The sequence below is a fragment of the Reichenbachiella sp. genome (assembly GCF_965233835.1).
Lineage (GTDB): Bacteria > Bacteroidota > Bacteroidia > Cytophagales > Cyclobacteriaceae > Reichenbachiella.
The window spans coordinates 2,980,758-3,038,428 of record NZ_OZ247585.1; the positions used below are offsets into that span (position 1 = coordinate 2,980,758).

At 38.8% G+C, this 57,671-nt stretch carries 49 protein-coding genes (2 of these 49 cut by a window edge); 20 read left to right on the forward strand and 29 right to left on the reverse strand.

Annotated features, from left to right (window positions below):
- The 11 genes from ACO6S2_RS12580 to ACO6S2_RS12630 form a co-directional block, all read left to right on the forward strand.
- On the forward strand, positions 1-482 hold the 3' portion of the coding sequence (locus tag ACO6S2_RS12580) for a recombinase family protein (RefSeq protein ID WP_422358907.1). 145 nt of this gene lie to the left of the window's left edge; the window shows 482 of its 627 coding nt (coding positions 146-627); its start codon lies beyond the left edge, outside the window; its stop codon occupies positions 480-482.
- A gap of 72 nt (positions 483-554) precedes the next feature.
- On the forward strand, positions 555-3,656 hold the full coding sequence (locus ACO6S2_RS12585; protein ID WP_422358908.1) for a Tn3 family transposase: 3,102 nt from the start codon (positions 555-557) through the stop codon (positions 3,654-3,656).
- A gap of 489 nt (positions 3,657-4,145) precedes the next feature.
- The gene (locus ACO6S2_RS12590) at positions 4,146-4,349 is read left to right on the forward strand and encodes a helix-turn-helix domain-containing protein (RefSeq protein WP_422362447.1); all 204 of its coding nucleotides are present in this window, start codon (positions 4,146-4,148) and stop codon (positions 4,347-4,349) included.
- Complete coding sequence (locus tag ACO6S2_RS12595) at positions 4,349-6,922, forward strand: ATP-binding protein (protein WP_422358909.1); 2,574 nt, start codon at positions 4,349-4,351, stop codon at positions 6,920-6,922. Before ACO6S2_RS12590 ends, ACO6S2_RS12595 begins: the two co-directional genes overlap by 1 nt.
- Position 6,923: 1 nt before the next feature.
- Positions 6,924-7,598 (forward strand): hypothetical protein, encoded by a 675-nt coding sequence (locus ACO6S2_RS12600; RefSeq protein WP_422358910.1) that lies wholly within the window; start codon positions 6,924-6,926, stop codon positions 7,596-7,598.
- Positions 7,585-8,148, forward strand: coding sequence for a hypothetical protein (locus ACO6S2_RS12605; protein WP_422358911.1), 564 nt, complete (start codon positions 7,585-7,587; stop codon positions 8,146-8,148). Before ACO6S2_RS12600 ends, ACO6S2_RS12605 begins: the two co-directional genes overlap by 14 nt.
- Positions 8,149-8,219: 71 nt before the next feature.
- On the forward strand, positions 8,220-10,049 hold the full coding sequence (locus ACO6S2_RS12610) for an HsdM family class I SAM-dependent methyltransferase (protein WP_422358912.1): 1,830 nt from the start codon (positions 8,220-8,222) through the stop codon (positions 10,047-10,049).
- Positions 10,042-10,227 (forward strand): hypothetical protein, encoded by a 186-nt coding sequence (locus ACO6S2_RS12615; RefSeq protein ID WP_422358913.1) that lies wholly within the window; start codon positions 10,042-10,044, stop codon positions 10,225-10,227. The genes ACO6S2_RS12610 and ACO6S2_RS12615 overlap by 8 nt, the downstream gene beginning before the upstream one ends.
- Positions 10,228-10,289: 62 nt before the next feature.
- On the forward strand, positions 10,290-10,685 hold the full coding sequence (locus ACO6S2_RS12620) for a hypothetical protein (protein ID WP_422358914.1): 396 nt from the start codon (positions 10,290-10,292) through the stop codon (positions 10,683-10,685).
- A gap of 8 nt (positions 10,686-10,693) precedes the next feature.
- Positions 10,694-11,167, forward strand: a complete 474-nt coding sequence (locus tag ACO6S2_RS12625) for a hypothetical protein (RefSeq protein ID WP_422358915.1) — start codon at positions 10,694-10,696, stop codon at positions 11,165-11,167.
- Between the two features lie 990 nt (positions 11,168-12,157).
- Entirely contained in the window at positions 12,158-16,900 is a 4,743-nt protein-coding gene (locus ACO6S2_RS12630; protein WP_422358916.1) for a glycoside hydrolase family 19 protein, read from the forward strand.
- A 61-nt stretch (positions 16,901-16,961) separates the two neighbouring features.
- Here the strand turns inward: ACO6S2_RS12630 and ACO6S2_RS12635 are convergent, their stop codons facing one another.
- Genes ACO6S2_RS12635 through ACO6S2_RS12645 form a run of 3 tightly spaced genes read right to left on the reverse strand, consistent with a single transcriptional unit; the run spans position 16,962 to position 19,408 of the window.
- Positions 16,962-17,555 carry a hypothetical protein gene (locus ACO6S2_RS12635; protein ID WP_422358917.1) on the reverse strand — a complete coding sequence of 198 codons (594 nt, stop codon included), beginning with the start codon at positions 17,553-17,555 and terminating at the stop codon, positions 16,962-16,964.
- Between the two features lie 12 nt (positions 17,556-17,567).
- Entirely contained in the window at positions 17,568-18,443 is an 876-nt protein-coding gene (locus ACO6S2_RS12640) for an inositol monophosphatase family protein (RefSeq protein ID WP_422358918.1), read from the reverse strand.
- The gene (locus tag ACO6S2_RS12645) at positions 18,440-19,408 is read right to left on the reverse strand and encodes an oxidoreductase family protein (RefSeq protein ID WP_422358919.1); all 969 of its coding nucleotides are present in this window, start codon (positions 19,406-19,408) and stop codon (positions 18,440-18,442) included. The genes ACO6S2_RS12640 and ACO6S2_RS12645 overlap by 4 nt, the downstream gene beginning before the upstream one ends.
- 149 nt (positions 19,409-19,557) lie before the next feature.
- Here ACO6S2_RS12645 and ACO6S2_RS12650 point away from each other — a divergent pair, with 149 nt between their 5' ends.
- A complete protein-coding gene (locus tag ACO6S2_RS12650; RefSeq protein WP_422358920.1) occupies positions 19,558-20,646 on the forward strand; it encodes a hypothetical protein in 1,089 nt (362 codons plus the stop codon).
- Here ACO6S2_RS12650 and ACO6S2_RS12655 read toward each other — a convergent pair.
- From ACO6S2_RS12655 to ACO6S2_RS12695, 9 genes are all read right to left on the reverse strand, one after another.
- Positions 20,643-21,146, reverse strand: coding sequence for a YfiR family protein (locus ACO6S2_RS12655; RefSeq protein ID WP_422358921.1), 504 nt, complete (start codon positions 21,144-21,146; stop codon positions 20,643-20,645). The two genes, ACO6S2_RS12650 and ACO6S2_RS12655, sit on opposite strands and share 4 nt — an antisense overlap.
- Positions 21,146-22,411 carry a hypothetical protein gene (locus ACO6S2_RS12660; RefSeq protein WP_422358922.1) on the reverse strand — a complete coding sequence of 422 codons (1,266 nt, stop codon included), beginning with the start codon at positions 22,409-22,411 and terminating at the stop codon, positions 21,146-21,148. The genes ACO6S2_RS12655 and ACO6S2_RS12660 overlap by 1 nt, the downstream gene beginning before the upstream one ends.
- A 151-nt stretch (positions 22,412-22,562) precedes the next feature.
- The gene (locus ACO6S2_RS12665; RefSeq protein ID WP_422358923.1) at positions 22,563-22,931 is read right to left on the reverse strand and encodes an OmpA family protein; all 369 of its coding nucleotides are present in this window, start codon (positions 22,929-22,931) and stop codon (positions 22,563-22,565) included.
- A gap of 111 nt (positions 22,932-23,042) precedes the next feature.
- Positions 23,043-24,242, reverse strand: coding sequence for a tetratricopeptide repeat protein (locus tag ACO6S2_RS12670; RefSeq protein ID WP_422358924.1), 1,200 nt, complete (start codon positions 24,240-24,242; stop codon positions 23,043-23,045).
- A 47-nt stretch (positions 24,243-24,289) separates the two neighbouring features.
- Positions 24,290-26,824 (reverse strand): DNA gyrase subunit A, encoded by a 2,535-nt coding sequence (gyrA, locus tag ACO6S2_RS12675; protein WP_422358925.1) that lies wholly within the window; start codon positions 26,822-26,824, stop codon positions 24,290-24,292.
- A gap of 150 nt (positions 26,825-26,974) precedes the next feature.
- The gene (locus ACO6S2_RS12680) at positions 26,975-28,051 is read right to left on the reverse strand and encodes a hypothetical protein (protein WP_422358926.1); all 1,077 of its coding nucleotides are present in this window, start codon (positions 28,049-28,051) and stop codon (positions 26,975-26,977) included.
- 19 nt (positions 28,052-28,070) lie between these two features.
- Entirely contained in the window at positions 28,071-29,060 is a 990-nt protein-coding gene (locus ACO6S2_RS12685) for an FKBP-type peptidyl-prolyl cis-trans isomerase (protein ID WP_422358927.1), read from the reverse strand.
- A 75-nt stretch (positions 29,061-29,135) separates the two neighbouring features.
- A complete protein-coding gene (locus ACO6S2_RS12690) occupies positions 29,136-29,747 on the reverse strand; it encodes a hypothetical protein (protein WP_422358928.1) in 612 nt (203 codons plus the stop codon).
- 116 nt (positions 29,748-29,863) lie between these two features.
- Positions 29,864-30,367 carry a hypothetical protein gene (locus tag ACO6S2_RS12695; protein WP_422358929.1) on the reverse strand — a complete coding sequence of 168 codons (504 nt, stop codon included), beginning with the start codon at positions 30,365-30,367 and terminating at the stop codon, positions 29,864-29,866.
- Between the two features lie 141 nt (positions 30,368-30,508).
- Between ACO6S2_RS12695 and ACO6S2_RS12700 the strand changes: the two genes are divergently transcribed.
- A complete protein-coding gene (locus ACO6S2_RS12700) occupies positions 30,509-30,862 on the forward strand; it encodes an arsenate reductase family protein (RefSeq protein WP_422358930.1) in 354 nt (117 codons plus the stop codon).
- Here the strand turns inward: ACO6S2_RS12700 and ACO6S2_RS12705 are convergent.
- The 7 genes from ACO6S2_RS12705 to ACO6S2_RS12735 form a co-directional block, all read right to left on the reverse strand.
- A complete protein-coding gene (locus ACO6S2_RS12705) occupies positions 30,859-32,262 on the reverse strand; it encodes a COG3014 family protein (protein WP_422358931.1) in 1,404 nt (467 codons plus the stop codon). The two genes, ACO6S2_RS12700 and ACO6S2_RS12705, sit on opposite strands and share 4 nt — an antisense overlap.
- Before the next feature lie 34 nt (positions 32,263-32,296).
- Positions 32,297-32,872 carry a penicillin-binding protein activator LpoB gene (locus ACO6S2_RS12710; protein WP_420581620.1) on the reverse strand — a complete coding sequence of 192 codons (576 nt, stop codon included), beginning with the start codon at positions 32,870-32,872 and terminating at the stop codon, positions 32,297-32,299.
- Between the two features lie 116 nt (positions 32,873-32,988).
- Entirely contained in the window at positions 32,989-35,355 is a 2,367-nt protein-coding gene (locus tag ACO6S2_RS12715; RefSeq protein ID WP_422358932.1) for a TonB-dependent receptor, read from the reverse strand.
- A gap of 47 nt (positions 35,356-35,402) precedes the next feature.
- Positions 35,403-37,043 carry a S8 family peptidase gene (locus ACO6S2_RS12720; RefSeq protein WP_422358933.1) on the reverse strand — a complete coding sequence of 547 codons (1,641 nt, stop codon included), beginning with the start codon at positions 37,041-37,043 and terminating at the stop codon, positions 35,403-35,405.
- Positions 37,030-37,713, reverse strand: coding sequence for a hypothetical protein (locus ACO6S2_RS12725; RefSeq protein WP_422358934.1), 684 nt, complete (start codon positions 37,711-37,713; stop codon positions 37,030-37,032). Before ACO6S2_RS12725 ends, ACO6S2_RS12720 begins: the two co-directional genes overlap by 14 nt.
- Positions 37,703-38,821, reverse strand: a complete 1,119-nt coding sequence (gene mnmA / locus ACO6S2_RS12730) for a tRNA 2-thiouridine(34) synthase MnmA (protein ID WP_422358935.1) — start codon at positions 38,819-38,821, stop codon at positions 37,703-37,705. Before mnmA ends, ACO6S2_RS12725 begins: the two co-directional genes overlap by 11 nt.
- A 165-nt stretch (positions 38,822-38,986) precedes the next feature.
- On the reverse strand, positions 38,987-40,717 hold the full coding sequence (locus ACO6S2_RS12735) for a hypothetical protein (RefSeq protein ID WP_422358936.1): 1,731 nt from the start codon (positions 40,715-40,717) through the stop codon (positions 38,987-38,989).
- 219 nt (positions 40,718-40,936) lie between these two features.
- Between ACO6S2_RS12735 and ACO6S2_RS12740 the strand changes: the two genes are divergently transcribed.
- Both ACO6S2_RS12740 and ACO6S2_RS12745 read left to right on the forward strand, forming a co-directional pair.
- Entirely contained in the window at positions 40,937-42,280 is a 1,344-nt protein-coding gene (locus tag ACO6S2_RS12740; RefSeq protein WP_422358937.1) for an LPP20 family lipoprotein, read from the forward strand.
- A 15-nt stretch (positions 42,281-42,295) separates the two neighbouring features.
- Complete coding sequence (locus ACO6S2_RS12745; RefSeq protein ID WP_422358938.1) at positions 42,296-42,868, forward strand: hypothetical protein; 573 nt, start codon at positions 42,296-42,298, stop codon at positions 42,866-42,868.
- Positions 42,869-42,941: 73 nt separating this feature from the next.
- Here the strand turns inward: ACO6S2_RS12745 and ACO6S2_RS12750 are convergent, their stop codons facing one another.
- The 5 genes from ACO6S2_RS12750 to ACO6S2_RS12770 all read right to left on the reverse strand — a co-directional run bounded on the left by ACO6S2_RS12750 (position 42,942) and on the right by ACO6S2_RS12770 (position 47,072).
- The gene (locus tag ACO6S2_RS12750) at positions 42,942-43,907 is read right to left on the reverse strand and encodes a hypothetical protein (RefSeq protein WP_422358939.1); all 966 of its coding nucleotides are present in this window, start codon (positions 43,905-43,907) and stop codon (positions 42,942-42,944) included.
- Between the two features lie 102 nt (positions 43,908-44,009).
- Positions 44,010-44,795: a LytR/AlgR family response regulator transcription factor gene (locus ACO6S2_RS12755; protein ID WP_422358940.1), complete on the reverse strand. Its 786-nt coding sequence runs from the start codon at positions 44,793-44,795 to the stop codon at positions 44,010-44,012.
- Positions 44,792-45,886 carry a sensor histidine kinase gene (locus ACO6S2_RS12760; protein WP_422358941.1) on the reverse strand — a complete coding sequence of 365 codons (1,095 nt, stop codon included), beginning with the start codon at positions 45,884-45,886 and terminating at the stop codon, positions 44,792-44,794. Before ACO6S2_RS12760 ends, ACO6S2_RS12755 begins: the two co-directional genes overlap by 4 nt.
- 29 nt (positions 45,887-45,915) lie before the next feature.
- Positions 45,916-46,383, reverse strand: a complete 468-nt coding sequence (locus ACO6S2_RS12765; protein ID WP_422358942.1) for a YybH family protein — start codon at positions 46,381-46,383, stop codon at positions 45,916-45,918.
- Positions 46,384-46,466: 83 nt separating this feature from the next.
- Positions 46,467-47,072, reverse strand: coding sequence for a DNA-3-methyladenine glycosylase (locus tag ACO6S2_RS12770; RefSeq protein WP_422358943.1), 606 nt, complete (start codon positions 47,070-47,072; stop codon positions 46,467-46,469).
- Between the two features lie 158 nt (positions 47,073-47,230).
- On the opposite strand from ACO6S2_RS12770, the gene ACO6S2_RS12775 reads away from it, so the two are divergent.
- Positions 47,231-48,106 carry a DUF2911 domain-containing protein gene (locus tag ACO6S2_RS12775; protein WP_422358944.1) on the forward strand — a complete coding sequence of 292 codons (876 nt, stop codon included), beginning with the start codon at positions 47,231-47,233 and terminating at the stop codon, positions 48,104-48,106.
- A 71-nt stretch (positions 48,107-48,177) separates the two neighbouring features.
- Here the strand turns inward: ACO6S2_RS12775 and ACO6S2_RS12780 are convergent, their stop codons facing one another.
- The 3 genes from ACO6S2_RS12780 to ACO6S2_RS12790 all read right to left on the reverse strand — a co-directional run bounded on the left by ACO6S2_RS12780 (position 48,178) and on the right by ACO6S2_RS12790 (position 49,720).
- Positions 48,178-49,014, reverse strand: a complete 837-nt coding sequence (locus ACO6S2_RS12780) for a tetratricopeptide repeat protein (RefSeq protein ID WP_422358945.1) — start codon at positions 49,012-49,014, stop codon at positions 48,178-48,180.
- 141 nt (positions 49,015-49,155) lie between these two features.
- The gene (locus ACO6S2_RS12785; protein WP_422358946.1) at positions 49,156-49,401 is read right to left on the reverse strand and encodes a DUF6952 family protein; all 246 of its coding nucleotides are present in this window, start codon (positions 49,399-49,401) and stop codon (positions 49,156-49,158) included.
- 1 nt (position 49,402) lies between these two features.
- Positions 49,403-49,720 carry a thioredoxin family protein gene (locus ACO6S2_RS12790; protein ID WP_422358947.1) on the reverse strand — a complete coding sequence of 106 codons (318 nt, stop codon included), beginning with the start codon at positions 49,718-49,720 and terminating at the stop codon, positions 49,403-49,405.
- Positions 49,721-49,819: 99 nt separating this feature from the next.
- Here ACO6S2_RS12790 and ACO6S2_RS12795 point away from each other — a divergent pair, with 99 nt between their 5' ends.
- A complete protein-coding gene (locus ACO6S2_RS12795) occupies positions 49,820-50,431 on the forward strand; it encodes a hypothetical protein (RefSeq protein WP_422358948.1) in 612 nt (203 codons plus the stop codon).
- Here the strand turns inward: ACO6S2_RS12795 and ACO6S2_RS12800 are convergent.
- Together ACO6S2_RS12800 and ACO6S2_RS12805 are read right to left on the reverse strand one after the other, a co-directional pair.
- Entirely contained in the window at positions 50,428-52,122 is a 1,695-nt protein-coding gene (locus ACO6S2_RS12800) for an ATP-binding protein (RefSeq protein ID WP_422358949.1), read from the reverse strand. The two genes, ACO6S2_RS12795 and ACO6S2_RS12800, sit on opposite strands and share 4 nt — an antisense overlap.
- 153 nt (positions 52,123-52,275) lie before the next feature.
- Positions 52,276-54,705, reverse strand: coding sequence for an ABC transporter permease (locus ACO6S2_RS12805; protein WP_422358950.1), 2,430 nt, complete (start codon positions 54,703-54,705; stop codon positions 52,276-52,278).
- A 170-nt stretch (positions 54,706-54,875) separates the two neighbouring features.
- Between ACO6S2_RS12805 and ACO6S2_RS12810 the strand changes: the two genes are divergently transcribed.
- The 3 genes in view from ACO6S2_RS12810 to ACO6S2_RS12820 are tightly spaced (at most 4 nt apart) and all read left to right on the forward strand, a layout consistent with a single transcriptional unit that may run on beyond the window.
- Positions 54,876-56,261, forward strand: a complete 1,386-nt coding sequence (locus tag ACO6S2_RS12810; RefSeq protein WP_422358951.1) for a sigma-54-dependent transcriptional regulator — start codon at positions 54,876-54,878, stop codon at positions 56,259-56,261.
- Positions 56,251-57,549, forward strand: coding sequence for a sensor histidine kinase (locus tag ACO6S2_RS12815; RefSeq protein ID WP_422358952.1), 1,299 nt, complete (start codon positions 56,251-56,253; stop codon positions 57,547-57,549). Before ACO6S2_RS12810 ends, ACO6S2_RS12815 begins: the two co-directional genes overlap by 11 nt.
- A 4-nt stretch (positions 57,550-57,553) precedes the next feature.
- A protein-coding gene (locus ACO6S2_RS12820; RefSeq protein WP_422358953.1) for a hypothetical protein crosses the window boundary here: on the forward strand, positions 57,554-57,671 show its start. It continues 392 nt past the right edge of the window; only the first 118 of its 510 coding nucleotides appear in the window; its start codon is at positions 57,554-57,556; its stop codon lies off the right edge, out of view.

Consider the following 57,671-nt stretch of genomic DNA (forward strand, 5'->3'; position numbering starts at 1 on the left):
GACCAGTATTACAAGCAGCTCTGCAACATATACAAGCCAAAAAAATTCAGTGTATGATGGTATCCGAGGTATCACGACTTGGCCGAAATACTCATGAGGTATTGAACTTGATCGAAGAGCTCAGAAAGAAAAAGGTGGCCATTTATATTCACAACCTGGGAACAACGATCAATACAGAAGATCAGTCTGGCGAAATCTTCACCAAGTTGATCGTAACAATTATGGCTGATCTAGCCAGACTGGAAAGTGAGCAAATGAGCTATCGAATCAAATCAGGAATTCGTGCTAGGAAAGCGAAAGGACTGACAACGGGTAGGAAATTCGGATCAAAAGAGTCTTCAGATAAATTTCTTATCAAACATCGAGACATTCAGAATTATCTCAAAAAAGGATATACCTCTAGAGAAATTCAAAAATTATGCGGTTGTTCTCCTAACACCATACAAAAAGTGAAGCACTATTTGACAATTGTGGCTGAGTAGTATGAATTTGATATGATGATTAATTAACTTTTACTTAAACAAATCCACAAATTAACCTTAAAACACCTAACCGTGCCAAGAATTAAGATACTCAAAAACCATGAGGTACGTCAGTTTGATAAGCCAAAGCAAATACCTCAAGACGAAAAACCAACTTATTTCAACTTAGATTCCGGCCCTCGGAAAATGTCTGAGTTTACCAAAAATGAAAGCCTCCTCGGGTATGTCCTTTTAAAGGGGTACTTTGTGGCATACAAGAAGATTTTTCAAGCAGAAAAATTCAGAAGAGAGGACGTCAAATTTTGCTGCGACATTTTGAATATCAATTTCGAAAAATATTCATTCGATCATCGATGGTACAAAGAGTCCACTTTTAGACTTCATAAAGGAGAATTACTTGATTATTATGGATTCACACCATTCAAGAGTTATAAAAACGAGGTTAAACTTGAAGCACTTGAATTAGTAAAAAAAGCTCTTCGCCCAAAGAAAATATTTTTGTCTTTAGTCCGGCACTTATTTGAAAGTAAAGTTGAAATACCCGAATACGGTACACTGGCGAGCATCATAACTGATGCCTTAAATGTATTAGAATCTGAAATAATTAATAAATTAAATGAGCTACTTACTCCTGAAGACAGGGAATTATTAGACCAATTCATTTCTCTTCCAGCTTTGGATGGTGAAGTGTCAACTCATAATCCCTATTTGTTGACAACTTTAAAGAAACCAAATCAAGAAACACGCACAAGTAAAATTCAGGAAAGTGTTGAAAAATTTCATGTCATCTCGGACGTGTTCTTGCAGTTTGAATCGATTCTGAAGAATACTTCTATATCTGAATCACTAGTAAATTACTATGCTGGCTGGATGATGCTTGCTGAACAGCCGCAATTCAATGCTATAAAGAATCCAGAAAAGAAATATTTATATGTACTTTCATTAATAACCTATCAGTACAGAATTAGACAAGATTTATTTGTTGAAATTTTCCTTAAATCAATACGGTCATTCCTTAATAGTGTTGATAAGCGAATCAAGGACGATTTCATCAATCAACGTCAAAATCCTACCAAACAGGTTAAAGAATCAAGAGATAGAATTGTGTCGAGTATTGATACACAGGAAAGTAAACTTACAAAGGTCAGAGATATTCTTAGTTCAAGCGAGTATTCATCTGAGCACAAAGTTCAAATAGCCCTAGAAGTTATCGATACCAAACCAAACATCAAAGAGCAAATTATCAGAGAGTTTCAACTTCTTGAAAATACTGTATCCCAAAAACTCAAGGACGAAATGTTCTATGAAATTGTTGAAAAAGGATCGATGAGACTCAGTAGGAAACTAAAAAATTTGTTCTTAACTATCAACTTTAATAAGGAAGCATCTGATCAGAAAATTTATGAGTCAGTATCCCATTACCAAATCAAAAAAAGTAATATATCGCAAATCCCTCCATTGGATTATTTGAATGATGAACAACGTAAGTATGTTATCGACGAAGGGGGAGTAAATAATAGATTGTATAAATGTTTGTTGTTTATTGAGTCCTCTGAGCACATCAAAGCAGGATCTCTAAATTTAAAATACTCAAATAACTATCGCTCTATAAATGATTACATGATTGAACAAGAAGTCTGGAACGAAAACAAAGAGAAATTACTTCATAGATCAAATTTGTCAAAATTGAGCGATTTCCAACAAGTACTTAAAGTATTAAAGGATCAAATGCATGATCAATATGTCGAAACGAACGATAACGCTGGCAAGAATCCACACTTGTCTTTTAATCGATCGGATAAACCAGTTTTAGAAACTCCAAAAAATGATCCTTCACAAAATGAATTTGTTAAAAATCTTTTAGCAGAGGGGGACGTAATTCCTCTAGTAGACGTTTTGGCCGATGTTGCCGAGACCACAGAATTCTTAGAAGCATTTACTCACTTCGCTTTAAAAGGAAGTAAAAGGAATCCAGATAATGAGACGTTATTTGCAGGGATAATTGCCTTGGGTTGTAATATTGGAGTTAGGAAGATGGGTAAAATAACCAAAGAACTTGGAGCCGAAAAGTTAGAGAATACTGTTAGATGGCATTTTACCAGAGAGAATCTAAGCGAAGCGAATAATCGAATCCTTGAAGTAACAGATCGACTAGCAATTCCGAAGTTTTTAAAGGAACTTATTAATGAAATGCACACGTCAAGTGATGGACAAAAATTTGGGGTTTCTGTGCCTTCAATTCATTCTAGTTATTCTTATAAATACTTTGGTACTGGTAAAGGGGTTTCTGCATATAGTTTCATCGATGAATATAGTAGGGTATTTTATGATACAGTTATTAGCTCAAGTGAAAGAGAAGCAGCCTATGTTCTTGATGGATTACTCTATAATGACGTTGTTGAAAGTTCGATCCATAGTACAGATACCCATGGTTATACAGAAGTTATTTTTGGAATCTGTAATTCATTAGGAATTGAGTTTGCACCCAGAATAAAATCTCCAGGAAGTCAAATTATTTACACATTTAAAGATCGACCAAGAAAGCACTATGAAGACCTAGGATATAAGGTTTTACCAGAAAAGGCAAAATACATCAATGTAGAAATTTTAGAGGAGCAATGGGATAATATTTTAAGACTTCTAGTCTCGATTAAGACAAAAAAAGTAACTGCCTCAGTACTCATGAAGCGGCTAAGCTCATATTCAAAAAATCACCCATTGTATAGGGCTCTCAAGGAGTTAGGTAGAATTCACAAAACAGTATTTCTACTCAAATATTTCGATGACTCGGAGTTCAGACAGCGAATAGAAAAACAACTTAACAAAGGAGAGCTATGGCACAAATTTGCAAAAGAAGTCTGGTTTGGCAATAATCAAGAATTTACGGTAGGGGAACAAGAGGCTCAAGAATTAGCTCTGAGCTGCAGAAATCTTATTCAAAATGCTATAGTACTTTGGAATTACTTAAGTCTGACGATGAAACTCTCTCAATTGAAGGAGAAGGAGAGTCAAAAGATTATAGAAAATTTAAGCTCTTCGAGTCTGATTTCCTGGAAACATATTAATATACATGGAGAGTATGATTTTCACTCAATCAATTCAAAATCAGAAACATTCAACCTTGAGGAACTGTTAGAATACAAAATAAACGACAAACATCTGATAATCAGCTGATTGCGGAATATGGCCTATATTTGTATGCTGCCAATCGGTGTTTTATAATACCATGATGAGGAATTGATTCATTGGATATTCTAAACTTGAAAACACTAATCACCATAACCAAGCTTTACTGAGATTTATAAGGCACCGTTTCACGCGCATTACATATCTGATTTTATGTTAACCATCCGCTGCGCGTCTGGCCGCAGATCCCTAGATGTGTTATATAATGGCCTGCGTTATGTTAATATAGCTTCGGTTCAGGGTTGGCATTAATAGTTTGGGGAAGGCCTTTTTCGTGCTCAGAAGCAGTCACTTCAATTCCTAGCACTCACGAGCACTCTTTTGACATTTTTGGCAGGAGGGAGGATAGTGGGAATGGCAAATGTGTGCGGATAGATAAGCACAAATCGGAACGCTTCGATTCCCAAATAAACATCTCAAATTCTAAGATAAATTTCACAATATAGCTATCTTCCACTTTGGTTAATTCAATAGATGATGAATCGAATAAAAGCGGTACTTGAAGATAAAGGAATTAAGCAAACTTGGCTAGCAGAAAAGCTTGGTAAAAGCTATAATATGACTAACTCATATGTGCAGAACAGGAGCCAGCCTAGTCTTGAAGACTTAAATAAAATAGCAGATATCCTACAAGTAGATGTAAGAGATTTGATGGTTCCTAACAAAAAAGCAACCTCATAATGACTAAAGTCTCATTCAAAGTTTCGGCTAGAACCGCACGCTTAATTGGCCGTGAAAATATTGCTACTTCAAAAGGGGCAATAATTGAGTTGGTGAAGAATGGGTATGATGCCGATAGCGATATCAGTATTGTTTATTTCGACAATAGATATTCTGATATTTCTGATGAACTCCATACCGAAGAATTTGATGATTTAGTAAAGAGTGGTCTTGATAAAGAATTCCTTGAGGGTATTTATGACAAGAATGAAGACCACTATAAAATTAAGAATGACATAACTGAAGCTGAGACTAAGACACTGAAAGCAAAATTGGCCAAGCTCAATTCATTGTATATAATCGATTCTGGAGAGGGAATGACTCAAAAGATTATTCGTGATCATTGGATGACTATTGGAACTGACAATAAAGCCATAAACGTCTTTACGAAATCAGGGAAAGTAAAAGCTGGTGCTAAAGGAATAGGACGTTTTGCACTTGACAAGCTGGGAGGAAAATGTGAAATGACAACTGTTTTTAACCCTAAAAATCATGAGCCAGACATAGATGAAAAAGGAGTAAAAACCGAGTATGATGGCTATAGATGGAATGTAGATTGGGAGGATTTTGAGGGTGATTTCAAAACAATTGATAGCGTAAAAGCAGATTTAGTTGGGATTAAAACGGACTCTTTTAAAAGCAATCTTGAAGAAGCTTTACCAGATTTGGATTTGACTAAAATCAAAACAAAAGAGAAGTTTCAATATGGTACCATTTTAAAAATCACCGACCTAAGGGAGAGTTGGGAGGATTTCTATGTCAATGGAGTTTATTCGGACTTAGAAGTTTTAGTCCCACCAAAAGAAAGTGGTGAATTTAAAATCTATCTGTATACCACTCAAGATTTGGAAAAATATGGAGAAGTAGAAGGATCAGTTTGTGATGATTATGACTATAAGCTTACTGCAAAAGCAGATGAGAATCAAAATGTTGTGATCAAGGTATTCCGAAATGAATATGACCTTGAAACCATTGAGCCAGAGTTCTTTGGAAGAAAGGAGATGAAGAAGTCTCCTTACAAGAAAAAGGACTTTGAAAGAGGGTATTGGAAAAAGACCTCAACATTCGCTCAGCTTCTGCCTGGATTCGCAAAAAGTGATAAATCAAATGTGTTTAATGACATTGGCGTCTTTGATTTCACCTTTTATTTTTTGAAAAGATCATACTCTGGCACAGACGTTGAAAGATTTCACTACAGCCCTTTCATGAGTAACAATAGGAGAGAGTGGCTTGACAAGTTTGGAGGAGTTAAGCTTTTCAGGGACAATTTTCGAGTTAGACCATATGGTGAGGTCAACGACACTTCATTTGATTGGCTAGGTTTAGGCCTCAGAAAATCGCAAAGCCAAGCAGGGATTGCAAAGAAAGAAGGTGGGTGGAAAGTTGAGCCTGAGAATATTTCAGGGGCCATCAAAATATCACGTTTGACGAATTTAAACTTTGAAGACAAGTCAAGCCGTGAGGGATTACAGGAGAACAAAACTTTTTTGATCCTTAAACAGATTATATCGAGCATTATATCAGAGTTAGAGGAAGATCGGGCATATATAGCGCGTGCTATGGATGCTTATTATGAAGAGAAACATTCTGATAGAATAAATAGGGACAAGGCGGAAGAATTAGCAAAAGGTGTTCTCGAAAGGAGCAAGAAGGAAAAGGAAGAGCAAGCTAAAAAAGGAATTAAACCTGAAGATGTAAAAGCTGATTCTCGAAGTAACGAAGCAGTTGTACTGGCCGAATTAAACAAAGAAAAAGATGAAGAAATTGAGAAGCTCAGAGACGAACAAAAAGTCCTTCGAGGACTGGCAAGCAGTGGAATTGTTTTAGCATCTTTTAGTCACGACTTGAGTAAGCTTAATGATGTATTAGCCTCAAGGGTTGATAAAGTAAAAACCCTCATTGAAGCAAAAGTAGAAGCAGAGGTTTTTGAGAAAGTAGAAGACAGAAAGAATCCTTACGTTCAGCTGGAAAAGATGAAGAAACAGGATTTGAAACTACAAAACTGGCTTAATTTCTCTATGGGAGCTGCAAGGAAAGATAAGAGAAAAAGAAATCTGCTTTCACTGCACAAATACCTAAATGACTTAAAAACAGATTGGTTTACTATTCTCGAAAATAGAGGTATTGAATTAGACTTATCTAGTATTGATAAGATTGAACTACGTGTATTTGAAATAGATTTTGATAGTATTTTCAATAACCTGTTGGTTAACTCTTTTGATGCCTTCAAGCATTCTAGAGAAAACAGAAATAGGATCATTACTATAAAAGCTAAAGCAGGCAAAAACGTGGAAATTGATTATTACGATAATGGACCTGGTTTATCGTCAGATATTACAAAACCAGAAAAAATCTTTGATCCACTCTATACCACAAAACGCAATGCATTTACAGGTGCAGAAGAAGGTACGGGGTTGGGAATGTGGCTTGTGAAATCGATAGCCAAGGAAAATGATGCAGACGCGAAACTTCTATTTCCGAAAGAGGGATTTGGATTAAGATTGACTTTTCCTTTAAAATTTAAAAGAAAATAAAATGTTCAGAATTCTATTCATAGATGAGGAGCAAGATGATATCGATAGCTTCAAGGATTACATAGAGGAGAAAGATATAGATGGAAATTTTGAAGTGATTTCATCCTTTCCATTAGGCGGGCTAGATGAAATGTTAGATGAAATATTTAGTCAACATGTAGATGCAGTAATAACAGATTTCATGTTGAATGAGATTAAGGAAGATATTAAATATAATGTTCCTTATAATGGTGTAGACCTTGTTCGCGAAATTTCTTCCAAAAGAGAGGACTTTCCCTGCTTTGTAATGACTGCATTTGATGATGATGCTGTTGGTCAAAGTGAAGATGTCAACATTGTATACATCAAGGGGATACTCCATGGTACAGAAAAGGAAACTAAAGCAAAAGCTAACTTCCTAGATCGAGTCAAGAATCAGATACTTCATTACAGAACAAAACTTGACAATGCAGAAAAAAGGCTTCTAGAGTTATTGAAAAAGGGTGAAAGTCAGGAGTTAGATGCTGCGGAAGAGGAAGAGATTGTCCTTTTAGATGGATTGATAGAGAGGGCGCTTGATAAAGAATCAGTTGTTCCCAAAATAGTTAAAGAAAAGAAGGAGTCAGATTCACTTTCTGATTTATTAGATAAAGTAGATTCATTAACTAAAAGACTAGGTCGGGATGGCGAAAATTGAATTTAGAAGCAGTTCTTATACGCCTGCGAGAACCTATCAGGGTAAGGAGTTGAAAAACTACCGAGGCTATAAACCCCATTTGCAGAAAGATTTCAAAAAGAAATGCGGCTATACTAACTGTCTTGATGATTGGTTTGGTGGCTCAATTACATTTCAAATAGATCATTTTCTACCTCAATCAAAATACCCAACCCTGAAAACAAAGTACTCTAACTTAATCTATAGCTGCTCCTACGTCAATCGAGCAAAAAGTAATGATGAGGGCAATTATCTGGATCCATGCGACACGGATTACAATCAGCACTTTTTCAGGAATGATAAAGGGGAAATTATCCCTGAACCAGCCTCTCCGAAAGCAGTCTATATGCATAAGAAGTTGAAATTATACCTTAAGAGATACAGCATAATATGGATTCTCGAGCAACTTGAATCAAGAATGATTGAACTAAGAAATATTATAGAAAAAAGTGATGATAGTGAAGCTAAAGAACTTTTCATCCAAGTGACGATGAAGTACATGGATTACAAAAAATATTTGAGAGCACAATAGAATTGGAAAAAGACATATTCTCATATCTCCGTTCGTATTCATTTGATCCAATTAAGGTCAATCGGTTAATAGTGTCGTCATTTTTATATCAAAAAGATATTAAAACTGTCAAGAATGAACTTTTACTAAATCTACTGATAAAAGAAGAGGATGAGGATTTTGATGCACTTGATGAATTCATTTCTCTCCAGAAGCTCAACGACTTTGAACAGATAATAGAACTATTTGAGTTCGTCATTTCTCCGCAAGAAAAGATCATAAATGGGGCTATTTACACTCCTAAGCATATTCGAGATTACATTGTAGACAGGTCTATTAACGCCTATAATGATAATCTCGAAACGATTCAAATCTGTGATCCAGCTTGCGGATGTTCAGGTTTTCTACTGTCTTGCGCCAAGTTTTTGAAAAACTCAACTAACCGTGCATACAAGCAAATTTTTGAAGAGCAACTATATGGTTTAGATATTGAAGAATATTCCATCGACAGATCGAAAATTCTTTTGAGCATTCTTGCAGTTACAGAAGGAGAGGATGATGAATCATATGACTTCAATTTACATGAAAATAATGCTCTCGATTTCAATTGGAATGACGTAATTCAGGACTTTGAAGGGTTTGATATCATTGTGGGAAACCCTCCATACGTTTGTTCTAGAAATATGGATCAGGAGTCATTAGAAATGATTCAAAAATGGGAAGTAACAAGAAGTGGCCACCCAGATTTATACATTCCATTCTTTCAGTTAGGGTTTGAGAATTTAAAAAACAACGGAATTTTAGGGTACATCACTGTTAACACCTTTATTAAAAGTGTCAATGGCAGATCTCTCAGAGAGTATTTCTCTAGAAACAAAGTAGACCTGAGGATTATCAATTTTGGAGGTGAGCAAATATTTCGTAATAGAAGTACTTATACATGCATTTGCTTTTTGACCAATAGAGTTGGTCATGTCCAATACAAAAAAACATCTCTTAGTGGCTTAAATGATATTCTTGATGAAATGTTCATTGAATATGATTATAATACTCTACATGATCATGATGGATGGAATTTGGTTGATTCTGAGGAACAACTGGAGTACGTCAATAAAATCGAATCAGTTGGCAGATTATTCAAGGATGTATATACCACCAGAAATGGAATCGCAACTTTAAAAAACGATGTATATAAGTTTTTTCCAATCAAGGAAGATGATGACTATTTTTTTCTAAAGACTAAAAAAGACAAAGTATACAAAATAGAAAAGGGTATATGCCGTGATATTGTGAATCCCAATAAAGTAAGAAGCGAAGAGGAGATAATAGCTAATGATGAAAAAATAATCTTCCCCTATGAACAAGAGGAAGATGAAATACTGATTCTGGAGGAAGAGGTGCTTTGTAAGTTATACCCATTAGCCTATCGATACTTATGTGATAACAAGAAAGTGCTAGCCAAACGAGACAAGGGGAAGAGAGAGTACGAAAAATGGTATGCTTATGGACGAAGACAATCTCTGGATATTAACTCTTATAAACTGTTTTTTCCTCACCTAAGTGAACGTCCAACATTTACAATTTCTAGAGACAGAAACCTTCTTTTTTATAGTGGGATAGCAGTAATTTCCGATTCGCTGCGAGAGCTTAGAGTTTTACAAAGAATAATGGAATCAGACGTATTCTTTGATTATATCAAAAACATCACCAAAGATTACTCATCGGGTTATATTTCAATGAGTAAGAATTACATTAAGAATTTCGGCATTTGCGAACTCACTGAGGATGAGAAGGACACCTTATTGGAAACCACTGATCCTGAAAACTTCTTAAGGAGACTATACGGGCTGAATATTCGGTATGAAATAGCAGAAAATAAATTGGCAAGAGTTGCTGAACCAAACGATCTAAACTATGGATGATAAGGAGTTAAACGTATCTGATTTGGAATTCATAATAGAGTCTTTGAGATACACTAAAATGGCTTTTGAGGATTACGAAAAGTATCCAAGCTACGAATACAAACAGAAAAGAGTTAAGGAAGCACAAGATGTTATCGATAAGGTCATTAGACTAAAAAAAACATTTAGCGAATTTTAACTGTGAATACCTGGTCTCAACTACGCCCTCATTCAAAGCTAGATCAACTAGCAGAGACCATCATGAAATCTGCCTTTTTACTATCTGAAAATCATCATGTTATCCAGAGTTATCTAAACCATAAAGGAGGACATTTTAAGGTAATTAATCGAGTAGGGGAGCAAGAGTATGATATCCTGTGTCGTCAGATCAATATTGAGAAAACCAATTATTCTTTTGTATCTAAGTCTGACCTAGAAAGGGGTTTGAGAAATGATCTTTGGATTGGATTGGTTCTGTTTGTTGATGGTCAAAAACCTACCAAGTATTTGTTTCCAAGCACTGTCTGGAATGAACCTAATCAGCTATTCACAGATTCAGCAGTTAAGAATCCAGAGTATGGTATCAATCTAAATCAGCACACAATGCAAGATTTTGTTAGTGAGCATGCCTTTGATAAAATGATTCAGCAAATCTGATGTCCATTATGAAAAGTCAATACATAAATATTAATGATCCAGATTTCAACCGCAAAGTGCTTGAAATTGTAAGTCGAAATGAGGGAGGTACGTATTCACTACACATTTTCCAAAATGGTAAGCCAAAATCTCTCTCTCGAGCTTTTGGAGTAGACGAAAAAGGAATATTGTATATAGGCGAAAATGAAAAGGATTTGCTTTCTCGTGTTAATTCGCTTAGAAAGTCTATAATGCTGAACTGTAATCCAAATCAAAAGAAGCCTCAATTAGGTGGGCATCAGACATTATCAAAAAAATATTATCGCATTCGAAAACATATAGATGAAAATCAGCTCCATATCATAGTCAATCCCATAAAGGTATCTAATAAGGAAGATGAGAGTGCTTTAATTGAGGCATACGTTCGTGATCATGGTGAGATTCCGCCTTTGAATGGAACGTATGGAAATGGCACAAAGGAATATTGGCATTATTATCATTGATTAATATTATGTTAAGTAGCAGAACAATCTCCGTCCAGGCGGGTTGGCAAGGCAAAATACCGAGGGTGCGGTGGGCTGTGTGTTGGGAGTGATTATTTTGCCTAGATTTTTTGTTTACTTTTTTATCAATGAAAAAAGTAAAAGCCCAGCGGCTTGAGCGATTAAGCAAACACAACTGAAATCAAATGACTCGTGAGCTATTCAGATTCTGCTACAAGCGTCAAAGAGATTCTCACGTCATCAGCAACCTTCGGTTTACTGATTCCTCAGAATGACGCTTGAGGTTGGCTTGTGCTGTTGAGCCAAACAAAGCGTTGGCCTGCAAGTGTTTTGCAGGCAAATTCCTAATCGCTGAGAATGCCGTATTTGAAAACGAACTGAACAATTACCCGAATAACAAATTTTTGAACGACAAGCTTTGCCTGGAAATCTCTTGCATCTGGGCTGGTGATCAGGCCTTAGCCTGAAAGCGGGTGGGAAACTATTAATAGCGGTTTGGTCAGGGAACGGCCGAGCGATGGAATGTGCGCTGGCCGAGCGGCTATTTAATATAACGTCTAATTATATAACAACCTTGCTAGAAGCACTACACCAAAAAAAATCATCAATCAGAAACGTGCACGTCAAAGTCCAGCTTTGCTGGTTAACATAATATCATTATATAATCTAAGCTGACAGCTAATCTTCAAACAGCGACAGCAGTAATAAATAACAGCTTTGTTATATAATTTATATTATGTTAAATTGATATTTCCGTATTGTACCCCACGTATGACTTGTCTGCATTTTTATCTTGTTCCTGATAATCCTTTTGACTCGTCTATAACAAGTACACCTGTAACCGCCGCTTTGAATTTCAGATACAAAACTTTGCCATTGGTCTATTTTATTTTGCTGGATTAATCAGATCAGACAACTTGTAAGCTTTCATTTTATGCACTTCAGCTGAAAAGCAGTTGAATCCATAAAAACTTAACCAAACCTATACCTATGAAATATCTATTTCACACCTGGCATCGCTGTGTGCGCTCCATTGGGTGTCTGTTTAAATTCAGACACCTGTTGTTAATCCTTTTATTCATTTTTCAAATTCATGCGCTTTTTGCTAAGTATTCACATCAAGCCAATGTTCAATCGCAAGTTTTAGTAGCCGACTCGTTGGTCACAGAAGATATGTGGAACGAATTGTTCCCATATCGCTATGGCGCCAAGGATACACCAGACGGCTGGGTTCTCGATCCAGCAGACGATTTCTTTACCTATGCTTCATTTGTAGACGCTGTCGACCAGATCGGAAACATAAAAGCTGTCCTATCTCGACGTTGCGGAACCAATGCATACGTAGTCAATCGTGTAGATAAGACAACAAATGTCAGCATAGAAATTCGACACGATGAGGACTTTGATGCTATTCAAAATGCAAATAAGGAAATCGTCACCATTGAAGTCGATTATGCTGATTTCCTCAGTGAAGGCGATTTAGAAACCAGAAAACGCGAACTGACTGCCTTTCTAGCCAATATTGCCCATGAAACTACGGGCGGTTGGCCTACGGCTCCTGGAGGACAATTTTCGTGGGGATTGCATTTCAGAGAAGAAGTCGGCAATCCTACTCAGTATAGAGACGAAGGAAATTTGCTCTATCCCCCCTCACCTGGCAAATCTTATCATGGCAGAGGCCCTATGCAACTGTCTTGGAATTACAACTATGGCCAAGCCAGTGAATACCTTTTTGGTGACAAACAAGTGCTTCTGGACGAACCAGAAAGATTGGTGCAAGATGCCTCATTGGCCTTTCAAACGGCCATTTGGTTTTGGATGACGCCGCAGTACCCAAAGCCTTCTGCACACGATGTGATGGCAGGTCACTGGTCTCCTAATCCGTATGACGAAACCAAAAACAGAATCCCAGGATTGGGCATGACGGTCAACATCATCAATGGTGGCATTGAATGCGGTCAAGGTATCGAGAAAAGTCAAGTGCTGGATCGTATCGGCTACTATGAAAGATTTACCGGGCTGTATCAAATCGGCACCGACATGGATGGCGTGCATGATTTGTCTGATTGTGGCTGCAAGGACATGAGCCGATATGGCGGCGATACGGGCGACTTATCTGCTGAGCCTTGCGCACAGCAACCTACCCTTTTATTTACCAGTCATGCGGATGGTGATGCGGTAAAACAAACTCCGTTATCACCGATAGCAGTGTCCCTGTCTGTAGATACCAAAGCCTCTGCCCTACAAAATTTAACTGTTTCTGTAGATGGTCAGCAGTATACAGACTCTACTTTTTCATGGACACCTTCCAGCTATCGGGTGCATCAGTTGGACGCTTCGGCAGTTTTTGCTAACGGTTCTACGGCTACAAATAGTATTTCTTTGTTGATCTGGGACGAGACGCACATTGCTTGTACAGACGTGGCCAATTGGAGTGATACCCAAATCTACAATACCCCAGGCCATCTGGTAGTCTATGAGCAAATGCTATACGAAAACAAATACTATGCAGCTCCTACGGACATACCAGGTGTGTCGGCAGCATGGGAAGGCATCAAGACCTGCACAGGAGACACCACCAATCAAGCCCCAAGCGTGGCTTGGATTTCCCCTACTGCTGGAGCTACAATTGTACAGTCTTCCTTGCAGGCTATTACGTTACAGCTCAACGCTACAGATATAGAGGATGGCGATCCAGCACAGGGCGTCACCATCACTGTGGGGAATGATAGTTATACCGCCACAAAATCCGGAACTACTTATGAGGCCACCTTTGTGCCAGCGGCTTACGGAGACTATGTGGCCACGGCCACGGCTACCGATTCAGAATCACTGAGTACAACATCCACAATCAATTTCAGTGTGCAACCTCAGGGAACGGCAGGAAATCAAAAAATCATTGGCTATCTGCCCACATGGATCGACACTTATGATATCAAAAATGATTACAGGCCTGAATCAGTCACGCATATGAATATCTCGTTTTTGATGTTTCAGCAAAACAACAACAACTACAACAGTGCTGATTTTGCGTCTATCGCTTTTGATCCTGTGCAAATGCACAAGGTGGATTCGGTATTGACGGATTGTAACGTGCTATCCAAATCGCAAGCTGCAGGCACCAAAGTGTCGGTAGCCTTGGGTGGTGCCACGGATTATGCTTTCCTCTGGCTCATGGAGAAATACTATAATGATGACGCAAAAATGGAGGAAATAGCCACCCTCATTGCTGACTACATCGCTAGCAGAGGTATCGATGGCATTGATTTGGATATGGAATGTTTCTGGGCCGACGCTGCCATCACAGGCACGACCGATCAAGGCGGCCGTGTACGTGGAAGCAATTTCGGAGATCCTGATCAAGGGCCTTCCAATTCTGGTACAGGGTTGAGGATTTTGACTCAAAAACTAAGGGCCAAAATACCCAATAAGCTGATTACAGCAGCTGTTTTTGCCACTTCCTGGTATGGAAATAATTATGACGATACCATGGCACAAAGCCTTGACTGGCTGGCACTTATGACTTATGATTTTACGGGATCATGGAATGATTCACCCGAAGGTCCACATTCCACATTATACGACCTCCCACTCAATACTTACCCGAAACAGAACGCCAACAATCCAATCTATTCTGCTGACTATGCCCTGAAATATTGGATGGGGTTAGCGCCAGCGACCTGGAACCATGATGGTGGATTTGATGTGACAGCGGACAAACTGGTGCTTGGTGTACCGCTCTATGGTTATGATTTTTCGAGAAGCAAACCCAATGGTGGAAATGGCGCGATGTATATACCGTATAAGGATATCCTAGCCGAGTTTCCCAATGCAGCTACTTCCTACGATGCCAACGATCCGAACGCTCTTAATGGGCACGCGGATGGAAATGGTAGAAACATCTATTACGACACACCTAAACAAGCTGCCGAAAAACTGATCTATTCAAAGGATCAGGGGCATCAGGGCGTCATCGTGTGGGAATTGACTCAGGACGTGGACTACAGCCATGCCGGCAGTATCATGCGCGCACTCAACGACGCTAATACTGGCGGTCCCACTTGTCCAGCAGTCAGCGGTCTACATGCAAGTGACATTGGATTAGATCAAGCAACAATTCAATGGGGATTGATCAGTGGTGTTTCAACTTATGAACTGGGTTATAAATTGAGCAGTGCCACTCAATGGACCAATCAATCAGTCAGTGGCAATAGCCTATCGTTGACGGGGTTAACACCAGATACCAGTTACAGCATTCGAGTCAACTATACTTGTAGTGATGGAACTAGTGTGCCTTACGCCACAGTTACTTTCACCACGCTATCCGATGTGGTCACTTGTCAAGTACCCGGCAATCCAAGTTCATCAGATATCACTCAATCATCCGCAACGATCAGCTGGACAGGAACATCTCCTCAGCATACAGTTTCTTATCGATTGTTGGGAGCTTCAGCTTGGCAAACCATTGCGGTGGCCGGTCAAAGTACCAGTATCACAGGCCTATTGGCTGCGTCCACTTATGAAGTACAAATCGTAGCGCACTGTAGTGTAGGTGATTCCGAAAGTGTTTCACTCACCTTTATCACCTTGGATGATGTATCATCGGGTTGTGCACCGGCTTATGCCAACTATCCAAGTGTGTATCAAACTGGAGATATTGTGGGTTACCAAGGGCGCAATTATGAGTGTCAGGTCAATAATTTGTACAACGTCACCCCTGGCACAGCCGCACATTGGTGGAAAGACCTGGGAGCCTGTGGGGATGATCCCGTTTGTCTCGCTGTGTCTTACTTTGCAGTTCAGTCATTTTCAACCAACACGGCAGATTTGAGCTGGGTTGCAAGTAGTGGCGTCTCTAGTTACCTTGTGGAATACAAGCTATCAGACGCAACTACTTGGAGTCCAGTGAATGTATCAGGTACAACCGTTCAACTCAGTGGTTTACAATCCAGTACCGGTTATGACGCAAGGATCAGTTATGCCTGCCCCGATAATCAGACTTCGCCATATAGTACGTTATCATTTACTACAGCAGGCACGACTACCTGCGATGCGGTGAATGCTCTGGCTGTTTCTGATATTCAGACGACCAGTGCCTTGAGTACTTGGATCGGAGATGCACAACATTATCTGGTATCCTATCGTGTGTTAGGCACTAATACATGGACGGAAGATTCTACCACTGTTGCCTCTTACACTTTTGCTAATTTGATTTCACAAACCACGTATGAACTCAGTGTGATAGCTAAATGCAATTCAGGTCAGAGCACAGCGGTTAGCACTTCATTTACCACGCTGTCCGATGGTGGTGGTTGTTCGCCTGTGTACGAGCCCTATCCTACCATCTACCAATCGGGAGATTTGGTTAGTCACGAGGGTACTAACTATGAATGTTTAGCAGACAATCTGTATAATGTGGTGCCAGGAACTGCAGCCCACTGGTGGAGAGACTTGGGGTCATGTCAGGCAATGGCAGCAGTTTCAGCTGTATCTGTCTACCCTGTGCCCAACAGCACAGGCACGCTCCATTTTGACATCAACGAGAGTCAACATACTGCGGCTAGTCTGGGCTATGTAAGGCAAGTAGATATTATCGATAATGCCAATGCAATCGTGCTTACAACGAGTATTAATGACAACAACCCGTCGATAGATATTTCATCTTTATCGCCAGGGATATATTATGTGCAATTAGAAAATCATGATTCTTTGATAAGAATCAGTGTAGAGTAAAACCAATCTAAGCTGAATGCTAGGCCTCCTGTTTACACAGGGGGTCTTTTTTCGTCCAGCGCTACAGCAAAACTCTCGGCCCTCCCTGTAACAAATCCTGAAATTCGGATGGGCCTACTAATTCGTCTTTGAGTTTATTGAATCCATCAATGGTTTCTGCAGATAATAATCCTACGACAGCATCTAAAGCTTCTCCACTGATCATGTATGGGCACTCTCCCATCACCAATTGGTCGCCTAAGCACTGCGCGTAGATCTGACACTCTCCAATGGATTTGATGTGCTTGTCTGTGGCCACACAATGATCCAACCACAAGCCTAAGTCGTCAAACAATTCGTTGGCTACTAAATACTGTCTGCGACTGATGTCAATTTGCTCATGAAAATACTGATTGATGTGCTTCATAGATTCTGCAGAAATTTTACTCTTATGCTGCTGCATACATGGCACGCACATGGCGTACTCAAATATGGTAGCGTATACCTCATAGCCAAGTTGAGGTTTGATCGCTTTCTCTATAAAATAGGGAATCTGATTTTTTAGTAAATCCTGTTCGCAGGATATGCAATGGTTCATCATCCCTCCCGTGAGATCGTCGTAAAACAACTTGGGAATGGGTTTGTGATTAACAGGTGTACTTGTTTGCTCTTCCATGTTCTCTTACAACTAATTGAATGGTTTACCTACTTCTAATATTGCTTCATGCAGTGCGTCACTGGTAGCATACAGTACGCCATGCTTGTTCATGTAAGGGTCGCGTTGATTTAAAGGAATGGGATTGCCTAGCGCTGTGCTTACAGGTAAATTCAATTCCTCATAGATAAGCCTGGTAGCCGCATAATCCCAAATATAGCCACCACCGCGCGTAGCCTTAGGCCATTTAACATAACATCCCGAACCTGCAGTCAATAAGCGCATGGCATTCATTACCGCACCATACCCTGTACCAATTTCTAAATAATCGAATCCTAGTTTTTCCCTTATCAGTTCTAAGGCGTCTATAGTTGGTTTATGCTCAGCTGAACTTAAAAAACTTCTGTCAAAGCTTATGACCAAGGTTTTGGACTGTACGGTAAACTTATATGGACTTTGATTTCTCATCACTCCTCTCCCTCTAATAGCCACCCAATTATCTCCTTGATACGGATCTAAGACGGCACCCATAATGGGCTCTCCTGCTTTATTAATTAATGCTATTGACACCGCATAACCAGGTTCCTGTTCTGTAAATGGCAGTGTACCGTCCAGTGGATCAATACACCAGAAATAGTCTTTTGTGAATCGGGAATTGTCGTCTGGCAATTCTTCAGTGAGCAGTCCCAGGTCAAATATTTTTATAGTTGGCTCGAGTAGCTCTAGAATGATTCGCTGACTCTCTATATCTACAGCCGTCACTACTTGGGTGGCGAGGTTTTCAACACCATCCTTCAGCGTAATATTATGAGACTGAGTGACCTTTGACTGAATGAAGGTGACAGCTTTTTTTGCTGCATCCAATGCCACCTGAGCTAGCGTTTCTATATCTTTTGTACTCAATTTCATTCCAAATCGTTGAGTACTTTGTTTTTGATGTTTTCGCTGTAATCATGCATTTTCCAATGTCCAGGACTCCAGCCATCCAGAAATCGATAAAAATCTGCCCAAGCATATCTATAAAGTAGACTCCACTCCTGTTGAATGTCTTCAAAATCAACGGATTGATCTTGCTCAAGTAAAGATATTTTAAGATTGTCAAAATAGAATTTCAAAAGTTCTGATTCACAATTACTTAAGTCTTCTTCATGCAAGCAACTGCTTAAGAGATATGCTACATCTTTCATTCCACATCCATGGCCAATATATTGAAAGTCTACGGCAGCCACTCGAGTACAGTCTTTTGAAAAACAGAAGTTGGCCAGCTTGGCATCTCCATGTACCAGGGTTTGGTATTTGGCTTGATTCAATACTTCATCGATTCGCTTTGCTGCTGCCTTTAACTGCTGGTCTTGCATGGCTTCCAGTTCATCGGGTCTGGTATCCAGGTGCCAGTACGTACCAATAGGCCAGAGCCCATCACCTTTTGCGCTCATAAACTTAGCGTGAAAGTTTGCCAGCCATTTTAGACATACTTTGATTTCAGATAGAGATACCTCTGATTTTCTTATTGGAAATCCTGCTTCATTCAAGTCTTCCATAATCATGAGGCATTTTTCATCATCAACATGAAGTGTTTTAGGAATACGACAGGAACCATCGCAGCGCTCCGCCAAGTGACCATACCAATTCATTTCCACCTGATACGATTTGAGCTTTCTTTCGTGTGATCGACTGGTATTCCAGCCTCTGGGATGATTGGTTTCATCGGGCGGTTGCACGTGCTTCACTATGACGGATGTGCTACTTCCTCCTTCAAGTTCACAGCGTAATATCTGGCCATAGCCACTCCAAAGCTCTTGGATCAGACTGGTCTTGGCAATGGCTTTCGCGCCAGTGATCTTTATAATGGTTTCTGCGAGTTGTTCGGTCATAGAGATCTAAGAATGAGCAATTTTAGTCCTTAGAAGCACGCTTTCAAAACCTCCAACCAAAACAATTGACGGATTATTCGTAATAGATCACTGTGTTGTCTAATTATTTATCATATTTGAATCACTAATCGATCCAGCTAAATGTATTCATGAAAACCAGAACCCTTCTTCTTCTACTTCTTATTACTTCCTTTTCTACTGGTCTAGTGGCTCAGGTTTATCGCATAGACAATGCCGTTGAGCATTTTGAATCCGATAGTTTAGATGAAGCGGTTGTTGACATTAATATAGCCACGAAGCACCCACGGACTTCCAAGTTTGCCCGAACCTGGAACTACTATTATTTGATCAATCATAAACGCTATACACGAGCTAAAACCAAGGAAGAACGCAATGAATTTATTCCGTTGGTCATCGAAGGATTTAAGAACTGTAAAGTCTTTGATATGGATAAGGAGTACATTAATCAGTTAGACTCTTCTTTTAGGTTGTTCACCTCCTATTTCAAGGATAACGCTAAGCAAATGAGGAATGAGAATGAATTGGAATCTTACATCTACTTTCAAGAAAACTACATAGCCTGTTTGGATGCATTGGGCAAACCAGTTGGGTATCAATATTTTCAATTGGGTGAGAGCAATATGAAGCTTCGCAATTTTGAGTTGGCATTAGAGGACTTTAGACATGCGATTCAGCATGACTTTCGTCTGGAGGAAGCTTATCTGAATGTATTGATATTGCTCGACGAATTGGACCGGCCTAAAGAGGAAGAACTGGCCTATGTAAAGGCTCTATCTCTCTACCCGTCTAGTGACAAATTGCATCATTTGGATATACATAAGGCACTGCATAAACAATTGAGTTTTAAGGCCAAATCGGCAATAGAGGAATTACTGAATCAAGGAGAATCAAGTGCTGACTTGTATATGATGCTGGGAGATGCCAATGATCAGATGAGCTATACGGTGGAAGCCATTGAAGCTTATCAAATGGCTATAAAAGTCAATCCATCAGATTTTTACAATTGTTTGAAAGTAGGAGAATTTTTACTCTCGCAAGGCATAAAGCTTGCTGAACCAGCATACATTCAACAATCAAAAGTCCTTTTGGAAGATTGCCAATCAAAAAGCCCTGATGATCTGGTTTTATTAAATACGTTGAGAAGATTATATATTGAGACGAAGAACGTTGATGCCTTTCAGAAGGTGGATGCCAAAATATTGTCCCTTACGAATTAATAAATCTCAGAGGCGTAGTCTAACAGCTTCTCTCCCATCACCAATCCTTTCTTTTTGGCATTGGTTTGGTTCACTACAAATCGAAGTTTGCCTTCTTCATCCACAAAACAAATGTCAATATCCTTATTGGCGATTTTTTTTTCTTCTGCTACCGTTAGAATGTTTTGTGTGCCTACCACGGCAAGTAGCTCATCTATATCAAGCCCCAAGCCTGCAGGAACAACAACCAGATCATATTTACTGGCTTCTTTCACATAATCAATTTTTCCTACCTTGTGTGGTAACTTATTCTTCTTGATATGGTTGCTGATTTCAGTCAGAATTCTTGAGTTACCCAGCACCCCTATGTTTACGGATAGTTTTGGTTGTTGCCACTCTACGTTATTGATAAAAGTAAAAAGCAACCTGGCTTCGAGAGACTGTCGAGTTTGAGCATTGACTGTGGTAATACTTCCTACCACAGCCAATATTAAAATCATTAAGGTCAGTTTCTTCTTCACTAGAATTGAGCGATTAGTTTTCCAACAAATCTATCATTTTCAATTTCATTTTGTCCTCCCTCGCTAGTAATATTATAATCAAATCCGAATCTGAAGTTATCGGAAATAAGTATATCCGTACCGAAAGACATCGTGGTAGCATCATAAGTGTTACTTTCTAGATTGGCTCCATTTAACGCCAATTGATCCACCTCAATAAAATCATACCTGAACTTAGGTCTGATACCCTTTAGGTACTCTAAATCTGTTTCAAATAAGTAGAGTATTTCTCCGGTGTACCCCATCCGCTTTATATCGTCTGGAGTATTTGTTCCGTCCCCAGTCAATGCTTCGGTAGAGCTGATAAAATAGCCATGAAAACTAAGATTGTCTAGTGCGTAAGTAGCATCTACTCCAAACGCATTAGTGGTAGATTCATATCTCAATGGGTTTGATATGTCATTTATACTTAAATCCGTTTCATCCCTCAAGGCTCCGGTCATATAAGAAATACCAAACTCAAGATCCTTGCCTAAGCCAGGAAAAACACCCACTCTGGCCGTTATGGTTTTGTTATCATTATTATCGTAGGAAGATTGACCGCTAATATTATAATTGCTCAACCCGTTGCCTAAAGAGACTACATAATTGATGGCACTATTAGTAGATAAATCAAAATATCCATTTAGACGAATTCCTCTTTCATTGTAATGAACCGGGTAAGCACCTGAAGCTCTTGGTAGTAACGAAAAGTTATTTTGAGCTCCGAGCCAGTCCTTGTTTACAATACCAAAAGGGCTCCAAAAAATACCAGCAGAGATCGTCAGTGCTTTGGGTATCAGGTCGTAAGATCCAGTAGCTTCGGTAACTGCGATAGTAATACCGCCTGGTCCTGCAGCTCCTCTCCCGCTTGGATCTGATACATAATGGGCTTCTACAGCCACTCTTGTCCGTTCTGTGAGCTCAGAGCCAATAATGATAGCAAAATCATACTGAAAAGAACTTTTGTTAGTATTAGGTACAAGTAGTTGGCCAGGCGCAGCCAATTGTGTTGGGTCTGGTAGCGTCCATTCCTCACTTGGTCCGGCGTAGACGCCATTTACATATCCATGTAATGAGAAAAATGATGAAGGCTCTAGATACTTTCCAGCTGGTGTAGACCAATTGTAATTAGTTTCTTCGGTGTTTAAACTGATATCAAATTCATCAGAGTCTTGAGCAAGAAGTGTTGGGTTAAACCCTGCTACGAAGATAAATGTTAGAGCTAGTAGTAGGCGTGATGTCATAATTTTATGTTTTGTAGAGTTTATTAGATTTAATTGAACTTTATTAAGATAGTAAGTTGTTTTTTCCTTAATTCGGCCTATCCAATTGACTATTTCAAACATGGTCTTCGAAAAAAAAGTTTCAATAAACCCCAAAATCTTGTCACCGTTGCTACAATGAAATAGGCCAGAAAATTATATCTACCCTTCGATTCATTTGCCGACCTTGAGGGGTGTCATTGTCATAAACTGGATTAAACTGTCCGAAATCTTTTTGCTCAATGGACTCCACTCTAATGCCATTATTGTCAACTAGTTCATGAATCGTAGTAGCACTTCGCATCTCAGAAAGCCATTGATTGTAGGCAGCTCCACCAATATTATCAGTGTGGCTGTGTATGGTAATGTTAAAATGATTGAGATCCGGAATAGAGTCGAGAAACTGACGAAGCTCTTCTAGTTGATATGGAGTAATGTAATACTGACCACCGGGAAAGTAGATACTTTTTCTGATATGCTCAGTCTGAGCAAAACTTTGCATAGAGAAAGATGCTAAAAACAGAACATAAAAAAACCGGGTAACCATTTTCAAACATACGAAATATGTTTGTTGTGGTTACCCGGCTATGAAGTCAAAGACTTCGTTTGTCTCTTACTGACCTGCTTCTAAAGCATCTACTCTATCAAGTATCGCCTCAGCTTTGTCCATCATTTTTAATCGAGTGTACATTTGTTGTAGTGCTCTAAGCCCTGTTAAATCATCAGGTTGAATGCTAGTTGCTTTTTCCATGTATGGTAATCCTTTTTTAAGGGTTTCATCACCTTCAGCCAGTTTAGCCGGACCATATCTATCATAGTCCTTCAAATTCATACTATTTACTTCATCATAATACTCTTTTGCCAAATTCACGTAGATTACCCCAGTGTTGAAATTTGCAACGAAGTTATCGCTATCAATTTCTAGTGCTTTAATGTAGGAGTCTTTCGCCTTATTGTAATTTTCTCTGGCTACTTCTTTTTCCCCAGCTTCCAATTTCGCACTTCCAAGGTTATCGTAAAGTACACCTAGGTTTAAGTGCAAATTAACGTTCGTTGGATCCTTTTCTATGGCAGTTTCAAGCTTAGTTCTTGCTTCGTCTACTTTATCCATAGTCAAAAGCAAGCTGATTTCTTCCTGTCCAAATTTCGTTTCTGTAGGATATAGCTCTTTTGCTTTTCTTACTAGCTCCAATGCCTTTTCGTTGTCCTTCGAATGCGTTCTTTCCAAATAGATTAATGTAGAAATCACGTCACCGTTGGCGATGTTAGCATCTACCATTTGATAGTAATAATCCATGGTCTTGTCGTTGTCGCCAGACTGCTGAGCGGCTACACCTGCGTAAAGCAAGGTTACTGAATCAGTTGGCTTAACTTTCAAGGCTTTTTCAAAATTCGCTAGTGCTTCTCCGAATTTCTCTTCTCCGTATACAGTACCACCAATGTTGATGTAGTTGCCCCACATCGCATCTAGGTTTGTGTTAGAGATCAAATTATTAGGACTAGTTTCTTTGTCCATTGAGATCACTTTGTTGTATGCCTCAACCGACTTATCCAATGCCTCAGCATCTAAAGAAGATACAGCTTCGTCAGTACTTGTCGCTATGGCTTGATAGATTTTTCCTCTCACAAACCAAGTCTTTGATTTTGCGGCATTTTTTTCAATTGTAATAGCCACATCTATTTCAGCTTTCGCTTTGGCGTATTCATTTTTAGTTAAATACGCATCGGCCTTCGTTACAGACCCTTTCTGAGCGAAAGATGCTACACTCATTAATAAGGCAAGCGTCAGCACGAACAGTTTACTTGTATTCATAATTTTAATGTTTAACTAGGGTCTCTAACCCTACTGTCTGGTTTAATTTACTCTTTGTCTTTATTCTCTTCAGTTGGTGTTTCTCCGTCTTGGTTTTCAACCTCTGGTTCATCACCTTCTATTCTCTCGATTTTTTCTACAGATGAAATCTCATCCTTATCGCCCAATTTAATGAGTCTAACACCCTGAGTAGCTCTTCCCATTACTCTAAGGTCTGCTACAGCCAGTCTAATGGTAATGCCAGATTTATTGATAATCATCAAGTCATCTGTATCTACCACTTCCTTGATTGCAACAAGTGCGCCAGTTTTCTCAGTAATGTTCATGGCCTTCACTCCCTTACCACCTCTCTTAGTGATTCTATAAGCGTCAATTTCAGAACGTTTACCATAGCCTTTTTCTGTTACAACCAACAGATTTGCTTCTTCTCTCGCCACGCAAACCATGCCAATCACATGATCATCGTCACCCTCTAATCTTACGGCTCTCACACCAGCTGCTGTTCTTCCCATTGGACGAACATCTTGTTCATTGAAGTGAATGGCTTTACCTGATTTCTTGGCAATGATAATGTGATTGCTTCCGTTAGTGAGATTCACATTCAGTAGTTCATCCCCCTCGCGGACGGTAATTGCATTAATACCATTTTGGCGTGGTCTCGAATAAGCCTCTAGTGAGGTTTTCTTGATCACGCCTTGTTTGGTACACATCACGATGAAATTATTTTTGATATAATCCTCATCTGACAACGTGTCTACATTGATCACCGCGCGAATAGAATCTTCGCTTTCTATATTAATAAGGTTCTGAATAGCCCGTCCTTTGGTGGCTTTTTGGCCTTCAGGAATTTCCCAAACCTTTTTCCAGAACACCTTACCTAACTCAGTGAAAATCAACAAGTAATTGTGTGTAGATGCGACAAACAAATGCTCTGTAAAGTCATCTGTTTTAGTAGAAGCACCACGAGATCCAACTCCCCCTCTTCCTTGTGTTCTATATTCAGTTAATGGAGTTCTTTTGATATACCCTTCATGCGAAATGGTAATCACCATTTCTTCATCAGGAATCATGTCTTCAGCAGTGAAATCATCCGCAGCATGTTCAATGTCTGACCGTCGATCATCACCGTATTTGTCTCTGAGCTCTGTAAGCTCCTCTTTGATGATATCCATACGCATCTCTTCACTTTCAAGTATTGCTTTCAAGTGATCGATCAACTTCATGATCTCATCATATTCCTTCTGGATTTTTTCTCTTTCAAGACCTGTCAATCTCTGAAGCCTCATTTCCAAAATGGCTTTGGCCTGGATTTCACTCAATCCAAACTTCTCCATCAAACCGGTCTTAGCGATTTCAGGATCTCTGGAAGCTCTAATCAAGTTGATCACTTCATCCAGATTATCCAACGCAATCAAATAGCCTTCTAAGATATGTGCTCTTTTCTCCGCTTCATTCAACTCGAATTGAGTTCTTCTGATCACCACTTCGTGTCTATGCTCCACGAAGTATTTGATCAAATCTTTTAAGTTCAGCGTTTGTGGCCTTCCTTTTACAAGCGCCACGTTGTTCACTCCAAAAGAAGATTGAAGCTGGGTGTACTTATACAGGTTGTTTAAAACAATATTTGGTATCGCATCTTTCTTGATGTCATATACGATACGCATACCGTCTCTATCGGACTCATCTCTGATGTCTGATATACCCTCTAATTTCTTGTCATTGATCAATGCTGCAGTCTTTTCGATCATGCTGGCTTTGTTGACCTGATAAGGGATCTCAGATATGATAATCTGTTCTTTTCCAGATTTTAGTGTTTCGAATTCTGCTTTAGCCCGAAGCACTACTCTACCTCTTCCGGTCTCATATGCTGAGCGCACACCTTGATAGCCATAAATGGTTGCTCCTGTAGGAAAATCAGGAGCAGTGATGTGTTCCATCAATTCCGGTATCTCAATGTCATTATTGTCGATATAAGCAATCGTTCCATTTACTACCTCCGTGAGGTTGTGTGGAGCCATATTCGTTGCCATACCTACTGCAATACCCGAGGTACCGTTTACCAGAAGATTTGGAAACTTACCTGGCAATACTTGAGGTTCCTTCAATGAATCATCAAAGTTTGGTTGAAAGTCAACCGTCTCTTTGTTGATATCATGCAGAAGTTCCTCAGCCATACGCTTCAATCTGGCCTCTGTATAACGCATCGCTGCTGGTGAATCACCATCCACAGAACCGAAGTTACCCTGGCCATCAACCAATGGATATCTCAATGACCATTCTTGAGCCATACGAACCATGGTATCGTAAACTGAAGAGTCACCATGCGGGTGATACTTACCCAGTACTTCCCCGACAATTCTAGCAGACTTTTTATAGGCTCTATTGTGTAATACACCTAAATCAAGCATACCATAAAGCACTCTTCTGTGCACAGGTTTCAACCCGTCTCGTACATCTGGTAAAGCTCTCGAAATGATAACGGACATTGAATAATCAATGTATGCGCCACGCATTTCATCTTCAATATTGATAGGTATTATATTCTGATCACCTAAAGGTAGGTTTTCGTTGTCTTCAGCCATAAAATTTTAAATAATGACAAGCAAAATTAAGTCCGCAATTTAACTAAAATATTAGCTAAAATTCACTATCCGAACCAACAATATCAGCTAAAGAATTAAACTATTTTTTAGGCAAAAAAGGAAGGGAAAAATCAACACTGAATGGATCGATCAATAGGGGTTTAATTTCTTTCTGTTTTTGAATTTATACCGCCATAATTTACGGTGATTTTCACCAACTTTTGGATTCTGCTTTTTCCAAATGGGTTGCCCCCGAACCTCTTCCACCCTACCGGTTTGAGGGTCTGTATAAAGATGCTTAAGTTGTACATGATCGCTCTTCATAGGAGAACGTCTGATTTCAGGAATAGTGATGCTGACACCAAAGTTAACTTTGAACGTGGGGTTTTTATGCTGAACATTCAAACCTGTTTGAGGAACCGCCATCGTGTAATTCTTAAAATCATAGGAAGGCTTGATTACAATTCGAAAATACTCAGATAAGTTCTTCTCAATAGACACACCCAGATTAAAAAATACGCCCTGATTCATTAAACTCTTGTTGAACTTCTTGCCCATGTTTTGTTTTCCAATTTCGAGTTCGCCAGCAAATGACCAATCCCAAAAATCATAAAACCTATAGCCCAAATTCAAATAATAGCTAAAAAAAACAGCCTTCTTGAAATCGGGTTCATAACTCCTTATATTCAAATCATCAATGGTCGGCCTTAAGGATTTGACTGTATGAAATTCTAAACTTAACCCAAATCCTACTCTAAATTTTTGATAGTTGTACCTTATACCAAGGTTGATAGGAATACCCCAGCCTTTACCCTCAAACCCTAAACCTAGAGAATCAGCATTATAAGCCTGAAGATCCCTGAGTAATAATGGATTGTTCACCGGATTAGCAATGGGCGGATAAGGCACATCAAAGGTATCAATCAAAACGACTGCTTGGGAAAGTGCAGGATTGTTAAACCAATTATTGTACACATCGAATTCAGTGCCTAGCGGTTCTCCTGTATTTGGTGAAATAAACTGCTCTGTAGCTGATTGCAAATACCAAAATCCTGCCAGATCATGACTGTATTTTGTAGAGTTGTACCCAGTAGTTACCGTAATCGAAAATTGATTCAGAACTGCTCGCACGGGTGGTCTGTAAATATCATCAGGATCTATCGGATACTCCTGTGCCTGTGCGCTGACAGTACATATAACCAGATATAATAGCAGTCTAAGTTTCAATTACCTGTTGATCGTTTGATTAGGGATTATTTAATAGGCTGGTTTCAAATACGACAATTTCATAGGGTGCCACCTTGGAGGCATAGAGAGGGATTATTTCTAACTCCACAAAATCCTCTTTCCTATATGACGGCACAACAAAAACACTCTCTCCATATGCTTTGTGCGAAGGTAAGATAATTAGTGCGCTTTCTCCTCTTTCCATCTCAGATATACCTTCGTCAAGCCCTGAGATGATGACATTGGCTCCAAAGGTATAAGTAAGAGGTGCGGCATTTGTCCTGCGATCGAATTCTGTTCCGTCTAAAGTTCTCCCAATATAACTGATAGTCGAAAGGTCGTTATTTCTCAATGTGTCATTTTCCGTCCCCTCTGACAATCTTTTGTAATAAACCTGCTGGGCAGCTAAATATTCTACTGAATCCTTTGGATGGGCAATGGTGTCATTTAAGTTTTCACTGATAATGTAGGCGTCGATAGCTGCCAGCTCTTCTGCAATTATATCATCCTGATTTTGAACAGCTGCTACTTCCACTTCAATTTCCAAAATTGAGTTTTCTGGAATAAGCGAGCTAAAAGAATAATCCTGGTAACCAAGTGAGGAAGGGATATAGAATCTAAAGGTCTCACCCTCTTTCATCAGACCAAGACCAATATCTAACCCAACAGGAAACACTGCGTCAACACCTTGTTTTAGTTTTACAGAATCGTCACCATCAGACCTACTATTGATATCATAGGCATCGCCATTCATTACTTTGGCAGAATAGTATATACTAAGGATATTACCACTAGCCCCTGCACCAGTGGGTACCGTATCCAGTATGGAATAATAAATACCAGATTCATGAGCTACTGCGTTGGAGTCGTTTTCAGCGATGTATGCCTCAATAGCCGCTTGATCAACAGTCGTTTGATCCAAACTAGCTGAGCTATCACTGCATTGTGAAAGTGAATAAAGAGCGACCAGCCCTAATAAAACCTGAGGGAATTTTAATTTAAAAATCAAGATTTAGAAATTTTACACAAATTGATCAAATAACGACGAGAAAGGAAATAAATTTTGGTATTATCTTCCTTTCAGTTATTTCACAATGAACGTGCTACAGAAGTAATGGAAAAGCGGAATTTTGTGTAGTCCAAGTTTCTCACCGATTGACTGTACACGGCCGAAGTCAACTTTTGATATTTTTCTTGGACTGATAATATCTTCATCATCGTCCAAAAAAAAGGATGACAGAAAACGTATGAAAATATAAGGTGCTTTTAATACTTCATCACGATACTCCGACTCGGTCACTATTTTACTCGAATCAAAATCAGTTTCCAGGCTGGCTACATCAAAGCATTCTTCCATGGTGAGTCTAATTATTTTAAGAAATTCACCTTCCCAGTTATCATATTGTTTGATAAGATACTTCAGACCAAACACGACTGGGTCTTTCTTCATAAAATATCCTCCCTTTGAGAGTTTTCTAGCCTTTTTGTTTAGAGCCATTTCCTCCCAAAGACTCACACTTCCATTGGCCAGGGCCACTCCTACCGTAGGAGCCATAACTACAAGTGAAAAAAAATCCTGATCTGAGATTTCTAGGTAGGGTGCTTCATTTTTGATGAACTCTTTTTTGAGTTCGAAGGTGGCCTTTTGAATAACCTCATTTTCTATGAGTGTCTCAATTTCATATTCCGTAAACATTCCCGAGCAATTTGTTACAATAGAAATTTACCACGTATTGTCGAATTAGAAAAACTAAGAAACAAAAAAGGCATGCCATCAAGAGCACGCCTTTTTTTGCTATTCTTCAAAATAGCTTATTCTTCTCCTTCAGTTTCTTCTGCACTTGGTGCTAATGATGCTACTATTTCATCATATTGTGCTTTTACTGCTGCATCAGCTTTCAAAGCCTTTTTCACTTTATTGTAAGTGCCGGCACCAATTTCATCCTTTACCACTGCAGTGTACTGAGTTTTGAAATCTGCTTTGAAGGCCTTGATATCTTCCTGAATCTGGGCATAAGCCGCCAGCTGTTCTTCGGTCGCACCTATTTCAGCAATTTTAGCTTCATCGCCTTTAGCTTTGTTTAGTTTGTTATATAATTTACCTCCATCCATCAATTCGTTGCTTTTTACAGCTTCGCTGATTTTGGTTTTCATTCCTGCTTTTAAAGAATCAATCTTCGCTGACACTTGAGCGTATTGAGTCAATTCTTCGCTAGTTATTTCAGCATCTTGTGCCATAGTTTTTGGACAAACAACTAAGCAAGCCACTAAAAGTCCAAACCCTAACAGGCTATTTTTCAACTTCACACTTTTCATTTTATATAATTATTAATAGTTAACAGTTAAACCAACCACGAATAAATACCCATTGATTCAATATGTCAAGTAAAAACTGCATTAATCAAGCAGATTGTCAATTGTAATTATCTTAGCAACAAAATTGATTTACACAGCAACATGAAAAAAATATACTACTTAGCCACTTGCAGTACCTGCATTCGAATTATCAAGGAATTAGGAATTACAGCATCGAATTTCAACATGCAGGACATTAAAACGCAACCCATGACCAGTGATCAAGTCGATGAAATGAAAGCACTCAGCGGAAGTTATGAATCTCTTTTCAGCAGAAGAGCTATGAAGTATAAATCCATGGGACTTGCCAATCAAAACTTGTCTGAGGCAGATTATAAGCGTTTGATTGTGGAAGAATACACCTTCCTAAAACGACCCGTTTTCATCATTGATAATGAGATTTTCATTGGAAACTCCAAAAAGACTGTAGAAGCAGTGGGACAGAAGATCAACTAGTACTGATAAGGATTTCTTTGAGGGACACTTTCTAATGAATAGAAAGTGTGAAATATGGTTTGACCATTTTGGATATGAAAGGTAAAATCATGTTCCTGAGATATTTCCCTTCCGCTATTTACATTCAACTTAGCCTGACTGACCCCAACAGGTAAATGAGCACGAGTATAATAAATAGTATGAGGTATGGTTTGCCAATTTCGAGTATCTGCTTTTTCCGTGTAGGCATTAAATGCGCCTAGCACTGCTCCCCATCCTTCGCTTTCCTCTCTCAGTTCTTTTTCTGCAAGTTTCTTAAGTGCCAATCGCAAAAGTGACTTACTCAATTCTAGTCCCATTCTTTGATCTAGCGAGTAAAAAGCAATCTTATTAATATCCTCAGCTTCCTCGAGGTTATAACTTTTGTCAGCGACAGTAAGTGTGGCTTGTTTGAAAATTGGTGGACGTTCGTTGTACTTCGGAATGGCTACTCTATAAAATTCTAAGTCAGAAAGATCAGCACTTTCCTCATCATCATCCTTTTGTTCAATGGGAAATGAAAAGTTGTAGCCACGTTCTTCATTTACAAAAGTTACCATACCAGCTTCTCCATGCACAACGGTGAAATTGATGGAAAATTCATCCTTAACAGGTCCTAAACCGTTGTTCCAAAGAAAAATCAAATCACCGCCCTCGGCATTTTCAGGTTGAAATCTTGTCTGAAACTCTTTTTCGTATTGCTTGAGTTCAGTTTGAAAACCCATCAAATAAGCGGTTCTCATTAAGTCTTGTTTCAACTGATTGGGAGGCTTAACACCAAACATTCGAATATAATCCTCTTTATAGATATTATATGCATTCCTGTAGGCAATGAAGGCATTGTTGTAATCACGATCAGCGTCGTAAATCAATCCCATTAAATTGTGAATAAATGCATCGCGCTTATACTTGGAGTCACTTTTGTACTTATCATTTAGTTTCAACAAACGATTATTCAACCTGCGGCACTCTACCAATGCAGACTCCCTATCTCCCAGTTTTATGTAATTCAATGCTTTGTAGTAGAGCAGCAATAAATGCTCATGGTCTTCACCTTTGTACTCAATAACTGTGGGATTGATCACATAGGCACCTGCCTCATTGAAATAATTAGTACGATAATCTTCACCATAAATGAAAGCCTTCTCAAAGTAGATGTTACTTTCTTCTGGCTTATTAAGCATGGCAGCTATCGTACCCCTATTCAAGAAATAAAGAAACTTCTCTTTACTGTCTGCTGCTTTGGGATTAGCCTCCAGCGTTTTTTCTGCAGCTTCCATATCACCACTTTCGAACTCCTGGTTAAAAACCAAGTTCATTTGATAGTAGGTAGCGCAGCTAAGCAAAAAGCAAAGCGGTAGTACTTGATAAATTCGCTTCATTATCAACTTAAGAGAAGTTTATGGAATGTTGGACTTAGTTTTTGATGAACTTCTTGATCTCCTTATCTCCAATCCAAACCTTTTCACTGGTTTCGATGCTTGCTAGCTCAAGGTTAACTTTATAGTTTACGACCTTTTCTTTTTTATAAGCATCAGTCACTGAAGTGATTACACCAAACATCATAAAGTCGGCTCCAAGCTCCTTACCCCACTTAGCCTGTGTCTCAACAGAGGCGAAGTCTCCTTGCTGTGCTCTTTCTTCTCTAAGCTTTTCTCTGAACACGGAGTTTTGAACCACTCTTACCGTTCCAGAATTGATAAATTCTCTTTCAACATCCTTTATAAATGTTTCGGCCTCTATATGTTCAGAACTTTTGTTGGCAATCATACCCACGATAACGACTGGTCGGTCATCATTTTTGCTCTTAAAATCAGAAATCCAAGGTCTACTCAATACGTCTCTGATCATTTCTTCAGCTACCAATTTTGAATCCGTATCATTCCACCTACCGCTAAGGTCGATCTGCTGATCTGGACTCACTCGTGTAACAGTTCTAGAACATGAGGTCATTAATACTACTGCTGTCAAAATTAGGGTCAGTCTTTTCATCTTGTTATGATTTGTTTTTTTAGAATATGCACCAATGAATTTGCTACACAAAAATATCTTATGAAATTATTCAGATATTTTCTTTTCACCAATGGTTTTCTAAATGGTTTGAAAATTTAAAATTTAGCTATGACCCGGACGTTCAAAAACCTTGCCGATAATGTATTTGGAACGGCAAACTGATTTCCAACGACGTCCTGAATCCAAGTGTAAGATATTGTATTTTCCGCTCCCAAAGCATTAAGCACCTCAAGGCCTAACCATAAAGTGTTTGGAATCAATGTTTTATCATTTTCGAACTCAAAGCTTTTGGAGAAGCCAAGGTCCAATCTATAATATTCATCTCCACTAAAACTATTTCGATAAGTATCGTTTCGCGGCGGACCAAATGGCAAGCCACTTCCGAAAAGCATGTTTACACTCACCTTCACGCTGGGGTCATTAGGTAAGTGATCCTGAAAGAAGATACCCAAATTGACCAATTGATCACTCGGGCGCCTGATATAACCATCACCGGTTTGCAGATCTTCCATCGTTTTAAGCAACCCTAAACTAAACCATGATTCTGTGCCTTCGATAAACTCACCATTTACTCGAAAATCAGCACCATAGGCATAAGCGTTGGCCTGATTAGTAGCAAAATATCGTACTCTAATGTTGTCAACATCGTATGGATTGACATCCCATAGGTATTTATAATATAAATCCGTGGTTAACTTGAACGGTCTTCCCCAAGCCAAAAAATGATGATCCATCCCCCCAACGATATGTAACGATGATTGAGCTTTTACCTTAGGGTTGATTTCACCTTCTCGATTTCTTAATTCCCTATAAAAAGGATGCTGTTGGTAAAGTCCGGCAGATAATCGTAAAGTGGTGCTTTTCTGGGTCCCTAACTTGTAGGCATATTGTAACCTCGGACTAATTAACAATTGACCACTATATGACCAGTAGTTAATTCTAGCTCCAGCATTTAAGGTATGTACTTGATTGGCAGAGTTGAGCGTATATTGAGCGAACCCTGCTAATTTATGAGACTGAATGTCGATAGAGTTGTCCACCGAGTAGGTTACATTGGCAAAATCAGCTGAATCAGTAAATGCAAACTCCTGAAGTCGATCATCCAAGTTTTCATAATCCCAAGACATACCAAAAGCAAGTACATCGTCACCCAAATAGATTTCATTTTTTTGATCAACTGTCAATATTTTAGCTTCTAGCTTGTTTCTTCCATAGGAGTAATTGCTTCCCACACCTCTGATAGTAACGCATTCATTGAACCTGTTCGATCCAGGCTCACGATTCACATCACATAGCAAATACGCACCTTCGACTTCGTAGTTCTCTCGCTCACTAGAGTAAACTCCGGATATAGTTAGTCGTGAAATAACATCTTCGGTAAAGGCATGTGACAGAACCACTCCTGCTTGATTGGTGTGATAATCCAATTGCTCACTTCCTTCGAAAGCCGTCGACATTCTGAATGATGCTTGAATAGTTCCAAACTCGGTTTCTTGTGATTCAGGAAGAGTCAAATAGTTGTTATGTGCGGAGGAAATCAATATTCCAAGCTTTGTCTTAGAACCAAAGTTCTTGTTGATATAACCTTGAAAATCAGTAAATTTAGGTAAGTAGTTGCCATTAGTTTCAAGCGTTCCAAGTAAATATTGACTATTCTTGTGCCTTACCCCTAAGGAGTAATTCAAATCTCCTTTTTTATTTATACCTCCAAAATGTAGACTTCCTCCTAACAAGCTCATGTTGACAGTGGCATTATTTGTTTTAGGTTCCTCATATTGCACATTGAGTACTGAGGATAACTTATCGCCATACTTGGCCTGCCAACCGCCAGCAGAGAATTGAACGTTTCCTACCATGTCTGTATTGATAAAGCCGAGTCCCTCCTGTCTACCGGCACTGACTAAAAATGGACGGTAGATTTTTATACCATTGACATATATCAGATTCTCATCGTAATTCCCACCTCGAACTGAATACACGGAGGCTAGTTCATTGTTACTCGTTACCCCTGGCAGAGTAGCCAACACCTTGCTAAAATCTCCTGTGGCAGAAGGTAGCGTATAAGCATTCTTTGCACTTATCTCGATATTTCCAATCTCTGGTGTTTCTCCGAATCTCTTATCCTGTATATCTACTCCTGAAAGTAACTGAGTCTTTTCCTTCAGCTTGATATTAAAAGTATTTTGATCCTTGGTTTCAAGAATTAGTGTCTCGAATTGTAGATGTGAGAAGATGAGTTTTGTAGGCTTTTCACCAATATATTTAGCGTTGAATCTTCCTTTTTTGTCCGTAAGGGTAGAAGCCGAATCTGGCAGTAGCAAAACAAATACATCACTGATTGGTCTTTCGAGAGAATCAATCACCTGCCCCTGGATGACAGATGGTTCTTGAGCTAGCAAGACATCATGACTCAAATGCCAAACTAGGAATACTAATAAAATATGTTTTAGGTAATTGGCCATGTATGGTTTGCTGCAAATCGGATGCAATATATACATCGCCCTGAGAATCAGTAGCGCAATATTTTAACATTTTTGAAATAGGACTCACTTTCAATCTGCAGAAAGTAAATTCCTTGCCCATTTTGGTTAAAGGTCAATTCTGTCACCTGGCCTTTCTTGGCCCTTTTGATTACTTTTTCATTTAGCAATTTCCCACTTTGCGAAAAGAGTTTTAAGGTTAACGGCATTGGAACACTCCCCTTTTCTATGATTAAGTTGATATGATCACCCGTTGCTGGGTTAGGATATACACTGATCATTTCATCTGTTAGCTTGGTTACTTCCAGGGGCACTTCGCCTACGGCTACATTATAATTAGGAAGCCCATATCCCACCTTATTGTCTGGAGTGGAAAAGTTATCTGAAGATGATAGAATGAGGTCTTTTAACTCTAAGTTCGTGAGACTAGGGAATTTTTGCCAAAGACCTGCAGCAAAACCAGCCACCAAGGGAGCAGCGAAGCTTGTACCATTTTTTTTCACTAGCACATTACCTTCACCAAGTACTGTGGTCTGATAACCCATAGCAACGACCTCCGGTTTGATCCTATTATCAGCAGTGGGACCTACCGAACTAAATGAGACCAGATTATATTCAGCATCAAGTGCACCTACTGAAACAATATTTTCAACATCTGCCGGCATAGCAACATAGGGCCAGTCAGTGCTGTTTCCTGAATTACCAGCACTAGTTACGACTAGTATTCCTCGATCAATGGCCATTTCGGCAGCTTTAGAAATAACAGAGGTATTGCCATCCAAATCTTCAATCGAATAATCCATAGATGGGTCATCAAAATCACTATACCCAAGAGATGAAGTAATAATATCCACACCTGAACTATCTGCTCTCTCAGCAGCCAGTAACCAATTGTACTCCTCTATTCTGTACTCTGAGCTAACATCTTCTGTTACATACAAGCTAATATCCGCATTGTAACCTGTCCCAATGAAGGTTGAATTCATGTGAGCTCCAAGACAGCTCCAAGTACCCGTACCATGATCATCGTATTGAAAAACATCTTGTCCACCAGTGGTGAAATCAAAAACATCCTTCAACTTATTATTCTCATAGGTATGGGCAAATACTGATGACTTATTCGCGTCTAAAAAACCATCATCAAAAACAGCAACCCAAACTCCTTCTCCAGTTATTTCATCCTGATGCATCAAATTAGCTCCAAGCATAGACAGCTGCTTATCAGAATTCAAGTCGCTTTGATTCGATGGATTCACATCCAACCGTGTCGTATTTTCAGCATCTGGAACTCCATTTAGCTTTTGTCCTGGTGCAGCATAGTCAGTTTTAAGCACATGGTCAAGTGCCTCGATGGTTGCCACTTGTTCTGTAGTGGCCTCAATCAACACTGCATTCATCCACTTTGTGGTGAAATAAGTAATGGCACCAGTATTTTTCACGGCAGTTATATAACTGTCATTTACAGGTAAGTCATCAGAGCTGATGGCTATGGATTGGGCTTCTCTCCTTTCAATGGCTTTGGTAGATAAATAAGCTGAAGGGTCGTCAATACTGTAGCTGGAGTTGTCTTTGTCAGTAAAGTAAACTACATATCGATTAGTCTGAGCAGCGGCAATTTGCACAGTCAAATTAACTACTAGTAATATTAAAAGTACTCTATTCTTTCCCATATGCTTTTAATGTCATTATCAGTTCTCTTCCTGATTCAATCTCTTTTTCAGCACTACATTCTGCCTGACAATATCTAAGAATAACACTTTCTTTGGTAATCATTCCTACATTGGGTGCAAAAATTTCCGAACGATTTTCCAGACCCAAAAAATCTTCTCCTCTATCACTTTGAACTACCTGAACCACATCTTGATACAGTGAATCTAAAATCGTGGTATCCGGTAATTGCATATTGTACCAATATATCTCATCAGCTAAGCTATTCAAGCTATTGCCGTCCCACTCCAGCTGATGTTCAATCGGGAAACTCAACTTAACAAAGGGAACGTTGTTCTCAGTAAGAACAGCCAGGTTGGTAGACTTTTGTGCCGTCCAAATTGAATCCAGATGCCAAGATTCCGTTTCATTAGACCTTGTTGACCTGTGAATGATGTACTGCAGGTTATTACTTGCATTTACGCCTGAGTCAGCAACAAATTCCCTAAGCTCATAGTTCTCTGTGGTAACTCCAAGAACAGAATAGATACTCTCCTCAACATCATAGATTCTATAAGTCCCAACTTCTAAAGGGAAATAATGAAGACCAAGTCGATCAGTATCTTGGGCTACCTCAGATTCTGAACAACCTATTAAAAAAGATGCTAAAAGAAGAAAAAGACTATACCGCACGTTGATTCGACTGGTTAAAGCTCTTGCTAATCCATCCCCCGCCGATTACATCGTTTCCTTCATAGAAAACCGCTGCTTGACCGGGAGCAATGGCAGAAACTCCATTTCCAAAAAATACCTTCATGGTATCTCCTACCTGCTCTATAACGGCCGGATTGCCTGAGTCATTGTATCGTACTTTGGTAACTGTATCCATTCGCTCTGATAGGCCTCTGTATTTACCCAAGATCAGTTGATTTACGTACATACCATCTCTGGAAAGTTCATCAAATGTACCCAGGACTACTTGATTCTTTTCCTTATTGATTTCCACCACATAGGCAGGGAAGCCTAAGGCAATACCCAAACCTTTTCTTTGTCCTACGGTATAGAACGGGTAACCCTCATGTGTGCCAACTACAGTTCCGTCTTCAAGCACAAATTCACCACCTGCAACCTTTTCTTCAAGTCCGTCGACTCTCCTTTTTAAGAAACCTCTATAGTCATTGTCAGGAACAAAGCAGATTTCATATGACTCCGACTTGTTGAGAAGGTCGGTAAACCCTCTCTCTCTCGCCATCTCTCGGATTTCTGACTTTTTCAAGTGCCCTAAAGGCAAGAGTGTTCGACTCAGGCTTTGTTGAGAGACCCCCCAAAGTGCGTAAGATTGATCTTTCATTTCATCAACTCCTTTGCTGATCACAAACCTGCCATTTTCCTCCCGCACATTGGCATAGTGACCTGTCGCAATAAAGTCACAGCCCAATTTGTCTGCTCGACGCAATAATGCATCCCATTTAATGTGTGTATTGCATAATACACATGGGTTTGGTGTACGGCCAGCCAGATATTCATCCGTAAAATGATTGATCACATAGTCACCAAATTCTTCTCTGATATCTAGTATGTAGTGAGGAAAGCCTAAGTTGACGGCAATATTTCTCGCGTCGTTGATAGAATCCAGACTGCAACAGCCCGTTTCTTTTTTGCTACTACCCGAGGAGTTGTAATCCCAGGTTTTCATTGTCATTCCGATGACTTCATATCCTTGTTCATGAAGCATCACTGCGGCTACTGAGCTATCTATACCACCACTCATTGCCACAAGCACTCGTCCTTTTGTACTCATTGTTATGTTTTATTGCCAGGTTCACAGCCTGGTGTTGACATTTATTGTTGCTGCAAAATTACTGTAAATAGTTTGATTAATGTCTTTTTAAAAATGTTAAACAAAAAAAAAGGATCTCATTCGAGATCCTTTTCCAGTGCAATTAAGCACAGCTTGGTGAAGTTCTTATTTACCTTCCTTGAGTACTGTAATACCCCACATTTCCTGATTACTTGGTGGGTCATCGTTCCATCTGCGATATGAGTGAGAACCGTCTGTTTCGTAGTACACACGATAGGTTCCTTTTTCGAGCATAACCGTTTCGTTAAACTCTCTGTTTTTGCGAGCACCGCCACCATGTTCTGAGTTGCGGTAGTCCATTTCCCATACAATTTTACCCGTATCCATATTCTTAATAAAACCATAATCGTACATTTCACCACCACTTCCTTCTCCAAGTCCTAATACCCGAACTCTAGTGTCTTCATTGACTGAAAAGGTCTTTTTAACTAGTGCCCGATCGCCTACCATAGTAAGTACGGCTAACTCATTTTTATTTTTATACTCTTCGGGGTGAAATGGAGCAACATTTTTCAAATCAGCCTCATTAATAGCCCATATAGTGATCCCCCACATTTCTGGTTCATAAGGTTGACTTGAGTTCCAATCTCCATAAGCATGAGAATCGTCAGTGGCATAATAAACGATATAGTCTCCCGGATCGAGTGTAATCACTTCTTCCACATACCTATTCTTATCCGCTCCACCACCATGTCTGGCTTTATAAGGCTTCATTCTCCATACCCTCTCTCTTGTAGAAGCATCTACTATCCAACCAAAGTCGGCCATATCATCTCCTCCTGTAATTTCTCCAAGACAGTAGACTCTAACATCCATGGCCTTTTTGATAGTGATACCTTTGGCTATCATTTCATCATCTCTCGCTTTTGTTAAGGCAACCAAGGGTTTTACAGTTTTTGGTTCCTGATATGCCACCACATTATTCTTATCACTACCTTCTGCCCAAACTGATATACCCCAAAATTGAATGTCATCTGGTGGCAGTGCATTCCATCGCTCAAATGAATGTGAATCGTCTGTAGTATAGTTAACTAAATAGCTACCTTTTGGAAGTGTGATTTTTTCATTCACTTTCAAGTTCTTTCTTGCTCCTCCAGCATAACGCGAATCTCTGTAGTCCATTTCAAATACTCTCTCCCTAGTATTTGCATTGGTAATCCAGGCATAATCAAACATCTCGCCGTCGCTACCTTCACCGATCGCATAAACCTGTAATTCGGTGGATCCGGTTAACGTAAAACCTTCGCTAAAACGCTGATCATCTTTTGATTTGTTAATTGAAACCACGGCGTTTTTGGTTTTACTATCTAAGAAACTTCTAGCGTCAGCTGCTTTTACTCCAGAACCATCTACTTTTATAAACAAATCATCCTGCGCACTTCTTCTATAACTTTCCCTTCTTCTGGAACCAAAAAGCCAATCCATGGTATCACCAAACCCATCAAAATACCAATCTTTATCTCTTTCTCTATTCCAATTTCTGTTGGAGTACATCCCTGCAAAATAGAGTTCATAGTTTCCTTTCTTTAGAGAGACCTTATCATCAAATTTGAACGGTCCATCTTCACCGTCGATATCTTCATCTTTCATAAAGTCAAACAAGTGCCAAACCACTTCACGCGAATCAGCATCTATTATCCAGCCGTAGTAAATGAGAAGTTTCCAATCGTCCTCGAATACAGCTCCTAATCCATTGATATTTACATCCCCACTTTGAGAAACACTGAATCCTTGAATTTTCACTTCTTTTGGATATACATCTCCAAGTTTTACTGATTGCGCCAAGCCTGTGGAACACATGAGTATAGCCAGGGCAATTGTATTTATTATTTTCATAGTCATAATGAGTTTTTTCTTTCACAACTAAGATGTAGGTGGTTGCAAAAAAGTTTTAAACATTAGAAATTTATTTTTAAAATATACTCTTACTACCCCACAGCTGTCTTTTAAGATACTTTCTGATATTTTTTTTTATTCGTCAATTATCTTGGCAATAAATTTGTTATCACTCCCAAGAAAACAATTAATTTTAAGATAAACTCAAAAACAGTTCCCATGCGACACCTTATCCAACTAACATTCTTCTTATTAATAGTAGGCACTTCCGGATGCGCAACGGCTAGAATTCCAAGCTGGATAAAAAAGCGTCCAATTTCAGATACTCATTATATAGGGATCGCTAGAGTTTCAATAGCTGAAAGAGACTTTAATCAGGTAGCGAAGAATAAGGCGCTAGCGGATATTATATCCGAAATTTCAGTGGAACTAAGCTCAACCTCAGTTTTTCATCAATTGGAAGAAAACGATGTGCTCAAGGATACCTATGAATCTTGGACAAAAACAAAAATAGAAGATGAACTCGAAGGCTATGAATTAGTAGATACCTATACAAAAAAAGGAGAATATTGGGTGTATTATCAATTGAATATTGCTGAGTATAAAAGATTAAAAAGGGAGAAATTGGACAAAGCTAAAAAACTATCTATTTCATTGCTCGAAGAAGCCCACGAATCTAGAAACAGAGGAGAAATAGGCACGGCACTACAACTTTATAGACAGTCTTTTGATGCTATCACTCCTCATCTGAAAGAAGATCTATCAGCATTCATCCATGAATATGGAAGAATCGACCTTGCCAATCACAACTATCAATCTATAGCTGAAACCTTTGCGAATTTATCGTTCAAATCTTCCCAAGATCCCATAGTATTCAAGCCTCTGGGAGATGGTGAATTACCAAAATTCACTGCTAGGTATAAAGATATCCCAGCAAAAGATTTACCACTGCTCATTGGAAAATATGGAGAGTCATTGGATACTTTTCAACCGGCCAAAAGTAACGATAATGGAATGGTTCAGCTACCGGTAGTGAATGTTCCAACTAATAGCACACAATCTATAGAAGTGGAATTAGACTTGAAAAAAGTATTTGGAGAAAAATCCACCGAGAACATTATTGGAGCGATGTTTTCTCAAAAGCAAGATGCTCCTACTGATCGAATCAATGTGAAAATTGAGCCGCAAGCTGCCATTTTCAGAACAAGTTCTTCAGGAGCAGATCAAGAACTTATTATAAGATCAGCTCAATCCATTCTGACAAGCTATTTAGTGAATAAAGTATCAGACGAATCTAAGGCTACTTTTGCTGTTGAAATTGATGGTAGATGGTTAGAAAGTACACACGATCCTCGATACAACCTTTATCGAGAAACACTCAATTTTTCAGTGAAAATCGTACAGCTCTCTTCTGAAAAAGTAGTTTATCAAACCACAAGATCAGATCTTAAAGGTGTCAAATCAGGATCTCAAATGAAAGCCAAAGAAGAAGCACTGGCACTAATGGAAACAGCGCTTCGATATGAAATTTTACCCGAAATAAACAGAATAAAAATAGACTAATTAAAACAAATAACTATGAAAATCAATTACATCAACACCATAGCCATCGTTGGAACCATAGGTCTGATGATAGGATGTAAAGGCACTCCTAAGCCAACGTCATCTAAAGGAGAAAGTGAAATAGTTTTACACTGCTCTGGTCCAGATTACAGAAGTGACAAAAAGAACTTCCGTGCTTACGCTACTGGCGAGAGTAGTGACTTGGAAATTGCTCGTAAGAAAGCATCAAGTAATGCCAAGGCAGCGTTGGCAAGCCAAGTAGAAACTACCGTGAAAAGTACTACTGACAATTACGCTAACTCAAGAGAGTTTAACAATGTAGAGGAAATCGAAGAACGATTTGAGTCACTCAACAGAGAGGTTGTGAATCAGCAATTGAATGATGTGAAAGTAATCTGCGAAAAGCTTACTGAAAATAGCAAAACCGGAAAATACAAGTGCTACATGGCTGTTGAAATGAAGGCGGACGCTGTGCAAGAGGCCATCGAACAGAGAATCAAAAATGATGATCGATTGAAAATTGATTACGATTACGAAAAGTTCAAAGAAACCTTCGAAAAAGAAATGGATAAAATGAGCAACAACTAAAACTCATTGAATTCAAAACGTCAAAAGCCAGTTCGATTAACTATCAAACTGGCTTTTTTTATTAATCATATTGTTACCTTGGTAACTCATCCATTCTAACTGTATAGATGTCATCAAAGCCATTTTTAGGACTGTTCAGAGCCTCTCTTAATTCTGAAACAGTTTTGACCTGGACGAAATCCTTCCTACTACTAGTAAAATAAAAAGTCTTGCCATCTGCAGAAACAAAAGGACAGTAATCCAGTTTGGAAGAATTGATTTTATTGCCAAGATTGACAGCTGGTTGCCATACGTCGTCTTTCTTATACGAAATATACAAATCACCACCTCCGAAGCCATCGGGGCGTTTATATGAGCTAAAGATTAAATACCTTTCATCGGGATCAATGAAAGAGTTGAACTCATAGGTAGCCGTGTTAATGGCACTATCTAAGCTTGTAGGTTTCGTGAATTTCCCATCGTTCAACAAACTATAGTAGATATCCTCTTTGCCTTTGGTATCTGATCTCGTAGCCGTGTAATAGAGCGTCCCATTGTTTGATACCGACGGGAAAAACTCCTCTCCTGAGGTATTGATTAATGTATCCAGCGAGACTGGCGAACTCCATCCCATTTCAATTTTATCTACATACCAAATATTATAGTCTTTGCTTTCATCGCCGTCGAACATGGGCCGATCGGAAGCAAAGAATAAGCGATTTCCATCTGGGGAGAACATGGGTTCAATATCCTTGCTTATTCCAGAAAAGGAAACGACCGAAGGTTCATTCCATTGATCTTCCTTCTTTTTCATTTCTACAATCATCCTTTGGTCGTCATTGTAGCTATGGATAGAATAGAGTAAGTGATTTCCATCTGGAGATATGGTCATGTCCCTTTCCTTGTATGGGGTGGAGACTTTGCCTTCCATAAATAGCTCTTGAGCCATTGATGATGAAAACGGCTGAAGCCAGACTAGCACTATTGCTAGCCCGGTCTTCAACCATTTAACCGAAGAATCTTTGTTAAGTTGAGTGTTGGTAAAAGTTTTTGTTTTCATGGGTTTGAGCCTTTATTCTTTCACAAGAAACACAGCATACAGCAGTTGACCTTAGTTTTTTTTAAGGTTCTCTACAAACTGTTATAAATACTCGACAAACTGTTAGAAGGTGCCTTTAGTAAGGTCTGTAATCTTGTCTTTATAGGTTCTTCCTGACTTAACTACTCTTTGATTAGTCAAATGAAAATAATACTCAGAATTAGTATGCGGACGGATTTCCTTGATGTGCTCGCAATTGATGATATAAGACTTATGAATACGTCTAAATTTCTGAGGGTCAAGCTTTGACTCTATTTCTGAAATGGATTTGTATAATAAAAACTTACCTGCATGGTCAATGATCTCGATGTAATCGCCGGCAGCCTGAATGCATTGGATATCATCTGTAAGTATATGCTTAATTCTTTTTGAATCTTTGACGACAATCTTACCAGGATACTTTGACTCCCGATTTTGAATAATCGAATTTTGATAGTCTAGGTTTATTTTGGTCCATTGTTCATGAAAATCTCTGAACCCTGATAACTTTATCCTTTCGAGTGCTTTATTCATCGATGCATGAAATCTGGCTCTATCAAATGGCTTCATCAAATAATCAGTGGCATTGAGTTCAAATGCCTTAATGGCAAATTGATTGTAAGCGGTAGTAAAAATCACCACAGGTAGATGAATCAAATTTGCGCTGTCCAATACTGCGATACCATCCATTTTTGGCATTTCAATATCCAAAAAAAGCAAATCTGGAGACAGTTTATTTATTTGTTCAACGGCCTCTATCCCATTGGTAGCCTCATGTACAGTTTCAATCTCTTCGAAGTCTCTGAGATAGGAAACAATAATTTCTCTGGCTAGAGGTTCATCATCAACTATGAGTGCTTTCAATTTCATGGCTCGGTGGTTAATGCCGGATAAATGATCTGAGTCGTTGATGATTTACTATCAAAGTCTAGTTTAAAGTCTTCCTCAAACAATGAAGACAATCTTTTCCTGGTATTCGAAAGGCCTATGCCCTCTTTCGAACATGACTCTGACTGCTCATTTAAATAGCCTGTATCCTGAACTGATATTTGAACAGTTTTCTCATCTCTCTTTATACTTACGGTAATAGTACCCCTGTTGCCATTGGGCACAACTCCGTGAACCAACGCATTCTCCACAACAGGCTGCAACAAAGCCGGCGGAATAAGTAATTTCTCTGCATCATTCTCTATCTCAAACTCACACTTTAAGTCTTCTCCAAACCTGACGATATAGATATCCAAGTACCTTTTTATAAAATCTGCTTCTTCCTGGACAGTAATCCATTTTTGGTTATCCATGTCTATGCTCTCACGAAGTAAATCGCTGAGCTTAGCTATTACTGTGATAGCCAAATTATTGTCCTTTTTCAAAACCAATCCAGAAATAGCATGGAGCGAGTTAAATAGGAAATGGGGTTTGATTTGTGCTTTCAAAACGCCGAGTTGTGCTGCCATTAAACTCTGATTTAATTCAGCTTGTTTGCGTGATAGGGTTTGCGATTCTGAATAACTCAAGTAGGCGACGCAGGATGCCACAAATCCAAGCCCTAACACAAGATTAGAATGCAACCTAAAGGTGATAAGCTGAACAAAGACATTTGCAAAGGTCTTATCTACTTCAAGAGTTGTATCACCATAATAATGAATAATTGATTCCAATATTAATATGAGTATGATTGCCATAAGGCACAAGCCGACCATTTGGAACGTATAGAACAACCAATTTTTCTTGCATTGATAAAACTTGTTGATGGCTACAAACAAGATTGGAGATAATGGAATCCAAAAAAGAATAAACAGATCATTGAAAAGTATTCGTTTGTAGGGTGCGGGCTCGTTGTGAAGCTGATAATAAAACAGGCTTTCAGATACTGTCAGTGCAAAAACAAGAAACCAAACCGCTCCACTGATTATGGTAAATCTCCATAAGAGTTGAGTTCTGAAAGTATTGTTGAGCATGCCCTATATTGTGTTAAAAGCGAAAGATACTATAATCCTTCATTCCCCGCATCAAATACGAATTTCCAAGATTGATCTTGTTGTTGCTTCCAGATACTCACATAGGTTCCTGTTCCTAGAGAATCTCCACTTATGGACGAGACAAGGTAAGTACCATAAGTATATCCCAAATCTCCAGACTGAGCTATGTCAGCAAACATTGGCTCCCAAGTAAGACGGAAGGCGGAATCAGGTCTGCTAAAATGTCCGCTGATGACAGCATCTTTTCCAACAATAGGAAATGAGTTGTTCCGTAGTACTGTACCAGTATCAGCAATGTAAGTTTCAAATGCATGATTCATTCCTTTTTCAAAAGACAGTTTTGAAAATGCTCTATCCACCTCTTTGAGTATTTCAGGGTCAGGATGTTGAGTAATAAGTTTAGTTTTGGTCTGATTGGCCTCACAAGAACAGAGTAACAAGAATATAAAAAATGAATATAGTTTTGATTTAATCATGGGGCAAAGTTTGGTGGTCTAACAATCCACTCAGAAAAAGCACCTACCCTTTAGTTACCGCTCATGTAAAAGACTATAGAATCTTATTTCTTACTTACCCATTCATTGTCTCTAATGTAAAAACGCCAAGGAAGCAAAGCATCCTCTTCTGCATACTCCACCCCCACTCTGGTAGACTCTACAATCAATTCATCAGTAATAGGCTTTGCATCTTCAATCCAAATTGGACCTTGATCAAGTCGCAATCCCGTATGTGTCGTTTTTATTCCCAGCGATTTGGCTAATATTCCTGGACCATTGGTGAGCTTCTTATTCTTCGAATTCAATCGACGTGCCATAATGTCCAATCCTTCCAAAGGCTCCAAAGCTCTAATAAGTACGGCATCAGCTACATTTTCTACATTGGTGACCACATTAAACAAATGATGAATTCCATAGCAGAGATAAACGTAAGCACTACCCCCTGATGCATACATTACTTCTGTTCTAGCTGTGCGTCTACCATTATTAGCATGGCAGGCCTTATCGTTGGTGCCGCTATAGGCTTCTACTTCTATTATTTTTCCTTTACAAATCTGGCCATCTATTTCTGTACAAAGTACTTTTCCGAGCAAGTCTTTGGCCACTTCGAGCACATTTGACCTTTGGTAAAAGCCGTTCGGCAAAATATTTAAACTATCTTTCTTCATTAGCAAACCTGAAAACGGGATGAACGTATAAAACCCCGTAATTTTACAAGGAGTCCACAATACAATTTTACAATTTAATTGCTGCAAGCAAGCTCATTGTTTTTTGTTGAACTGGAAATTCCAATAGATTTTATATAACAATCAAAATGAACTTAATTATGTACAAAACCAAACTGTTCAAACTTAGTTTCGTTGCGGCACTATTTGCCATCTCTTTCAACGGAACCGCTCAAATCAACACACCTGCGCCAAGTCCAGCAGGTTCGGTATCTGCTACTGTAGGCCTTACCGAAATAGAAATCAATTATGCTAGACCTCAAATGAAAGGCAGAACAATTTTCGGAGACGGAGATGTACTAGTGCCAAATGGTCAACTATGGAGAGCTGGTGCCAATGCTGGAACTACCGTAAAATTCAGCGATGATGTAAAAGTAGCTGGTCAAGATTTGGCTGCAGGCGAATATCTATTCCTCGCTACACCAGGTGCATCAGAATGGGAAGTAGTATTCTATACCGACATTTCATTAGGCGGTAATGTAGCTGCCTATGATGACAGTAAAGCTGCATTAAAAGCCAAAGTGAAGTCTTCAAAGCTAACTGAGACTGTTGGTACTTTGACTTACAACATCTCTGACATCAGTGAAAACAGTGAAAATGCAAACATTCAGTTGGCATGGGAAAAGACTGCGGTAAACGTTCCAATTCAAGTTTCTTTCGACGAAGCAGTAATGAAAGCTATTGCAGAAAACACTGTGGTAAATCCAAGAAACTTAATGACTGCAGCTAGATACTACTACACTGCTGACAAAGATTTGGATCAAGCTTTGGCTTGGGTTAACACCTATTTGGCTACTGGAGATAACAGCACACAGTTCTGGAATGTTCACTTGAAAGCGCAGATTTTAGCTAAGCAAGGCAACAAAAAAGAAGCCATCAAAGTAGCTAAAGAATCAATGGCTGCTGCTAAAGCTTTTGAAGCTGGTGATTTCGGTTATATCAAAAGAAACGAAGACCTAATTGCCTCTTTGAAATAAGAAGTAATTTCTATGATTGAAAGCCAACTTGATTAAGGTCAAGTTGGCTTTTTTGTTTGCCAGTTTCAAGTCTAGTATTTACTCTTAAGTAATTCTAAATTCTCCTTCGCCATTTGATTGGAGGAATCCAAAGCAAGACTTCTGTTGATAAGAGAATCTGCCAAAGCGTAATTACCCAAGTGAATTTGGATCAAACCTTTGTTATTCAAAAAGTAGGGTTGATCAGCGACTAGCCTAATCGCCGCATCAACAGTAGAATCTGCCAACTCTAGTCTTCCCTGTTCCAGATAAACCAAGGAGAGCGGATTCAAGACTTCGGGAGCATTACCTCTAATTTTCAAGGCTTTATCAAATGCCTTTTCTGCCTCGTGGTATAACTTCAGATGGTAATTCATTACGCCAAGATTAGTCCAAGAATCGAACTGTTTGGAATCTTTTGTAATCCCTCGCTCAAAACTTTTCTTGGCCTGGGTATAATCCTCCTGCTGACCATAAACAAAGCCTTCAATGTTGTAAACTAAGGCAGTATCAGGATACAGTTTTTTAAGTAAACCCAAATCCTCCAATGCCATATCGTACCGTTTCATTGCCAGATACGCATAGGCCCGGTTGAAGAGTACATCATTAAAATCAGGCCTAGTTTGCCGAACTTCGTTGTAATCAGCTAGAGCCAAAGCATAATGTCCCGTCTCATAATAAGCTACTCCTCTATTCAGATGTGCATCAATCACTTCATGGTCCATTTCCAGCACCTTCGAATACAAAACAATAGCATCCTCATAGTAAGCGTCGTTCAGCTTTTGTGTAGCTGCCTCGAAGGTTTTCTTAATTCTGTTTTTCTTGTTAATCGGGCTACAGCTAGCAAGAATGACTAAAGCTGTGATGAATAGACTTTGATATATGCGCATGATAGATTGTCAATAATTGAATGACAAAATTATAACTTCCAATCCAGCTTAGTAAGCTCTGGTAACTAATTAAAAATTTGTAAATCGAAATGAAAAAGGCCTCGAATTACTTCAAGGCCTCAAGTTTATTTTCTTTACTGGTTAGCTGGAAATGGAAGTTCTAACCTTTTCGGTATAAGCTCTCAACGCTTTAGGAAATGGGATATCATCCTTCTCCATTTTCTCAATAATCCATCCAGCAGCTATCAGATGCGTAAGTACTTCTCCATCATCTTTACCTTCTACTTCAAAAGGCAATTCCTTTTCTTCCATAAGGCAATATTCAGCCGTTTCCAGTTCCTCAACCGAGTGATTCTCCACTAGCTTCTTTATCACAGGTATTTGCATACTAGTTCAATTTATTTAATAGTTCGACAACAGCTTCTTCTTTGCTACTAGCAATAGTATCAACTAATTCTCCACCTTTAAAAATAGCAAAAAATGGAAGATTTGTTACACCCGCTGCTTTTCTTGCCACTTCATTTTCTTCGGCGTTTACATTTAAGAAAGTAACGCTTTCGAATCTTTCATCTTTAGCCAGTCTTTTAAACTTGGGATTAAACAATCTACAAGAACCACACCAGTCGGCATAGTATTTTACAATTACTTTATCTGCACTTGAAATCTCTTGTTCAAAATTGCTATCTACAGTTTCTTTTACTTCCATTATTTTATCATTGATTATCACCGCAATTTTACGGAAGTTTGTGGACCAAGAAATTTTTCTAGTATAAAATAATTTGATCAGGCCATTGCCTCAGTTGATATGAATCTAAGAACGTTTGTAAAAGTCGGAAGTATTACGAATTTAAGTGACGCTCGTTTTTGTGCGGGTTTTGGTGTAGATCTACTAGGGTTTGATCTCAACCCTAATTCGGACAACTACATTTCAATTGATCAAGCCAACGAAATCATGGGTTGGGTGGCCGGACCTGGTTTTGTGGCAGAATTTGGTAATATGCCCTTCGACGAAATCACTAAACTTCAGGAAGAAAACAAGTTTCCTTTCGTACAGGTAGATCAATTGGAGACCGCAGACAAACTTAAACAAAACGATTTTAAAGTAATTGTCGCTATCAAAATCGCTACTGAAAGTGATCTAAAGACTTTGGCTCAGGCTATCGGAAATGAATATGAACAGATTATCGTTTCGTGTGATGCACCTCAGCTCATCCCGGCTATAGAAAAAACACTAGCCACTGGAAGTGAAACTTCATTAATCAAAGCTTATGATGTAGAACTATCTCAACTTGATCATATCATTCAGGTTCAGCCATTCGCTGGCATAGAACTGAAAGGCTCTCAAGAAGAGAAACCAGGCTTCAAGGAATACGATGAGTTAGCAGATATATTAGAATCACTCGAAGTAGAAGATTAAGCTGTTGGCAAGATAACAGTAATCTCTGTCCCATGATCAGGTTCACTTTTTATTTCCATACTACCATTATTAAGGCTTAATATATCCAAGCAAAAATTTAAACCTAGACCAGTTCCTTTTTCGCCATTGGTCCCCAATCTTGTTGACGCTTTATTCTTGTTAATCCCTTCGAGTACTGATACTATGGTGTCATCACACATTCCAATACCCGAATCGCAAACAGAAAGACTAGTTGTTCTATTTTCACTTTTAGCCGACAAGACAATTCCGCCATCTTGTGGTGTGAATTTAATGGCATTGCTCATCAAATTTCGGATAACAATAGCCAAATGATCAGGGTCAAAAAATACTTGGAGGTCTTTAGGGATTTTATTTTCAACACGAATTGCTTTTCCCTTGACCGACTCACTATAGAGTTCTACCACTCGCTTTGCTGCATATTCTAAATTAACATCTTTGGGAGTGGCAACAAATGCACCTAGCTGAGACTTAACCCATGTGAGTACATTATCCAAGGTAAAGCTGATCGTATCGACTTGTTGTTTTACAGTACCCATCAACTCCTTAAATTTTTTCGGCTCAATATCATCCGCGTAGGCCAGTAATCCACCTAAGGAGACTAGTGGAGAACGAAGATCGTGTGATAGAATACTTAATACTTTATCTTTTGAAGCATTGGCGATTATGAGTTGATTTTCAGTTTCTTTCACCTCACTGATATCTGTAACATAGGTTAATACCCTTGATACCTTGCCATAATGGTTTTTTAAAGGAATGTACTTGCCATAGGCATGTATACGCTCTCCATTTAGAAAAGTAACTGGACCGTCAATATCCGTTTCAAAACCTTCTAAACATCTGTTAAACAATGGAGCCGCCATTTCGGAAATCTCAGTCCCTAATACCTCCGTATAATGCTTTCCCTCAATGCCTTCTACGTCTTTCAAGATCACCTCATTAAATCTATTGTTGACAATAATGTAATGACCTGTCTTATCCAGCAGCGCAATGAAGATGGGCAAATTATCAATTGTCGTTCGAAGAAGGTACTTGTTATAAACAAGCTTGTCTTTTTCAATATTAATTTGTTCTTTCTGCCTTTCTACGTTCTTTGCGAAGCTTCTAATTCTCATATCGCTTCTTAGCAAATCGACTTTATAGACATCAGTAAAGAAATACACGCAGACAAAGGCCATGAGCATGTTCATTATTGATAAAAAATTGTCCGCTACCAACGTGTCAGGTTGATACATAGCAATCCTGATGATTTTTAATGAAACGGCCAGTGCTGCATTTAAACAAAAGAATAGCAATTTCCGAGGATTGTCGAACAAAACAATAATCAGTGTGGAAAATCCAATCATTATAAAATCATTATCTCGATCAGGGAATTGAAACAATGTTTTGTAAGCCATCAAATTGATAAACAAGATGGTAACCAGCACGAAATAGATTTTAGCCGTATGAATCCATTGCCGAGAATGAAAGTAAAAGACAGGTACTGTCAATACAAAAAGTCCGGACATAATTGTAAACGCCTGACCAATTGTTCCGATTATACAATTGACAACGAAGTAGGTAAGAATAATTGCGGCGGCAATTAGATTGAAGATATTGAGTATTCGAATCCTTCGCCTCTGGATAATATCAGACCCACCAAATACACCTACATTGGTAAGTCGCCTGATCATTGTCCGAATTTTTCTCATTCAAATATGCTATCTAATAATGCCGAATTGATAAGTTAAGCAATAAGATGACATAGACCAAGAATGTTAAGCGTACATAATAAAAAACCTCTTCAGAAACTGAAGAGGTTTTTTAAAAATGATTACCTATATGTTTTATTCATCCCTAAGTGACAACACAGGATTGGCTCTTGCAGCTAAAATTGCTTTATAACCAGCGGTCAGGATAGCAATTCCAAAACTGATCAATAAGGCCAAGGCAAATATCAGATATGAAAGCTCAATCTTGTAGGCAAAATTGTCTAACCAATCACTCATGACTAGGTAGCTAATGGGGCCAGCGACTAAAAATGAAAGGAATACAAGTAGAACCATTTCTCTTGAAAAAATATTGAGGACATTAAGCGTGCTGGCTCCAAGAACTTTCCGAACACCAATTTCTTTAGTCTTCTTATTGGCGATGTATGAAATCAGACCGTACAAGCCAAGACACCCTATGAAAATAGCTATAATGGAAAAGAGCTTGAACATACTTCCCATATTCTTCTCCTCTTCGTACCAGTCGGCCACCTGCTCATCGAAAAAAGTGAAATCATAGATATCTTTACTAAATACCCCCTCCCACTCTTTTTGAACAATGGCTAAGGTTGGATTGACTTCATCTATAGTTTGACCCGCAGAGTTAATCTTGACAGCCATCTCATAAAACATGCGTGGATTGTTCATGAAAATGCAATAAGCAAAGTCTGACTGCAACGAATGGGTGTGAAAATTCTCAACTACTCCAACTACCTGCATGTCACGATACCATCCACTAATCTTCTCACCTAGTGCTTCTTCAGGATTATCGAAGCCTAGTGCTTCGGCTAATTTTCTATTCACTATAATGCGACTTGTATCTGTTTTGTTTACCCATTCCCCAGCAACTAGCTTTAATCCATAGATGTCTAGGAAATCTTTATCACCAAATTTGAAGTTTACCCTCACATTCTCTCCTTCTGGAATACTATGGTGTCTAATATGAGAGTTTGAATTTGACGTCCCCATAGGCGCACTGAGTGTAAACGTAACCCCTTTTACCTCAGGGTGTTTTAATAGGTTAGTTTTTAATCGATTAAGATCCTCTTCATTTTTACTTGGAAGATCAGCTAGAATAATATTGTCTTTTTCAAAACCGAGGTCTTTATTCAAGAAAAAATCCATCTGATTCTGTACTACCAAAGTACCAATAATTAAGACTTGGGTGATTATAAATTGTACAATGACCAGGATCCTTCTGAATGACAAAAAGCCGCTTCCTTCTTTCACGTTGAATTTAGTTCGCAATGCAGCAATGGGGTTCAGTTTTGACATGGAAAGTGCTGGATATATTCCGGCTAACAAGCCAATAATAACTATGTTGATGGTCAGAAAGAGTAAGGTGGTAGGTTCTTTGAAAAGATTGATCCAAAGCTTGTATCCTAGTATATCTTCCAGATAAATCAATAGCACCTCTGCGAAGATCAGACCAATAAAAGAAGATACAATCGTAATCATTAATGTTTCTGACAAGAACTGAATAGCTAACTGATAAGACTTCCCTCCTAACGTTTTTCTAATACCAATTTCCTTAGACCTCTTAATAGACTGAGCAGTGGTGAGGTTGATAAAATTGATGGCTGCGGTAAGAATCAAAAAGATACCAATCACCCCAAGTGCCTGAATAAATTCCATCGAAATAGTTCGCTCATTATAGTTGTCATATTTCTCGCTAAAGTGAATATCACTCATGGGTTGCATATTGTATTTCAAATCTGCAGATTCGCCTTCACCATGGTATTTCTCTACAAAGTCTACTAAACTCTCTTCGAAATTTTGGACATTAAAACTGTCGGGAACTAAGACATAACAGTTTGTTGACGAGCTATTGCTATTCCAGTTTCCTTTTCTATAATATGGATTTAATCCATCCATATTTTCGTAATGTATAAACACGTTAAATGGAATATTGGTAGTTTCTTTGTAGTCCTCAACAAGTCCCTTAACAATTAAATCTTTTGTATTTGCCAACAAGACTTGTTTCCCGATGGCCTGGCTTATATTAGCGTCATTCAATCCAAAGAATTTTTTGGCTTGAGATCTGGAAATTACCATCGAATTGGGTTCATCTAAGCAATTCATCGAATTCCCTTCAATAAACTCAAAATCAAAAATTTGAAATATGGAAGACTCGGCAAATACTAATCCCTCATCATCGAGATAGCGATCGTATTCCCCGTCTTCTCTTTTAACAGCCACTTGGTGATAAGGTTCGTAGTGCGTTCTCGCTACAACCAAGTCGGGATAATCGGCCCTTAACCCTTCTCCTAAAGGATGCGGAACGCCCTCATTATAGCGAATTCCACTACTGATTCTAGTTTCCCGAACTGGTCGGTAGATATTATCATAGTTGGAATGGTGTTTGTCAAAACTTAGCTCATAAGTAATAATTTTGAAAATGACTAAAATACAGCCCAATCCCAACCCTAGGCCAGACAAATTAAGGAGTGTGAAGAGTTTTTCTCTCTTTATGTTTCTATAAATCGTTTTGAAGTAGTTTTTAAACATTGTGTTTGGTGTTTAGAGTTGTAAGATTACTTACAACCCCGGTGCCATGATTTATAATTAATTGATTTACAGATAAATATAAAATTTTAGCCGACCAAAATGCAGCCAAACTGTTTGATTTCAAACAGTACTTTGTTTGTTTATGAACCTTTATTCCTAGTTTTGGAACCATGGAATTACTACCCACTTTCCAAGACGGAAATATACTGATTGTTGATGATGATGCAGGTATTTTAACTTCTGCTCAACTATTTCTTAAACAGTATTACAAGAAGGTGTACATAGAGCTTAATCCGGGGAAAATTCAGAGTCATTTCAAGAAGCGCGAAATCAATATTGTGCTTTTAGATATGAATTTTCAAAAAGGAAAAAATGACGGAGCCGACGGGTTTAAATACCTAAAGGACATCTTAGCTATTCAACCACAAGCTCAGGTGATATTTATGACTGCTTACGGCGACATAGATATGGCGGTAAAAGCATTGAAAAGCGGCGCCATTGATTTTGTAACCAAACCATGGAAAAACGAAAAATTTCTTACCACCGTTGAAACTGCTAACAAACTAGCTCAAAATGCACGTCAACTTGAGGAACTCAAGAACTCCAGACAATATCAATCTGAGGAACAAGCCAAGGAAATTGAAGGATTTATCGGAAGTGCACCATCTTTCCTAAAAGCTAAAGCAACTATGGAAAAAGTAGCCGCTTCTGATGCTAACATACTTCTGCTTGGTGAAAACGGAACGGGCAAAGGGCTAGCGGCCAAGTTTATTCATCAGAACTCGGACAGAAGCGAACGCCCTATGATAACGATAGACATGGGGGCGCTTAGCGAAACACTGATGGAGTCTGAACTGTTCGGGCATGAAAAAGGTGCCTTTACTGATGCCTCCCAACAAAAAAAAGGCCGCTTAGAGTTAGCTCATCATAGTACGATTTTTCTCGACGAAATTGGTAACCTTTCTCTTCCAGCCCAAGCCAAATTATTGTCTGTCTTGCAAAACAAAAAGTTTAGTCGTTTGGGCTCTAACCAGGAAATCGATATTGATGTAAGGTTGATTTGCGCTACTAACATGCCGCTGTATGAGATGGTTGAAAAAGGGACTTTCCGTCAAGATCTTTTATATCGAATCAATACGGTCGAAGTGACTATGCCCAACTTGACAGAGAGACTCTCAGATATCTCTTTACTAATCACATACTTTCTCTCGACATTTAAAAACCGTTATGGGAAACACAGTTTAAAGATTTCTGAAGAGGAAATCGAAAAACTTAAAAGAATGAACTGGCCGGGTAACATTAGAGAACTGCAGCACGCCACTGAGAGGGCCGTTATTCTTACCGATCGAGATCAATTACTAGCTTCTGATTTTCAGAATAACCGAACAAGTGAAAAGAAAATAGGTAATCCGGATTCACTGAATCTCAAACAAATGGAAATATCATTTATAGAAAAGGCCATGGCCCTACACGAGGGGAATGTGACACACGCAGCAAAAGAACTGGGTATTGATCGGCTAGCCTTACACAGAAGACTTGAAAAGTATGGCTTATAATAGGTTTACGCTATATATTATAGTTAGAATTCTCCTTATTCTAGTCAATTTAATAGGAGTCGTATATCTACATAATCGTGGAGATTTGTTCTATACGCTGATTTTTTTAGGTGTTCTCGTAGTACTTCAAACCATAAGTCTGATTGGTTTTGTAAACAAGACAAATAGTGAATTGGCCAAATTCATTCTAGCCTTAAGAGACACAGACTATACCACCAAATTTCCAAAGGCTGAAAATGAATCCTTTGGAATTCTTTATGAACGGTTTCAAAGCACCTTAGATTTTTATAAAAAGAAGGAAACCAAATACGAAGCCCAATTCCTTTTCATTCAGGAGTTGATTGATAATATAGAAACAGGATTAATGTCCTTTGACGAAAATGGAAAAGTTACCTTAATTAATCAGGTAGCTCGAAAAATGAGAACCGATTATAAATTCGAAAGTGACAAGGGATTAGTTTCAGTTTTAAATAAAGTAAATGACTCTCAAATCATAGCAGGCCAAAATTCAGAAGGTCAAAAAGTTGAGCTTTTGGTTAATAAGTCCTCCTTTAAGCTGTTAGACGAGCCACAATCCATTTTCACATTCAAGGACATCTCTAGTTCATTGGAAAGTAAAGAAATTGAATCTTGGCAGAAACTAATCAGAATCTTAGCTCATGAAATAATCAATTCCCTTACCCCTATTACTTCATTGTCAGAAACTACGCTACTGATCCTTAAAAAATCAAAACATGAGAATTTAGTAGATATTGAACTAAGTCTAAGAACCATAAGAGACCGATCTGAAGGACTATTGACTTTCATGGAGGACTATCGAAAGTTGGTTAAAATTCCTCAGCCAAAGTTTGAAACATTCCAAATCAAAGAAAAGATTGATGGCATTTTACATCTATTCCAAAATCAGCTAGATAAAATAGAAGTAACCGAAAACTATGAAAGCAAAGAGCTTACTGCAGACCCAATTTTGCTAGAACAAGTATTGGTTAATTTATTGACCAACAGTTTACAATCCTTAGAGAATTCAAACAACAAAAGTATTACAATCAGCTACTCTGCGCAGAGTTCTTGGATGAGACTCGTAGTTAGAGATACAGGCTGTGGCATGGATCAAGAAACACTATCCAAAGCTTTAATCCCATTTTTCACAACTAAAAATAGTGGGTCAGGGATTGGTTTAAGTTTAGTGCAACAAATTCTCAACCTACATCGTGGAAGGGTCGAAATTGATTCTAAAGAAGGTGAGTATACACAAGTTGTTTTGCTTTTTCCTTTAATGACAAATTGAAAATATGGATCTTCAAAAACAAATAGCTAAAGCTCACAGCAAAGAAAACGCTCAAACTATTGCTAAATATGTCGGTAAAAACGCTCAGCGTTTCAATGAGTTAATGCAGCTGTTTTTTCATG

What these genes read in the sequence shown, in the direction of transcription:
- ACO6S2_RS12760 (WP_422358941.1), bottom strand. Translation starts at nt 45,886, where the DNA reads ATGCTCAACAATACTTTCAGAACTCAACTCTTATGGAGATTTACCATA.
- ACO6S2_RS12660 (WP_422358922.1), bottom strand. Translation starts at nt 22,411, where the DNA reads ATGACATCACGCCTACTACTAGCTCTAACATTTATCTTCGTAGCAGGG.
- mnmA (WP_422358935.1), bottom strand. Translation starts at nt 38,821, where the DNA reads ATGAGTACAAAAGGACGAGTGCTTGTGGCAATGAGTGGTGGTATAGAT.
- ACO6S2_RS12710 (WP_420581620.1), bottom strand. Translation starts at nt 32,872, where the DNA reads ATGAAAAGACTGACCCTAATTTTGACAGCAGTAGTATTAATGACCTCA.
- ACO6S2_RS12690 (WP_422358928.1), bottom strand. Translation starts at nt 29,747, where the DNA reads ATGTTTACGGAATATGAAATTGAGACACTCATAGAAAATGAGGTTATT.
- ACO6S2_RS12815 (WP_422358952.1), top strand. Translation starts at nt 56,251, where the DNA reads ATGGCTTATAATAGGTTTACGCTATATATTATAGTTAGAATTCTCCTT.
- ACO6S2_RS12615 (WP_422358913.1), top strand. Translation starts at nt 10,042, where the DNA reads ATGGATGATAAGGAGTTAAACGTATCTGATTTGGAATTCATAATAGAG.
- gyrA (WP_422358925.1), bottom strand. Translation starts at nt 26,824, where the DNA reads ATGGCTGAAGACAACGAAAACCTACCTTTAGGTGATCAGAATATAATA.
- ACO6S2_RS12745 (WP_422358938.1), top strand. Translation starts at nt 42,296, where the DNA reads ATGAAAATCAATTACATCAACACCATAGCCATCGTTGGAACCATAGGT.
- ACO6S2_RS12600 (WP_422358910.1), top strand. Translation starts at nt 6,924, where the DNA reads ATGTTCAGAATTCTATTCATAGATGAGGAGCAAGATGATATCGATAGC.
- ACO6S2_RS12800 (WP_422358949.1), bottom strand. Translation starts at nt 52,122, where the DNA reads ATGATCAGGCGACTTACCAATGTAGGTGTATTTGGTGGGTCTGATATT.
- ACO6S2_RS12735 (WP_422358936.1), bottom strand. Translation starts at nt 40,717, where the DNA reads ATGAAAATAATAAATACAATTGCCCTGGCTATACTCATGTGTTCCACA.
- ACO6S2_RS12595 (WP_422358909.1), top strand. Translation starts at nt 4,349, where the DNA reads ATGACTAAAGTCTCATTCAAAGTTTCGGCTAGAACCGCACGCTTAATT.
- ACO6S2_RS12645 (WP_422358919.1), bottom strand. Translation starts at nt 19,408, where the DNA reads ATGACCGAACAACTCGCAGAAACCATTATAAAGATCACTGGCGCGAAA.
- ACO6S2_RS12630 (WP_422358916.1), top strand. Translation starts at nt 12,158, where the DNA reads ATGAAATATCTATTTCACACCTGGCATCGCTGTGTGCGCTCCATTGGG.
- ACO6S2_RS12700 (WP_422358930.1), top strand. Translation starts at nt 30,509, where the DNA reads ATGAAAAAAATATACTACTTAGCCACTTGCAGTACCTGCATTCGAATT.
- ACO6S2_RS12605 (WP_422358911.1), top strand. Translation starts at nt 7,585, where the DNA reads ATGGCGAAAATTGAATTTAGAAGCAGTTCTTATACGCCTGCGAGAACC.
- ACO6S2_RS12740 (WP_422358937.1), top strand. Translation starts at nt 40,937, where the DNA reads ATGCGACACCTTATCCAACTAACATTCTTCTTATTAATAGTAGGCACT.
- ACO6S2_RS12805 (WP_422358950.1), bottom strand. Translation starts at nt 54,705, where the DNA reads ATGTTTAAAAACTACTTCAAAACGATTTATAGAAACATAAAGAGAGAA.
- ACO6S2_RS12790 (WP_422358947.1), bottom strand. Translation starts at nt 49,720, where the DNA reads ATGGAAGTAAAAGAAACTGTAGATAGCAATTTTGAACAAGAGATTTCA.
- ACO6S2_RS12705 (WP_422358931.1), bottom strand. Translation starts at nt 32,262, where the DNA reads ATGAAGCGAATTTATCAAGTACTACCGCTTTGCTTTTTGCTTAGCTGC.
- ACO6S2_RS12650 (WP_422358920.1), top strand. Translation starts at nt 19,558, where the DNA reads ATGAAAACCAGAACCCTTCTTCTTCTACTTCTTATTACTTCCTTTTCT.
- ACO6S2_RS12665 (WP_422358923.1), bottom strand. Translation starts at nt 22,931, where the DNA reads ATGCAAAGTTTTGCTCAGACTGAGCATATCAGAAAAAGTATCTACTTT.
- ACO6S2_RS12780 (WP_422358945.1), bottom strand. Translation starts at nt 49,014, where the DNA reads ATGCGCATATATCAAAGTCTATTCATCACAGCTTTAGTCATTCTTGCT.
- ACO6S2_RS12810 (WP_422358951.1), top strand. Translation starts at nt 54,876, where the DNA reads ATGGAATTACTACCCACTTTCCAAGACGGAAATATACTGATTGTTGAT.
- ACO6S2_RS12795 (WP_422358948.1), top strand. Translation starts at nt 49,820, where the DNA reads ATGAATCTAAGAACGTTTGTAAAAGTCGGAAGTATTACGAATTTAAGT.
- ACO6S2_RS12620 (WP_422358914.1), top strand. Translation starts at nt 10,290, where the DNA reads ATGAAATCTGCCTTTTTACTATCTGAAAATCATCATGTTATCCAGAGT.
- ACO6S2_RS12750 (WP_422358939.1), bottom strand. Translation starts at nt 43,907, where the DNA reads ATGAAAACAAAAACTTTTACCAACACTCAACTTAACAAAGATTCTTCG.
- ACO6S2_RS12755 (WP_422358940.1), bottom strand. Translation starts at nt 44,795, where the DNA reads ATGAAATTGAAAGCACTCATAGTTGATGATGAACCTCTAGCCAGAGAA.
- ACO6S2_RS12715 (WP_422358932.1), bottom strand. Translation starts at nt 35,355, where the DNA reads ATGGCCAATTACCTAAAACATATTTTATTAGTATTCCTAGTTTGGCAT.
- ACO6S2_RS12720 (WP_422358933.1), bottom strand. Translation starts at nt 37,043, where the DNA reads ATGGGAAAGAATAGAGTACTTTTAATATTACTAGTAGTTAATTTGACT.
- ACO6S2_RS12695 (WP_422358929.1), bottom strand. Translation starts at nt 30,367, where the DNA reads ATGAAAAGTGTGAAGTTGAAAAATAGCCTGTTAGGGTTTGGACTTTTA.
- ACO6S2_RS12770 (WP_422358943.1), bottom strand. Translation starts at nt 47,072, where the DNA reads ATGAAGAAAGATAGTTTAAATATTTTGCCGAACGGCTTTTACCAAAGG.
- ACO6S2_RS12590 (WP_422362447.1), top strand. Translation starts at nt 4,146, where the DNA reads ATGAATCGAATAAAAGCGGTACTTGAAGATAAAGGAATTAAGCAAACT.
- ACO6S2_RS12775 (WP_422358944.1), top strand. Translation starts at nt 47,231, where the DNA reads ATGTACAAAACCAAACTGTTCAAACTTAGTTTCGTTGCGGCACTATTT.
- ACO6S2_RS12625 (WP_422358915.1), top strand. Translation starts at nt 10,694, where the DNA reads ATGAAAAGTCAATACATAAATATTAATGATCCAGATTTCAACCGCAAA.
- ACO6S2_RS12640 (WP_422358918.1), bottom strand. Translation starts at nt 18,443, where the DNA reads ATGAAATTGAGTACAAAAGATATAGAAACGCTAGCTCAGGTGGCATTG.
- ACO6S2_RS12765 (WP_422358942.1), bottom strand. Translation starts at nt 46,383, where the DNA reads ATGATTAAATCAAAACTATATTCATTTTTTATATTCTTGTTACTCTGT.
- ACO6S2_RS12670 (WP_422358924.1), bottom strand. Translation starts at nt 24,242, where the DNA reads ATGAATACAAGTAAACTGTTCGTGCTGACGCTTGCCTTATTAATGAGT.
- ACO6S2_RS12635 (WP_422358917.1), bottom strand. Translation starts at nt 17,555, where the DNA reads ATGGAAGAGCAAACAAGTACACCTGTTAATCACAAACCCATTCCCAAG.
- ACO6S2_RS12785 (WP_422358946.1), bottom strand. Translation starts at nt 49,401, where the DNA reads ATGCAAATACCTGTGATAAAGAAGCTAGTGGAGAATCACTCGGTTGAG.